The organism is Corynebacterium phoceense, from assembly GCF_900092335.1.
GTDB lineage: Bacteria > Actinomycetota > Actinomycetes > Mycobacteriales > Mycobacteriaceae > Corynebacterium > Corynebacterium phoceense.
The window spans coordinates 162,475-220,145 of record NZ_LT596207.1 but is presented as its reverse complement, the minus strand read 5'-3'; the positions used below and the strand labels follow the sequence as shown (position 1 = coordinate 220,145).

The 57,671-nt window shown below is 63.0% G+C and carries 45 protein-coding genes and 3 pseudogenes (1 of these 48 running past the window's edge); 29 read left to right on the top strand and 19 right to left on the bottom strand.

Translation table 11 applies throughout. The features are described from left to right. Together BN9444_RS01050 and BN9444_RS01045 are read left to right on the top strand one after the other, a co-directional pair. Window positions 1–563 carry the 3' end of a sulfate adenylyltransferase subunit 1 gene (locus tag BN9444_RS01050; RefSeq protein ID WP_068801282.1) on the top strand. Its footprint begins 730 nt before the window's first position, so 563 of the gene's 1,293 nt are visible here — the last part of the coding sequence; its start codon lies off the left edge, out of view; the stop codon is at window positions 561–563. A gap of 259 nt (window positions 564–822) precedes the next feature. Next, window positions 823–1,941, top strand: coding sequence for an RNase H family protein (locus BN9444_RS01045; protein WP_066488785.1), 1,119 nt, complete (start codon window positions 823–825; stop codon window positions 1,939–1,941). A gap of 90 nt (window positions 1,942–2,031) precedes the next feature. Here BN9444_RS01045 and BN9444_RS01040 read toward each other — a convergent pair whose 3' ends face one another. Beyond that, on the bottom strand, window positions 2,032–2,928 hold the full coding sequence (locus tag BN9444_RS01040; protein WP_068801281.1) for a trypsin-like serine protease: 897 nt from the start codon (window positions 2,926–2,928) through the stop codon (window positions 2,032–2,034). Between the two features lie 232 nt (window positions 2,929–3,160). On the opposite strand from BN9444_RS01040, the gene BN9444_RS14435 reads away from it, so the two are divergent. After that, entirely contained in the window at window positions 3,161–3,319 is a 159-nt protein-coding gene (locus BN9444_RS14435; protein ID WP_154666876.1) for a hypothetical protein, read from the top strand. Window positions 3,320–3,414: 95 nt separating this feature from the next. Continuing rightward, on the top strand, window positions 3,415–4,737 hold the full coding sequence (locus BN9444_RS01030) for an ISL3 family transposase (RefSeq protein ID WP_066509688.1): 1,323 nt from the start codon (window positions 3,415–3,417) through the stop codon (window positions 4,735–4,737). A gap of 266 nt (window positions 4,738–5,003) precedes the next feature. Here the strand turns inward: BN9444_RS01030 and BN9444_RS01025 are convergent, their stop codons facing one another. Then, complete coding sequence (locus tag BN9444_RS01025; RefSeq protein ID WP_068801279.1) at window positions 5,004–7,853, bottom strand: DEAD/DEAH box helicase; 2,850 nt, start codon at window positions 7,851–7,853, stop codon at window positions 5,004–5,006. Between the two features lie 38 nt (window positions 7,854–7,891). After that, window positions 7,892–8,293, bottom strand: coding sequence for a (deoxy)nucleoside triphosphate pyrophosphohydrolase (locus tag BN9444_RS01020; RefSeq protein ID WP_068801278.1), 402 nt, complete (start codon window positions 8,291–8,293; stop codon window positions 7,892–7,894). A gap of 449 nt (window positions 8,294–8,742) precedes the next feature. Here BN9444_RS01020 and BN9444_RS14955 point away from each other — a divergent pair, with 449 nt between their 5' ends. Then, the gene (locus BN9444_RS14955; RefSeq protein WP_141681449.1) at window positions 8,743–9,168 is read left to right on the top strand and encodes a hypothetical protein; all 426 of its coding nucleotides are present in this window, start codon (window positions 8,743–8,745) and stop codon (window positions 9,166–9,168) included. An 83-nt stretch (window positions 9,169–9,251) separates the two neighbouring features. Next, window positions 9,252–9,866: a nucleosidase gene (locus tag BN9444_RS01015; protein ID WP_068801277.1), complete on the top strand. Its 615-nt coding sequence runs from the start codon at window positions 9,252–9,254 to the stop codon at window positions 9,864–9,866. On the opposite strand, the gene BN9444_RS01010 is transcribed toward BN9444_RS01015, so the two are convergent. The 3 genes from BN9444_RS01010 to BN9444_RS01000 all read right to left on the bottom strand — a co-directional run bounded on the left by BN9444_RS01010 (window position 9,850) and on the right by BN9444_RS01000 (window position 15,892). Then, window positions 9,850–10,629, bottom strand: coding sequence for a hypothetical protein (locus BN9444_RS01010; protein ID WP_068801276.1), 780 nt, complete (start codon window positions 10,627–10,629; stop codon window positions 9,850–9,852). The genes BN9444_RS01015 and BN9444_RS01010 overlap by 17 nt on opposite strands. Window positions 10,630–10,836: 207 nt before the next feature. Further along, complete coding sequence (locus tag BN9444_RS01005; protein ID WP_068801275.1) at window positions 10,837–12,303, bottom strand: AI-2E family transporter; 1,467 nt, start codon at window positions 12,301–12,303, stop codon at window positions 10,837–10,839. A gap of 85 nt (window positions 12,304–12,388) precedes the next feature. Next, complete coding sequence (locus BN9444_RS01000) at window positions 12,389–15,892, bottom strand: bifunctional proline dehydrogenase/L-glutamate gamma-semialdehyde dehydrogenase (protein ID WP_068801274.1); 3,504 nt, start codon at window positions 15,890–15,892, stop codon at window positions 12,389–12,391. A 667-nt stretch (window positions 15,893–16,559) separates the two neighbouring features. Here BN9444_RS01000 and dnaK point away from each other — a divergent pair. The 4 genes from dnaK (at window position 16,560) to BN9444_RS00980 (ending at window position 20,907) form a co-directional block, all read left to right on the top strand. Next, window positions 16,560–18,413: a molecular chaperone DnaK gene (gene dnaK / locus BN9444_RS00995; RefSeq protein ID WP_066488835.1), complete on the top strand. Its 1,854-nt coding sequence runs from the start codon at window positions 16,560–16,562 to the stop codon at window positions 18,411–18,413. Continuing rightward, window positions 18,413–19,132 (top strand): nucleotide exchange factor GrpE, encoded by a 720-nt coding sequence (gene grpE / locus BN9444_RS00990; RefSeq protein ID WP_066511996.1) that lies wholly within the window; start codon window positions 18,413–18,415, stop codon window positions 19,130–19,132. The genes dnaK and grpE overlap by 1 nt, the downstream gene beginning before the upstream one ends. A gap of 152 nt (window positions 19,133–19,284) precedes the next feature. Further along, window positions 19,285–20,475, top strand: coding sequence for a molecular chaperone DnaJ (dnaJ, locus tag BN9444_RS00985; protein ID WP_066488847.1), 1,191 nt, complete (start codon window positions 19,285–19,287; stop codon window positions 20,473–20,475). 15 nt (window positions 20,476–20,490) lie between these two features. Continuing rightward, complete coding sequence (locus BN9444_RS00980; RefSeq protein WP_066488858.1) at window positions 20,491–20,907, top strand: heat shock protein transcriptional repressor HspR; 417 nt, start codon at window positions 20,491–20,493, stop codon at window positions 20,905–20,907. Window positions 20,908–21,028: 121 nt separating this feature from the next. On the opposite strand, the gene BN9444_RS15310 is transcribed toward BN9444_RS00980, so the two are convergent. Both BN9444_RS15310 and BN9444_RS15305 read right to left on the bottom strand, forming a co-directional pair. Beyond that, window positions 21,029–21,481 carry an Abi family protein gene (locus BN9444_RS15310; RefSeq protein WP_197429512.1) on the bottom strand — a complete coding sequence of 151 codons (453 nt, stop codon included), beginning with the start codon at window positions 21,479–21,481 and terminating at the stop codon, window positions 21,029–21,031. After that, entirely contained in the window at window positions 21,466–21,969 is a 504-nt protein-coding gene (locus tag BN9444_RS15305; protein ID WP_199872832.1) for an Abi family protein, read from the bottom strand. Before BN9444_RS15305 ends, BN9444_RS15310 begins: the two co-directional genes overlap by 16 nt. A 694-nt stretch (window positions 21,970–22,663) precedes the next feature. On the opposite strand from BN9444_RS15305, the gene exaC reads away from it, so the two are divergent. Continuing rightward, window positions 22,664–24,184, top strand: coding sequence for an acetaldehyde dehydrogenase ExaC (exaC, locus tag BN9444_RS00970; protein ID WP_068801273.1), 1,521 nt, complete (start codon window positions 22,664–22,666; stop codon window positions 24,182–24,184). On the opposite strand, the gene BN9444_RS00965 is transcribed toward exaC, so the two are convergent. Both BN9444_RS00965 and BN9444_RS14000 read right to left on the bottom strand, forming a co-directional pair. Beyond that, window positions 24,181–25,290, bottom strand: a complete 1,110-nt coding sequence (locus tag BN9444_RS00965; protein ID WP_068801272.1) for an alpha/beta hydrolase — start codon at window positions 25,288–25,290, stop codon at window positions 24,181–24,183. The two genes, exaC and BN9444_RS00965, sit on opposite strands and share 4 nt — an antisense overlap. Then, window positions 25,287–25,538, bottom strand: coding sequence for a hypothetical protein (locus BN9444_RS14000; protein ID WP_141628663.1), 252 nt, complete (start codon window positions 25,536–25,538; stop codon window positions 25,287–25,289). The genes BN9444_RS00965 and BN9444_RS14000 overlap by 4 nt, the downstream gene beginning before the upstream one ends. Window positions 25,539–25,630: 92 nt before the next feature. Here BN9444_RS14000 and BN9444_RS00960 point away from each other — a divergent pair, with 92 nt between their 5' ends. Continuing rightward, window positions 25,631–26,434, top strand: coding sequence for a carbon-nitrogen hydrolase family protein (locus BN9444_RS00960; RefSeq protein ID WP_066488889.1), 804 nt, complete (start codon window positions 25,631–25,633; stop codon window positions 26,432–26,434). Window positions 26,435–26,449: 15 nt separating this feature from the next. Here the strand turns inward: BN9444_RS00960 and BN9444_RS00955 are convergent, their stop codons facing one another. From BN9444_RS00955 to BN9444_RS00940, 4 genes and pseudogenes are all read right to left on the bottom strand, one after another. Beyond that, the gene (locus BN9444_RS00955; RefSeq protein ID WP_066488893.1) at window positions 26,450–26,941 is read right to left on the bottom strand and encodes a carboxymuconolactone decarboxylase family protein; all 492 of its coding nucleotides are present in this window, start codon (window positions 26,939–26,941) and stop codon (window positions 26,450–26,452) included. 32 nt (window positions 26,942–26,973) lie between these two features. Beyond that, the gene (locus BN9444_RS00950) at window positions 26,974–28,116 is read right to left on the bottom strand and encodes an FAD-binding oxidoreductase (RefSeq protein ID WP_068801271.1); all 1,143 of its coding nucleotides are present in this window, start codon (window positions 28,114–28,116) and stop codon (window positions 26,974–26,976) included. 13 nt (window positions 28,117–28,129) lie between these two features. Then, window positions 28,130–28,273 (bottom strand): annotated as a pseudogene (locus BN9444_RS00945) (LLM class flavin-dependent oxidoreductase); the annotation flags it as partial. Between the two features lie 84 nt (window positions 28,274–28,357). Next, window positions 28,358–28,738, bottom strand: a complete 381-nt coding sequence (locus BN9444_RS00940) for an MmcQ/YjbR family DNA-binding protein (protein ID WP_066488902.1) — start codon at window positions 28,736–28,738, stop codon at window positions 28,358–28,360. A gap of 209 nt (window positions 28,739–28,947) precedes the next feature. Here BN9444_RS00940 and clpB point away from each other — a divergent pair, with 209 nt between their 5' ends. From clpB to BN9444_RS00900, 8 genes and pseudogenes are all read left to right on the top strand, one after another. Continuing rightward, window positions 28,948–31,500: an ATP-dependent chaperone ClpB gene (gene clpB / locus BN9444_RS00935; RefSeq protein ID WP_068801270.1), complete on the top strand. Its 2,553-nt coding sequence runs from the start codon at window positions 28,948–28,950 to the stop codon at window positions 31,498–31,500. Between the two features lie 58 nt (window positions 31,501–31,558). Then, window positions 31,559–32,419 carry a sulfurtransferase gene (locus BN9444_RS00930; RefSeq protein WP_068801269.1) on the top strand — a complete coding sequence of 287 codons (861 nt, stop codon included), beginning with the start codon at window positions 31,559–31,561 and terminating at the stop codon, window positions 32,417–32,419. A gap of 67 nt (window positions 32,420–32,486) precedes the next feature. Beyond that, window positions 32,487–33,992, top strand: a complete 1,506-nt coding sequence (locus BN9444_RS14945) for a hypothetical protein (protein ID WP_233423527.1) — start codon at window positions 32,487–32,489, stop codon at window positions 33,990–33,992. Between the two features lie 99 nt (window positions 33,993–34,091). Next, on the top strand, window positions 34,092–34,646 hold the full coding sequence (gene pyrE / locus BN9444_RS00920; protein WP_068801268.1) for an orotate phosphoribosyltransferase: 555 nt from the start codon (window positions 34,092–34,094) through the stop codon (window positions 34,644–34,646). Next, window positions 34,639–35,325, top strand: a complete 687-nt coding sequence (locus BN9444_RS00915) for a TrmH family RNA methyltransferase (protein ID WP_066488915.1) — start codon at window positions 34,639–34,641, stop codon at window positions 35,323–35,325. Before pyrE ends, BN9444_RS00915 begins: the two co-directional genes overlap by 8 nt. A 76-nt stretch (window positions 35,326–35,401) precedes the next feature. Continuing rightward, window positions 35,402–36,522: pseudogene (locus BN9444_RS00910) on the top strand (glycoside hydrolase family 76 protein). Between the two features lie 258 nt (window positions 36,523–36,780). Then, window positions 36,781–37,815 (top strand): class II fructose-bisphosphate aldolase, encoded by a 1,035-nt coding sequence (gene fbaA, locus BN9444_RS00905; protein ID WP_066488920.1) that lies wholly within the window; start codon window positions 36,781–36,783, stop codon window positions 37,813–37,815. A gap of 161 nt (window positions 37,816–37,976) precedes the next feature. Continuing rightward, a complete protein-coding gene (locus tag BN9444_RS00900; RefSeq protein ID WP_068801267.1) occupies window positions 37,977–39,170 on the top strand; it encodes an FUSC family protein in 1,194 nt (397 codons plus the stop codon). Window positions 39,171–39,203: 33 nt separating this feature from the next. Here the strand turns inward: BN9444_RS00900 and BN9444_RS00895 are convergent, their stop codons facing one another. Next, on the bottom strand, window positions 39,204–40,091 hold the full coding sequence (locus tag BN9444_RS00895) for a hypothetical protein (RefSeq protein WP_068801266.1): 888 nt from the start codon (window positions 40,089–40,091) through the stop codon (window positions 39,204–39,206). Window positions 40,092–40,307: 216 nt separating this feature from the next. Between BN9444_RS00895 and gltS the strand changes: the two genes are divergently transcribed. Beyond that, the gene (gltS, locus tag BN9444_RS00890) at window positions 40,308–41,528 is read left to right on the top strand and encodes a sodium/glutamate symporter (protein ID WP_068801265.1); all 1,221 of its coding nucleotides are present in this window, start codon (window positions 40,308–40,310) and stop codon (window positions 41,526–41,528) included. A gap of 740 nt (window positions 41,529–42,268) precedes the next feature. Here the strand turns inward: gltS and BN9444_RS14430 are convergent. Beyond that, window positions 42,269–42,427 carry a hypothetical protein gene (locus BN9444_RS14430; protein WP_154666875.1) on the bottom strand — a complete coding sequence of 53 codons (159 nt, stop codon included), beginning with the start codon at window positions 42,425–42,427 and terminating at the stop codon, window positions 42,269–42,271. 703 nt (window positions 42,428–43,130) lie between these two features. Here BN9444_RS14430 and BN9444_RS00885 point away from each other — a divergent pair. The 4 genes from BN9444_RS00885 (at window position 43,131) to purT (ending at window position 50,517) form a co-directional block, all read left to right on the top strand. Further along, window positions 43,131–44,420, top strand: coding sequence for an adenylosuccinate synthase (locus BN9444_RS00885; protein WP_066488946.1), 1,290 nt, complete (start codon window positions 43,131–43,133; stop codon window positions 44,418–44,420). Window positions 44,421–45,021: 601 nt separating this feature from the next. Continuing rightward, window positions 45,022–47,475 carry a Rib/alpha-like domain-containing protein gene (locus tag BN9444_RS00880; protein ID WP_084759211.1) on the top strand — a complete coding sequence of 818 codons (2,454 nt, stop codon included), beginning with the start codon at window positions 45,022–45,024 and terminating at the stop codon, window positions 47,473–47,475. Beyond that, window positions 47,363–49,057 (top strand): hypothetical protein, encoded by a 1,695-nt coding sequence (locus BN9444_RS00875; protein ID WP_478219556.1) that lies wholly within the window; start codon window positions 47,363–47,365, stop codon window positions 49,055–49,057. Before BN9444_RS00880 ends, BN9444_RS00875 begins: the two co-directional genes overlap by 113 nt. 230 nt (window positions 49,058–49,287) lie before the next feature. Then, entirely contained in the window at window positions 49,288–50,517 is a 1,230-nt protein-coding gene (purT, locus tag BN9444_RS00870) for a formate-dependent phosphoribosylglycinamide formyltransferase (RefSeq protein ID WP_066491199.1), read from the top strand. Between the two features lie 3 nt (window positions 50,518–50,520). Here purT and BN9444_RS00865 read toward each other — a convergent pair whose 3' ends face one another. Beyond that, window positions 50,521–50,979: a GNAT family N-acetyltransferase gene (locus BN9444_RS00865; RefSeq protein WP_066491208.1), complete on the bottom strand. Its 459-nt coding sequence runs from the start codon at window positions 50,977–50,979 to the stop codon at window positions 50,521–50,523. A gap of 133 nt (window positions 50,980–51,112) precedes the next feature. Here BN9444_RS00865 and pta point away from each other — a divergent pair, with 133 nt between their 5' ends. From pta to BN9444_RS13995, 4 genes are all read left to right on the top strand, one after another. After that, on the top strand, window positions 51,113–52,456 hold the full coding sequence (pta, locus tag BN9444_RS00860) for a phosphate acetyltransferase (RefSeq protein ID WP_066491209.1): 1,344 nt from the start codon (window positions 51,113–51,115) through the stop codon (window positions 52,454–52,456). A gap of 6 nt (window positions 52,457–52,462) precedes the next feature. Further along, the gene (locus tag BN9444_RS00855; RefSeq protein WP_066491212.1) at window positions 52,463–53,683 is read left to right on the top strand and encodes an acetate kinase; all 1,221 of its coding nucleotides are present in this window, start codon (window positions 52,463–52,465) and stop codon (window positions 53,681–53,683) included. 203 nt (window positions 53,684–53,886) lie between these two features. Further along, complete coding sequence (locus tag BN9444_RS00850; protein WP_068801262.1) at window positions 53,887–54,963, top strand: HNH endonuclease signature motif containing protein; 1,077 nt, start codon at window positions 53,887–53,889, stop codon at window positions 54,961–54,963. A 95-nt stretch (window positions 54,964–55,058) separates the two neighbouring features. Further along, window positions 55,059–55,256 carry a hypothetical protein gene (locus BN9444_RS13995; RefSeq protein WP_141681448.1) on the top strand — a complete coding sequence of 66 codons (198 nt, stop codon included), beginning with the start codon at window positions 55,059–55,061 and terminating at the stop codon, window positions 55,254–55,256. On the opposite strand, the pseudogene BN9444_RS00845 reads toward BN9444_RS13995, so the two are convergent. Then, window positions 55,243–56,457, bottom strand: a pseudogene (locus BN9444_RS00845) (tetratricopeptide repeat protein); the annotation flags it as partial. The gene BN9444_RS13995 and the pseudogene BN9444_RS00845 sit on opposite strands and share 14 nt — an antisense overlap. A 308-nt stretch (window positions 56,458–56,765) precedes the next feature. After that, on the bottom strand, window positions 56,766–57,671 hold a 906-nt coding region (locus BN9444_RS00840; RefSeq protein WP_068801261.1), incomplete at its 5' end, for a glutamate ABC transporter substrate-binding protein.

Genomic DNA, 57,671 nt, shown 5'->3' with positions numbered 1-57,671 from the left:
TCATCCGCGAGCACGCCTCGGACTACCGCGGCTACGCGGGCCGTGTGAAGGCCGGCTCCATCGCCGTGGGCGATGAGGTCACCGCCCCGCACGGCCGCACCACGACCGTGACCAACATCGACATCACCGATGGGCCTGCCGATGCCGCCCGCGCCGGCGACTCCATCGTCCTCCGGCTTGCCGATGAGATCGACCTCGCCCGCGGCGATCTCCTCGCCGCCGGCCCCCGCCCCGAGCCCGTCCGCGAGTTTGTGGCCACCGCCGTCGTGCTCACCGAGAAAGACCTCACCCCGGGCCAGATGCTCAAGCTGCGCTACGGCGCGGCCCAGGTCAAGGCCCGTATCACGAGCGTCGACCGCATCCTCGACCTCGATGGCGTCGCCGACACTGACAACCCGGAGAAGGCCACCCTCAACGACATCGCGCACATCACGCTGCAGACCGCCCAGGAACTGCCCGTGGAGGACTACGCCGCTCGTGGCGCCGTGGGCAACTTCCTGCTTATCGACCAGTCCAGCGGCAACACCCTGGCCGCTGGCTTCGTGGGGCAGCGCCTGCGCTAGATAGCGCCTTGTGCATTAGCCCTGAATTCGGCCGGGCATCGCAGAAATCCTGTGGTGTCCGGCCGAATCTCTGTGGTTTTCGGGGTGACATTTTTTGTAACCTCTGGGCGGCTACGAGGGCGTTCGCATGCTCGTTCTAGGCTCAAGTCCACGGCGCCCGAGTTCATGTCAGGGGTGCTTCATAAGGTGGACACCATAGCGCGCAATCCCGAGCGCTATGACCGATGTCGACCCTCGTACAAGAAAAGGAACCAACCTCATGTCCGCCCCCTATTCCCACAAACCCGGCACGCTGACCCCTAATCCGGCTGCCATCGCTGCCTCCGCGCGCCCGGTTGCTGCATCGCTCGTCGTCTATGGTGCCCTCGTTACCGTGGACTCGGTCCGCTACGCGGTCGTGTCGACCGGTTGCAATGGCCGCGCCAAGGACCTCTTCGTCCGCGTCCTGACGCCGGCCAAGGAGCGCGGCTTCGGCGACTACCCCGAGGACTGCCGCATGCAGGTCGCTCGTGCCGAGGCCATGGACCTCGCCGGCGTCATGGCCGAGGCCTTCCACCGCCTGTGGTCGCAGCATGCCGCTCCTGCAGAGGACGGCACCACGGCCGTGTACGTCTCCTCGCCGGAGGTCTGCCAGGTGCTCACCGCCTACCCGGAGGAATACCCTGGCATGGTCGTGCGCACCGTTGTCTCCGGCGCTGCGATGCAGTCCACGTGGCAGGCCTGCCGCACCTGGCACTCCGCCGCCGTGACCTCTCTGCAGGACGAGTACGAAGCCAAGCGTGCCCGCGAAGAGGAAGCCAAGGCTGCTGCCGAATACGCGGCTCTTGCTCACGTTGTCGTTGGCACGGACGCCTCCCGCAACACGTACGGCTCTACCGCTGGCTGGGCAGCCGCGTCCTCGACCGGCGACCTTTTTATTGGTAGCCTGCGCGCTCAATCCATCGCGCCCGCTGAAGCCACTGCCATAGCCTCGGCGGTGCAGGGCTACGGCCACCGTGGATTCCGCGTCATCGACGTGCTCACGGACAGCATGACGTGCTATCGCCTCTTCAACCAGCCGGAGGAGTACCCGGGCCTTCTGCATCACGTTGGCATGAAGAAGTGTGCGCAGATTGTCCAGGAATGGCGCGACGCCGGCGTCGTGGTCAACGTCCACTGGGTGCGCGGCCACCACGGCCACCTGCTCAACGAGTTCGCGGACCGCGCTGCGGTCTACGCGCGTCGCGACCGCGAGTGGCGCCTTCACGGCGGCCGCAACACTGCCGTCTGGGACCGCATCCGCGACGAGTTCACCGAGGCCCTGGCACACGCGGACATCGAGGACCTCATCGGCATGGAGTCCAACGAGGACTTCCACGCCGCCCCCGCCCTCGCCTAATTAAGGCGGGGGAGCCCTACGGCTCAGCCACACTCCAAGAATGTCAAAGCCGACGCATTCACTGCGTCGGCTTCTGTGCATGCCTACTCGTTAGATGAGGCCGAACTGCGAGGCGAGGCCGCCGAGTACGCCCAGCAGGCTGATCACAGCGGTAATGATGCCGATGATCGAGCCGGCATCCAGCGACGAACCCGCATCAGGGCTGTTCGAGCCAGGAACAAGGTCCGACGGATTCGGAATGATGGTGCCCGGAACAGACGGCGTGGGATCCGACTGGGACGGCACGACCGGCGTCACTCCTGCGTTGGTCAGCAACGCGGCATCGACGGACAGTGGTCCGATGATGTTCATCGCTTTGTCAGAGACGAATCCCGTCGCCGAGGCTCCCGAAATGACACCGATGATCTCGCCGTTGTTGTTGACTACCGGTCCGCCCGAATCGCCGTGCTCCCAGGAGGAACCATCGCTGGTCTCACCCATGAGCGGGGAGAGCAACTGACCATCGAAACTCATGGAGGTATTCGAGGACACGGGAATCGTGACAACGCCGCGCGAGACGCGTAGCGTGTTGTTCTCGTCGCCACCCATTCCATAGGCAGCGAACGTGGACTTCGCGCGGGCAGGAACCACGGAAGTGCGAGCGATATCCCCAGTCCAGGTTCGGCCCAGCTTGAGCACGGCGAGGTCGGACTTGTTACTTGCAGTGAAGCCAGTAACGGGGATGACGGTGCCATCCGGTGCCGTCACTGAGGTCGGATCGGCCTGGGTTGTGCAGTGGCGAGCGGTCAGGATGACGGTCGGCGAAATGGCTGCGCCGGTGCATACAAACGTGCCACCTGCGACGTCGGCGGTTACGCGCGCGGCGGTGTTCGAGAGGGCATCGGAAGCAATCGGCGCATTTTCAATAGCCGACGCCGGCGCCGCCATGAGGGAGGTGGTGGCAGCCAGAGCGACAGCAGCAGAGGCGAGGCGAGAGGCGAGAGACATGAAGCAACCTCGAGATTGAGTGATAGAGCGGGCGAAAGGAACAGGATTTCCTTTCTTAATTTAATAATTGTTTGTGAATTTCATAGTGTTTCACCAGGTGACATAAATCATGCACATATACGTGGCATGCAGGCTTTTGGGGGACCCGCGGTCAATCCAAACGGAGAAAGACGTGGAAGTAGTGCCCTGCGTCCTCAGCCTTTGTCGAGCCTTGAGCTTAAAAATTCGGTCTATGCACGTGGACTTCGCGCCGGGGCACTTCCGGCCGGGAAGTCTGGGCTGTCTCGCCCACCGCGCGCCGTATTCCACCGAGGCGGGCATGACCGCGACGTACGCCGAGCTTGCCGATGCCCTCTCGCTGGCTCTTCCGGTTTTAGAGTGCATTGATTAGTTCGCCGGGGGTTCGGGCGTGGCACAAGATATTGGGGTCCTTGGCTTTGTAGGAATAAGGGTGTCTAATCCATCCGTACAAACCAAGGACCTACTGTGCAGCCTAACGGAAATGTCATCGTCGATACCATCTGCCGCACCGCAGAACTAGGAGTTACTATCACCGGGGCCGCAGAACACGGCGATGTCACCGTCATCGAAGCCGAGCCCGTCGAGCCCATCAATGAATGCCCCACGTGCGGTCAGCCTGGAGTATTCCGCGACCACGTCATCCGCAGCCTGGTCGATCTGCCCATCGTCGGCCACCCAACACGCCTTCATGTGCGCCTTCCACGCTACCGGTGCACCAACAAGCGCTGCTTGCAGAAGATCTTCCGCGCGGGCCTTACCTGCGCGCCCGACAATTCAAAGACCACGGACAGGGTGACCCGCTGGATACTGCAACGACTCTGCCTAGATCGGATGAGCGTTGCCGCTGCAGCCAAGTCATTAGGCCTGGGGTGGGATACCACCAACGCCTTGGCCTTAGCCGCTGTCCAGGACTTGATCTACAACGACGAGCACTACCTCGACGGGGTCAAGGTCATCGGTGTTGATGAGCATCGCTGGTCGCACAACCGACGCACATGGCGCGACGGATACGTCACCGTCATCGTTGATATGACCGACCACCACGACAAGGATGGAAACGTCATCCGCCCCGCTCGGCTTCTTGACGTTGTCCCAGGCAGAAGCGCTGACGCGTTACGAACATGGCTGAATAATCACAGCGAGCAGTTCCGCGATCAGGTCAAGATCATCAGCATGGACGGCTTCCAAGGCTATGCCACCGCCGCTGGCGAAGTCATTCCCAACGCCACCCAAGTCATGGACCCGTTCCACGTTGTACGCCTGGCCGGTGACAAGCTCACCAAGTGCCGCGCCAGGCTCCAGTTAGAAACAACAGGCCGACGTGGCCGCAGCAAAGACCCGCTCTACCGCAACCGGAAAACTCTGTTGACCACCGAGGGCTTGCTCACCGACAAGCAGCGCGGGAGGCTTGAGGAACTGTTTGACTTCGACGACGACTACGCGCCGCTACAAGAGACCTGGACCTACTACCAACAAGTCATAAGCTGCTACAACAATCCCAACAAGCAAGCAGCCAAGAAAGCCATGAGCACGCTCATTGACACGCTTGTTGACATCAAAGACGCCGGGATCGCTGAGATCGCGCAGCTAGGCAGGACCATGAACAAACGCCGCAAGGACATCCTCGCCTACTTCGACCACGGAGTATCCAACGGACCTGTCGAAGCGATTAACGGTCGGTTGGAATTCCTACGCGGCATCGCCCTGGGATTCCGCAACCTCGACCACTACATATTGCGGTGCCTGATTCACGCCGCCAACATCCGACACAAAATCAATGCACTCTAAAACCGGAAGAGCCCTCTCGCTCACCTTTGCTCCCCGTCCCTCCGCCGCAGTCGAGGTCATGATCGTTCCCGCAGCTCAGAAAATCGGCAATCCCCATTATTTTGGTGCGCCAGAAGCTCTCGCGCAGGAAGATTGAACGTTCTAACACCCTGACTTTGAACGTTTCAACACTCTTTAATTGAACGTTTTAACACCCTGTGATTGAACGATTTAACACCCAGGATCCGAACGGTTCGGCGTTCCACTTGCCTGTGATGGCGCGAAATTTAGGACTTCGACTGGAGGTAGCCCAGGAATTCCTCGGTGAGGGGCTGCTCGAGAGTGAGGTGCATGGTCACCACGGGCTGGCCGGTTTGGGGCATGGTGGTCTGCTCGGGCTGACTGGGGTGAACGAGACCGAGATAGTAGAAGTCACGTCCCTCGGTGTCGTCGCGGCGCACGAAGAGGTGAATGGGCAGTTCGTCAGCGAGGATGTCGCGGACCTCGCCGCTGCGGAGCGTGCGGTTGGAGCGCGTAAACCACTTCATGGTGCCGGTGTCGAGAAACTTATCCTCGTAGGCGATGGAAGCGTCGACGTCTTCGGCCTTGTGATAGTTGACGAAAATGGGAATAGTCGCGGAGTACTTGTCGACCTTGTAGCCGTTGAGCGTGCCCTCCTGGTTGGACTCGAGACGCAGTAGTCGCGAGACGTCCTTGCGCGAGTACTTGTTGCCCACCTTGAGCTCGCCGCCGGTAAAGCCGCGCTCCCGGGAGAGGAAGAGCCCGGTCTCGATGACGTCGTCGACGTGAGTGCGGAACTCGAGATTGCCGCGGTAGGTCTCGGCAAAAGTGGGTTCGAGACGATAGATACCGTCGGCAAGAGCGACGACGCCCTCCAACTTGTAGGCCCCCTCCGTGAAGAACTCGAGGGAAAGAACGCGCTCGACCACGCTGAGATCAGCGGGGGAGTGCGCGGCGTGGTGGGCTTCGAGGATGTGTGTGAACTCGGCGACGGAGCAGGGGCCGTGTGCGAGCAAGCGTTGGAGGAGCAGGAGCTCTTGCGGGGCTTTGCCATGGAGCAGCTCGCGGGAGAGGAACTTGAGGAATTCTGACGCGCGGGGCGAGGGGGCATCGGCAAGCTTGGCCTTGACGAGCAAATCCCAATAATGATCCGTGCGGCGCGTGGCGAGGACGTAGGGGTCCGCGGTGTCGAAGCGGGCGAAGTCGATGAGCCGCGGCACGCGGCCGAGACGCGACTGGAGGGCGGCGATGTCTTTCTTGAACTCGGCGACGCCGTCAATGCGCGCTACGGCGAGCGAGGCGAAGATGCGCTGGCGGGCGACCTTCGTGAAGTTGACGCTGGAGACGCCGGAGATGGTGTTGTCCTCGCCGGCGTCGATGATCTTCTTGCGGATGGAGTCCTTGTTGCGGCTGTTGTCGCCAAAGAGGGCGACGGGAATGAGGTAGTTATTCGTGTAATTACCGATGAAGTCGATGACGCGCAGGTGGTCTTTGCCGGCAGCCTTGCGCAGGCCGCGGCCGAGCTGCTGGGTGAAGATGATGGACGACTGCGTGTTGCGCATCATGACGACTTGGTTGACCGAGGGGATATCCACGCCCTCGTTAAAGATATCGACGGTCAGGATGTAGTCGAGCTCGCCCGCGTTGAGCCGACGGAGCGCGGCGTCGCGAACCTCGGGACTGTCGTTGCCGGAAAGAGCGACGGTTGTGAGTGGACGGCCGTTGATTTTTGATTGGTTGAGCCCATTGCTGAGCTCCACCGCTTCTTCGATGCGGGAGCAAAAGATGAGGCCACGGACATTTTCGGCATGCCCGTAGGTCTCGAGCGTGCGTAGAATGTGGGCGAGCCGTTCGTGGGAGACGAGGCGGGACAGTTGCGTCGTATTCTCGATGAGTTCGCCGTCCTCGGTCTCATAATCGGTGACGCCGTAATAGTGGAACGGCGCCAACATGTCGTTATCGAGTGCGGCTTGGAGGCGAATCTCGTACGGCACGTTGTAGTCGAAGAGCTCAAAGATGTTGCCGCCGTCGGTGCGCTCGGGCGTCGCGGTGAGTCCGAGGAGGAAACCCGGCCGGAAGTAGTCGATGAGTGTGCGGTAGCTGGCCGCGGCGCCGCGGTGGACTTCGTCGACAACGATGACGTCGAAGGCATCGGGAGCGAACTGGCGATAGGCATCCCGGCTGTTGAGGGACTGCACGGAGGCGAACACATAGCGCGCGTCGGCGTCGTTATGGCCGCCGACGAGCAGGCCGTAGTCGTTGTCGGCACCGCCCAGCACGCGCTGGAATTCGGAGCGGGACTTGGAGAGAATCTCGCCTCGGTGAGCAATGAAAAGCACGCGGCGCGGGTCCATCTCCTTGACCGCAAGTGCGGCGAGGATGGTCTTGCCCGTGCCCGTCGCGGAGATGATGAGCGCCTTCTTCTCGCCAGCCTGCCGCAGCTTTCCGATGCCGTCGAGCGCCTCGCGTTGCATGGCGTTGGCGACGATGTGGCCAGCGTTCGGCGCCGCATCGGGCACGATGAGCACGCGGTTGCGCCGCGTCTGCTCGTAGCGTGCAATCCACTCTTCGGTGAGCAGCGTCCCCCGCGTGCGCTGAAGACGAACGGCATCCTCAAGCTGAAGCGCGATATCGCCGTCATAGCTCGTCGAGAACTTCAGGTTCCACTCGCGATTGTGAATGAGCGCATGAGGAGTGAGGTTGGCGCTGCCCACGATAGTGGTGACCTCGCCGGGGTCGTGGAAGACGTAACCCTTGGGATGGAAGCCGCCGTGCTCATCGTCGTGGACGTAGGCGGTGATGCCCTCGAGCCCCAGCAGCTCGCGGAACATGGTCGGCTCGTTGAAGTCGAGGTAGTTCGACGTGATGATCTCGCCGCGACCGCCGCGCGCCACGAACTCGAGAAGGTCCTCTTTGAGGAGCGCCAGCGCGCTCGCCGAGATAAACGCAACGGAGAAGGTAAACGATTCAGCGCGGCGCAGCTCATCGCGGATCGCGCGGTGCATGGTGTCCGGTTTTTCATTGCTGATGAGCCGCGGGTTGAGGATCTTCTCGGCGGGTGTGTGGCGATCGACAAATCCGAAGCGGACGTCGTCGAGGAGAGTGCGGTTATCCATGGCGTGCTGGTCTGTAGGTGTTTCCAGGGCCGTTCGGCTTAAGGCTGCTGCATGCGGGCCAGAACGAGCTCGACGGCCTCGACGTCAGCTGGCGCCCACTCGACGGACAACAGATCTTCCGGCGCGAACCAGCGGATCTCAGCGTGCTCGGTGAGCTTCGGTTCGCCCTCTTGCAGTCGGCACAGGAACGATGCAAGAACGACGATGCCGAAGCCGTATTCGTGCTCCGTGGTGACGAGGTGATCGCCAACCTGGGCGTCGATGAGGAGTTCCTCTTTGAGCTCGCGGTGCAGTGCCTGTTCCGGTGTCTCGCCCGGCTCGATCTTTCCACCGGGGAACTCCCAGAAACCCGCCAAAGACATCTGCTCGCCGCGCCGGGCTCCAAGAACCTTGCCGTCTCGGACCAAGACGGCGGCGGTGACTTCGATGCGCTTCTTCACGTTGTTCCTCCAGGCGTTCACACAGGACTACTTCTCCACAATGTACCGGACCTTTGTCCTTAAATGCGCGCGTGGCCTGCGTAGATGACTCAAGGTTTTAGGGCAGTTGCATCGGCGCCGGCAGAGGCCATTTTGCTGTGGTGTCCATTCGGCTCGTGCCTCCCCCGTTCGAAGGGGTGGGAAGGTTGTAGTGAAGAGGCGTTAAATTTGGGAGTAGTACGCGGAAAGTTCTGCGGACAGGGGAGCGAAATTCGTATGATTTTGGAATGTCGAGTCCTCTTATCGTTACGGCCAAGTTTGAGAATGGCCTTTATCGGTGCCCGGTATGTGGGCGTTCAGTACAGTACTTCCCGAATTCAAAGTCTTTGCAGACGCATTTTCAGTTGAACGACAGTAAAACACTGTGTTCCAGTCGCAGGAAGGTGGTGCTCCTTGCACGACCTCAAACAATGAAAACGATTGATAAAGCAGGGCGCGTAGTCGGTCAATCGAATCCAAAGGGAGGAAAAGCAACTTCCCGATCGAACAAGCGTCGTAAAAACCACCCGCGGGTATCTAAACAGGACATTGCATCAGGACGCGTACCTGCGGCTGCGCTGCCATATTTGTTGGATGTCTCAGATGCAGGCAAAACAGATAACTCTGGCTCGATACATCACGGTTCGTCGACGACATCGAAGCGTAAGAAGCGTCAGAACCGTTCGAAGAGCTACGAACGGGCTTACGCCCCGCGAAGGCGCAAGAGCTGGCGTGAAGAGTATCCAATTTTTGCAGAAGACTCATGGGGTAATGACTATCTTGGCCCTGAGGGTGGAGAAACCTCAGTACGCGCGTCACGCGGCGGGCGTTTCGAAGGTAGCAGGAGTAAGCACTAATACAAGCTAACCCAGTTACCAGTATGACTGTGCTACGTGGTGACGACGGTTTCGGAATACGAACCGCGGTAAGCTCTCAGAGCATGAGCGCCATTGAAGAATTAGATAATCACTCCGCAACTATTCTGTTCGTCGCCGCTGTAGACAAGGAAGCCGCGGCCTTGCCGGAGGGCACTCCGCTGTTGGTGACGGGTATTGGCACGCTTCCGGCGGCGATGGCGCTGACGGAGTATCTCACGGTGGCGCGCGAGGAGGGCACGCTGCCGCGCCGGGTGGTCAATATTGGCACGGTCGGCGCGCTGCGCGACGGGCTGGATGGCGTCTACGAGATTGACCGCGTGACCAAGCACGACTTCAAGCTGGAAATGCTCACCGATATTGACCGCTACCTGCTGCCCAAGGTCATCGAGATTCCCGTTTCCGGCAACCATCCGGTCCAGGGGTTGGCGACGGGTGACATGTTCGTTTCAGATACGCACACCCGTGAGCGTCTGGCGCAGGACTCGGGTCTATGCGACATGGAGGGTTACGCCATCGCGGCGGTCTGTCAGCGCTTCGGCGTGCCGGTGACGCTGCTCAAGCAGGTCTCGGATCCAGCTAATGAGTCGAGCGTGGGCAAGTGGGATGACGCTCTACCGCGCGCGGCGCACGAGCTGCATGAGGCATGCGTGAAGTCGGGATTCATCGCAGCCCACTAGTGGTCATTGGCGCCCAGGCGTCTTCCCCAGTAGCCCGCCGCAGGTCAATGCCGAAGTTGTGCCTGATATCGCGCACGGCGTTGGCGATCCACCGATAATCAGAGGCGGTGGAGGGGATAGTGTTCAGCTTGCCGGGATGTGCGGGGTGTATCACCTTGGTGTGCTTTCGGCCTGGGGTGATGATGAAGCCGCGGTCTTCGAGTAGGTCGATGAAATCCTTGCGCGCCGTGGGAAGCGGGAGCGTTACAGGCTTGGCGCGGTGGCGCAGGGGGCGCGTCGGCTGACGGCGCGTACCGGACGTGCGAGGGGCAGGACGGTGCTGGTTCGCCTTCTTTTTGTAGGTATCTTTCTTCGGTGCGAAGGCGACGAGGACACCGTCGGCGGGGTCGACGACGAGGAAGTGCGCAGCCGTGCGGAAACAGAGACGTCCGTTGTGTCCAGGGAACGAATCTGCGGTGGTCAACATGGCGTTGATGGCGGGCAGCGTGAACCCAGCCTGCGTGTATGCCGCGTGAGCGGCGGGGCTCGCGCTGGTGACGGTGACACGGGAGGGAGACGCTGTGGTGGTTAACGCCGTGGCGATGGCTTGCTTGGCGTCATCGAGATTGAGCTCGCGCGGGCCTGTGTTGTGGGGACTGCGGGCGCGGGGTGCGGCGAGTGGGACGGCGCGGCTGCAGCGGTAGCGACGCTGGGCGGCGTTCCACGTGAAAGGCGCGGCGATCACGAGGGGGACGCTGAGACGAATGATGGTAAGCGGTTTCATAGCGAGGCTCCTTGAGCGTGGTGCGGTAATCGAGTGACCACAGCATGCCAGGGGGTGTCGACATGAATGCCTCCTCAAGAGATTCATGGAGGTCAAACTGCTTTTTGGCGTTCGTGCTGTCTGTGGGCGAGGAATGAATGCGAGCGGCGTAAAACGCTGAAACCTCCCGCGCCGACAAGTGGAGCGGGAGGTTGGGCAGTGGGCTGTTTAGCTGGCGCTCGGCGCCATCGCGAGGTAGAGCTCACGCACCTTGGCGCGCGGGGAGTCGGGCGCGAGGCGCTCGATGTCGCGGGCGGCGTCCATGTCGGGGCTGGAGTCGGTGGCGTTGTCGTCGGCAGCCTGCTCGGAAGCGACGGAATCTTCGGCCTTGGTGGCGTCCTTCTTCTTCGATTTCTTATCGGGCTTGGGCGCGCCGGTGACGATCTCAGCTGAAGCGGGATCGACCTCGCCGGAGCGGATGGAGGTCACGAGCGCGTTGTAGCGGAAGATGACGCCGATGGTCGCGGCGACGGGCACAGCAAGGAACGCGCCGATGATGCCAGCGAGGGCGGAGCCCACCGTCACGGAGAGCAGGATGATGGCCGCATGCAGGCCCATGGCCTTGGACTGCAGCAGCGGCTGGAGGACGTTGCCCTCAATCTGCTGGACGGCGACGACGATGATGAGCGCGATAATCGCGCTGGTGAAGCCCTGCGAAACGAGCGCGATGGCGACGGCGAGGACGCCGGCGGTCACGGCACCGATAACAGGGATGAAGCTGGCGAAGAACGTGACGACGCCGATGACGAAGGCCAGCGGCACGCCCATGATCCACAGGCCGGCGCCAATGAGGACGGCGTCGACGAAGGCGACGGTGGCCTGGGCCTGGATGAAGCCGGACAGCGTCTTCCAGATGCGGTTGGACAGCTCCGTGATGTGCCAGCCAGTGGAGTGGCCCACGTACTTGCGCAGCCAGGGCAGGAACTTCTCGCCTTCCTTGATGAAGAAGAAGGTGAGGAAGAGCATGATGACGAGGTTGACCACGATGGAGCTCACCGTGGACACGCCAGAGAGCACGCCGCCAGCGATGTTGGAGGCCTGGTTCTTAATGAGGTTCGTGACGTCATCGACCACGGACTGGATCTGTGCCTGGTCGACGTTGAAGGGCAGTTGGTCCGTCATGCCGACGAGTTTGTTAATGCCCTCTTCGGCCTGCGAGAAGAGCTGGCCGCTCTGTTCCTTGACGGTCGGTGCCATGGCGACGAAGATGCCACTGACGATGACGAAGAAGCCCACCAGCGTTGTCGCCGCGGCGAGCGCACCCGGGAAGCGCCATTTCGTACGCATAAAGGCGGTGACGGGGTAGAGCACCGTGGAGACCAGAATTGCGAGGATAACGGGAAGCAGGCCTGCCCACACGAACTTGAGCACGTAGCCGATGAGCGCGATGGCCGCGACGATGACAATGAATCGCCACGAGAACGACGCCATCGACTTGAAGTCGCGGTGGATGACGGCGGTCTTGCGGTCGTGCGCGAGGGCATCGGGCACATCGGCGCCAATGCCTTCGGCGTCGGAAGCGACGAGTGGCTGCGCAATCTTTGCCTGGCTACCCGTGGCTGCCTGCGGCACGGCGGTGCCGTGTGCCTGTGTGGAGGTATTTTCTTGGGAATTGTCTGAACTCACCCGTCCCATATTGCCACAAAAGCCCCAACTTCCTGCACAAAGGGCAGAAAGTTGGGGCATGACAGCGTGCGTCTATGGCACGCCGCAGGCGCGCTTAACGCGCGATGCCAGCGACCGAGCGGATGATACCGAAGCGGTGCATGGTCACCGAAACTGCCTGCTCAAGGAGGTAAGGCAGGAGCTCGCGGCGGCCATCGGCAAGCACCGGCTGGTCGAGGATGACCGAATTGGACTCCACCGCGGCCGTGCGTGCCGAGTCCGCGACGGCGCCGAGGGCACGCATGCGTGCAGACGGCGTGTGGGCCAGCTCGCGGGCAAAATCTTCGTCCGACTGTGCAGCGACCGTGACGCCCAGCTTGCCGATGCCCCGTTCCGCCAGCTCGGCTGCAATCTCCGGCGTCGCGGAGAAACGCGGCTCCACGTTGCCGAAGTGGACTCCGTCGAACTCGGCTCGGAGGAGGGCGCCAGCGAGGGCATGGCGGACGACGTCACGCAACGCGTAGCCGTAGCCGATGCGGATGCGCAGCGGCTCGAGCACTGGGCGGTAGCGGAAGATATTGGCTTCGGAGACGAGACCTGCGCGGTCGTGTTCGCGGCCGAATTCCTCCTGCCACGCGAGCTGGTCGAGTTCGGCGGCACGCCACAGCCAGGCGATGTCCTCCTCACTGAGGGCATCGGGAAGCTGGGCGAGCAGGGCCTTGACCGGGGCCTGAATGTCGACGTCGTGGACGCGGAGCTCGCCGTCGGACCACGTGCCCATCTGCGGGACGTAGTTGGGGCCGCCGGCCTTGGCACCCGGACCCATGACGGACTTCTTCCAACCGCCGAAGGACTGGCGCTGGACGATGGCGCCGGTAATCCCGCGGTTGACGTAGGCGTTGCCCACCTCGACGTGGTCCATCCAGTACTCGATCTCCTTGTCGTCGAGCGAGTGGATGCCGCCGGTGAGCCCGTAACCAGTGGCGTTCTGCCACGCGATGGCCTGCTCGAGGGTGTCTGCATGCATGATGCCGAGCACTGGACCGAAGCACTCGTTCAGGTGGTACCAGGAACCTGGCTGCACGTTATCGCGAATGCCCGGGGACCACAGGGTGCCCTCCTCGTTGAGCTTTTCTGGCTTGAGCAGCCACGTCTCGCCCGGCTCCAGCTGGGTGAGGCCGCGCAGGAGCTTCTCACCGGGAGCTTCGGCGAGACCGTTCATCGTCGTGGTGATGTCGTGGCCGGGGCCGACCTTAAGGGTCTTGGCGGCATCGATAAGCTGCGTGCGCAGGCGCTGCGAGGTGCCTGCGGCGCCGACGAAGATGACGAGGGAGGCGGCGGAGCACTTCTGACCGGAGTGGCCGAACGCCGAGTTGTAGAGATCCGCGATGGCCAGGTCCGGGTCCGCGGCCGGGGTGATGATGAGCGCATTCTTGCCGGAGGTCTCCGCCATGAGGTTCATCTCCGGGCGCCAGGAGCGGAAAAGCGCGCCGGTGTCCGAGGCGCCGGTGAGGATGACGGCGTCGACGTCCTCGTGGGAGATGAGTGCCTTGCCAGCCTCGCCTTCGTCGGTGAGGACAAGCTGGACCAGGCTGGTATCGAGGCCGTGCTCGCGCAGGCCTTCGTGGATGGCGCTGACCGCGACCTTGGCGCAGTGGACGACCTGCGGCGCCGGCTTGATGATGACGGCCGAGCCCGCTGCGAGCGCGGAGAGTATGCCGCCCACCGGAATGGCCACCGGGAAGTTCCACGGCGGGGTGACGACGGTGACCTGGTTCGGGGTAAAGATCGAGCGGGCATCGTCAAGCAAGCGTGCGGACTGCGCGTAGTAGGTGGCGAAGTCGATGGCCTCGGAGACCTCCGGGTCCGTCTGCGTCACCGTCTTGTTAGCCTCCCACGCGGCGACGGAGATGAAGTCCCCGCGGTGGTCCGCCAGTTTGTCCGCGATGGTGTCGAGGACCTCCGCGCGCTCGTGGCCGGTCTTCGCACCCCACTCGGGCGCCAGCGCCTTGGCCGTCGCGATGGCGGCGACAGCCTGCTGGGGATCGGTGACCTCTTCGATGCCGTGCTCGCCTGGGTTGGTGGTGAGCGCTTCCTGTGCCCACTGGCGGTTGGCATGCAGGGCCGGATCCGTGTCCGGCTCGTTGGTAAAGCGGCCGGTGCGTGGGGCCTGGCGTCCTTGTTTGTTCGTCGATTCATCGACACGATCTTGGGTGCGCTTCGGGCCAGCAAAAGTCTCCCAGCGCTCGGCGACGGCGGTCCGGAAATGCTGCTCCTGATCGGCGAGGGCCTGCTTCTGGTCCGGCGCGAAGAGCGCGTAGAGGAAGTTCTGGGACGCGGAGTTTTCCTCGAGGCGGCGCACGAGGTAGGACACGGCGACGTCGAAGTCCTCGGCGTGGACGACCGGGGTGTAGAGAATCTGGCGGCCCTCGAAGCGGGTGCGGACCGCTTCTTGCTGTGCCGGGGACATGCCTTGGAGCATCTCCGAGTCGAGCATGCGCAGCACGCCGCGCTTGGTGGCGAGCTCGTAGGCCATGCCCGCGGTGAACAGGTTGTGCGTGGCGATGCCGATGCGCACGGCGTCCGCGAACTGCGGGCGCACGATGTAGTCAAGCAGGCGGTAGTAGTTCGCGTCGACCTGCGCCTTGTCCTCGTAGGTGGCGACCTTCCACCCGTGGATCTCGCCCTGGACGTGCTCCATGGAGAGGTTCGCGCCCTTGACGATGCGGATCTTGATGGGCGCTCCGCCCTTGGCGACGCGCTCAACACCGAACTCCGCGAGCTCCTCCAGGGCCTCGAACGTATCCGGCAGGTAGGCCTGGAGCACGATGCCGGCCTCGAGGTTGTGGAACTCCGGCTCGCTGAGCAGCTCCTTGAAGAGGCGAATGGTGAGGTGGAGGTCGTGGTATTCCTCCATGTCCAGGTTGATAAAGACGTGCGGGCTGCGCGCCACCGCGGCTTCGTAGAGCGGACGCAGACGCTCCTTCAAGCGCTCAACCGAGCCATCGATATCCCAAGGATTGAGCTGCGCCACCATCGAAGACGCCTTGACGGAGACGTACGTGACCTTGGGGTTCTGGATGAGTGCCAGGGTGCGCGCTGCGCGCGAGCGGGCCTCGTCCTCGCCGAGGACGGCTTCGCCGAGCAGGTTGAGGTTCAAGTGCTCGCCGGACGCCGCGGCCTTGTCGAGCATCTTGTCCAGCGCGTCCGACTCCGCGTCGAGGACCAGGTGGCCCACCATCTGACGCATGCGCAGGCGCGCGAGCGGCATGACGAGGCTCGGGAGGATCGGACCGAAGAAGCCACCCAGGCCCACGAGCGTGCCGTTGATAAGACCCAGGAAGCGCGCATCATAGCGGCTAGTGACGTCCTTGAGGGCGTCGGCGGCCACGGCGTTGTCCTCCGGGCGCATGACGCGGTCGACGAAGTCCATGGTGAAGTTCACGCCATCGGAATCCCGCAGCAGGCTGGCGAGCTGCTCGGTTCCCTTGTCTTGCTCGTCCGCGCTGGCGTTGAGGAATTCGTGGGCGCGGGTGACGGCGGCCTCGACGACGGCGTCGACATCATCGGATTCCGGCAGGCGGGTGTAGGCAGGGGCAGAAGAATTCTGGCTGGTCATAGTGACAGTACCTCTCAGTCATGCTCACCGTGGCCGAACCCTCGAAAGCACGACACACGGTGCTCAGACACGTCCCTGCCTCTGGCTCGCGGCTGGTGTGCCGTGGCCCGGGGCGAGTCGGGTCCGAAGAAGAAAATATGTGGTGGTGCACTTGAGGGGGCCTCACGGGTGCGTGCGCCCTTGTAGGTACGAGGTGCCGGGGCCTGAAGCCGGGCTTTAACCGGGTCCTTATGCCTGGGGTTTCAACGTGGGCTTTATGCCGGGCACCGCGCGAGCTGTCATGTGACGCTCCTCTAACCTGGGTGCGTTCCGTGATCTATCTCGCTTGATGAGAAAAAATAGCGCTCGCGTTGGGCGTCGTCAACCCATTCACGCGGGCGGGGGTAACCGGGTTCTTTGGCGCAAGTGGAAAAATATTTTTTGCTTTTTACCTGCGGGTTTGGGGAAATTTGAAAGAAAGTTGAGTCATATGGGAACAACTTCGGAAGTCGTACCGTTGTGTAGGTTGAGTGACGGGCGCTCAAGGTTCTACCTTCGAGTCGCGGACTTCTGTTAGAGTGGCGCAAGGACTCCAGCGAAGTTGAGTCACGCCGGGTCAACCCTTAAGGCTTAAGGGGCAGCCCGAAACGATGAATACACAACAAACCTGTAGAAGGAGAACATCATTATGGGACGCGCAGTAGGTATTGACCTCGGCACCACGAACTCGGTCGTTTCCGTTCTGGAAGGCGGCGAGCCGACTGTTATCGCTAACTCTGAAGGTGCTCGCACCACCCCGTCCGTCGTCGCATTCGCGAAGAACGGCGGCGAAATCCTCGTTGGCCAGTCTGCCAAGAACCAGGCTGTGACCAACGTTGACCGCACCATCCGCTCCGTCAAGCGCCACATCGGCACCGACTGGACTGTGGATATCGACGGCAAGAAGTACACCCCGCAGGAGATTTCCGCTCGTACGCTCATGAAGTTGAAGCGCGACGCGGAGGCGTACCTCGGTGAGGACGTCACGGACGCCGTCATTACCGTCCCGGCGTACTTCGAGGACTCCCAGCGCCAGGCCACCAAGGAAGCCGGCCAGATTGCGGGCCTCAACGTCCTGCGTATCGTCAACGAGCCGACCGCCGCTGCTCTGGCCTACGGCCTGGAGAAGGGCGAGCAGGAGCAGACCATTCTGGTCTTCGACCTTGGTGGCGGTACCTTCGACGTCTCCCTGCTGGAGATTGGTGACGGCGTTGTTGAGGTTATGGCTACCGCCGGTGACAACCAGCTCGGTGGTGACGACTGGGATCAGCGCATCGTCGACTGGCTGGTGGAGAAATTCAAGAACGCCAACGGCATTGACCTGACCAAGGACAAGATGGCCCTGCAGCGTCTGCGCGAGGCCGCGGAGAAGGCCAAGATTGAGCTGTCTTCCTCCCAGTCCGCCACCATCAACCTGCCGTACATCACGGTCGACTCGGACAAGAACCCGCTCTTCCTCGACGAGACCCTGTCCCGCACCGAGTTCCAGAAGATCACCCAGGACCTGCTCGACCGCACTAAGGCGCCGTTCAACCAGGTCATCAAGGACGCTGGCCTGTCCCTGTCGGACATCAACCACGTCGTCCTCGTGGGTGGTTCCACCCGTATGCCGGCCGTCTCTGAGCTGGTCAAGGAGATGACTGGCCGCGAGCCGAACAAGGGCGTGAACCCGGACGAGGTCGTTGCCGTCGGCGCTGCCCTGCAGGCTGGCGTTCTGCGCGGCGAGGTCAAGGACGTGCTGCTCCTCGACGTCACCCCGCTGTCCCTCGGTATCGAGACCAAGGGTGGCGTGATGACCAAGCTCATCGAGCGCAACACCACCATCCCGACCAAGAAGTCCGAGACCTTCACCACGGCTGAGGACAACCAGCCGTCGGTCCAGATCCAGGTCTTCCAGGGCGAGCGCGAGATGGCTTCGGCCAACAAGCTGCTGGGCTCCTTCGAGCTGGGCGGCATCGCTCCGGCCCCGCGCGGTGTGCCGCAGATTGAGGTCACCTTCGACATCGACGCCAACGGCATCGTCTCCGTGTCCGCGAAGGACAAGGGCACTGGCAAGGAAAACACCATCAAGATCCAGGATGGTTCCGGCCTCTCCCAGGAGGAGATCGACCGCATGATCAAGGATGCCGAGCAGCACGCTGAGGAGGACAAGAAGCGCCGCGAGGAGCAGGAGGTCCGCAACCAGGCTGAGGGTGCTTCCTACCAGACTCGCAAGTTCCTTGACGAGAACGCAGACAAGGTTTCTGAGGACGTCAAGACCAAGGTCACCGAGGCTGCCGACGCCGTCGACGAGGCCCTCAAGGGCGAGGACATCGAGGCCATCAAGTCCGCCGTGGAGAAGCTCAACACCGAGTCCCAGGAGATGGGTAAGCAGATCTACGAGGCTCAGGCTGCCGAGGCCGCCGCTGCCGACGCTGGCGCGTCGGCAGGAGCTGACGAAGACCCCAACGTCGTTGACGCTGAGGTTGTCGACGAGGACACCGAAGGTAAGGACAACAAGTAATGGCTGACCACAACGGAATGCCGGACAACCCCGGCGACCCGGAGCACACCGACCCCGAGGCTACCTCGGCCGACCGCGCCGAGTCCGCTGCCGAGGAGGCTCGCGCCGCCCAGGCTAGCGGTTCCGCTGAGGAGCTTGACCCCACGCTCGAGTCCGACCTCGAAGAGGCCCTCGCCGACGTCGAGGCTGACCTCGACGCCACCGAGGACGGCGCAGAGGCTGAGGCCGCGGCTGCCGATGCCGCCTCCGACGCCGAGGCTTCTGCTGAGCCGACGGTCGAGGAGCAGCTCGCCGAGCGCACCGAGGACCTGCAGCGTCTCAACGCGGAGTACACCAACTACCGCCGCCGCACGGAGCGCGAGCGCTCCCAGGTCATTGAGACCGCTAAGGCGCAGGTGCTGGGGCAGTTCCTGCCCATCCTCGATGACCTTGCGCTGGCTCGCCAGCACGGCGACTTGGAGGATGGCCCGCTCAAGTCCATCTCAGACAAGCTCGTGGGCGTGCTCACCGCTCAGAAGGTGGAAGCCTTCGGCGTGGAGGGCGACGCATTCGACCCGGAGATTCACGAGGCAGTCCAGGATCTCTCCTCCGGTTCCGAGCAGGTCATCGGGACCGTCCTGCGCCAGGGCTACCGGGTGGGCGAGAAGCTCATCCGCACCGCCATGGTGATTATCGCGGACCCGGCCGAGTCGGCTGAGTCAGCGACTGACGCGGAGTAGAACGCTGGGGCGCCGGGGCCACACCAATGGTTATCCGGCGCCCGCGGTGTATCCGCACCTTTTAGATTTTTAGTTAGAGCTTTAGAACACACGTTGACAATGACACCACGCCGGTGTGGGCCGGCGACCAACACGAAAGGAGGAGATGCCCAGTGAGCGTGAAACCTGAATGGGCAGAGAAAGATTATTACGCGGATCTGGGGGTCTCCTCATCCGCAACCCCGGAGGAGATCAAGCGCGCCTACCGCAAGCTGGCCCGCGAGAACCACCCGGACGCTAATCCCGATAATCCGGAGGCGCTCGAACGCTTCAAGGCCGTCGCCGAGGCCCACGAGGTCCTCGCTGATGCCGCGACCCGCAAGGAATACGACGACTTCAAGGCTATGGTCGCACGCGGCGGCGGCTTTGGGACGGGAGGCGCCGGCTTTCCCGGCGGGTTTCGCACGGCGCCGGGGCAAGGCTTCGAAGCGGACTTCGACCTCTCGGACATCTTCGGACACGCTGGAGGAGCGCCTCGCGGCGGTGGTCTTGGGGATATCTTCGGTGGCGTTTTCAACCGCGGCGGTGGTGCTGGCCGAACAGCTCGCCCGTCGCGGGGGGCGGACGTCGAAACGCACGTCACCCTTGAATTCCGAGAAGCGGCGAAAGGGACGACGCTTCCGCTCCAACTAACGGGCGACGCGCCGTGTACCACGTGCCATGGCTCTGGCTCCCGCTCCGGCAAGAAGCAGAAGTGCTCACGCTGTGACGGCACCGGGTTTACCTCGGAGCAGCGCGGCACCTTCGGGTTTTCCCAGCCGTGCACCGACTGCGGCGGCACCGGCCAGAAGATCACGGATCCTTGCCCGGACTGCAACGGCAGCGGAACGGTGCGCCGCACCCGCTCGATCACCGTGCGCATCCCCGCCGGCGTCATCGACGGTCAAAAGGTGCGCCTGGCCGGCCAAGGCGAGGCAGGCCCCAACGGCACTCCCGCGGGCGACCTCTTTGTGAGCGTGTCCGTGAAGCCGGACAAGGTCTTCACTCGTGACGGCGACGACCTGCACATCACGGTCCCCGTGTCCTTTGCGGAGCTGGCCCTCGGTGACACCATCACGGTGCCCACGCTCGACCAGCCGGTGCGCGTGAAGATTGCCGCCGGTACTCCGGATGGCCGCACGCTGCGCGTGCGTGGCCGTGGCATCACGCGCCGTTCCGGTACACCGGGTGACCTCATGGTGACGGTCCAGGTCAAGGTCCCTTCGACGCTCGATGCCGCAGCCACCTCGGCTCTGCGCACCTACGCACAGGCTGAGCGCGACTCCGGCTTTAACCCGCGCGCCGACTGGGCGGGCAACAAGTAAGGCAGGTGAGCAGTGATGGCTAATTCCACCGACGGTCCGCGCGAGGCACCGAAGAAGATGTACGTTATCTCCGTCGCTGCGGAGCTTTCCGGAATGCATGCGCAGACCCTGCGCACGTACGACCGGATGGGTCTGGTGTCCCCGGCCCGCACGCGCGGCGGCGGACGCCGCTACTCTGACCGAGACATCGAGCTGCTGCGCCACATCCAGGAGCTGTCCCAGGAGCAAGGCGTCAACCTCGCCGGCATTAAGTCGATTATCGAGCTCACCGAGGAACGCGACCAGCTTCTCGCCGAGCGCGACGCGCTTCTTGAGGAAGTCCGCGAGCTGCGTGCCCGCTCCTCGTCTGCGTCGACGGGCCGCGAGCTCGTCCACGTTCCGCGGTCGACCTCCGTGGTCATGTGGACCCCGCGCCGCAAGCGCGGCCGCTAGTGTCGCACGCCAGCTCGCTGCACCCGAGGGTTCTCCCTGTTGGCTCAACAGGAGGGCACTCGGGTGCTTGTGGTTTCATCGTCTATTTTGAGTGGGATGTCGTAGGCGGGACGGTGTGGTGCTAGTGGTCTGTGGTGAGTAGTTGCGTCGACATTTCTCCGTAGCGGGCTGGGGTTGCGATGCCTGCGGCAAGAAGGGGATGCGTGGCAAGGATTGGCTCGACGCGGTTGGCGAGCCAATCATGCTGGAGACCGGTCTTGGTGGCGACCTGGTCAAGCGCTACGAAGATCTTGTAGATCGAGTGATCACTGAACTGACGGTGGTTTCGTTCGACTCGTCGTACGATGTTAGGCAGGAGTCCTGGACGGTCGAGGACCGCATGGTTCCACAGCTTCGCACAGTGGGCGTTGCGGTTGCGCAAGTAGACGAATGACCGGACTTGGCTTGGCAGCGTAGTTGGAGAAACGTTCATCGACGCTGCCATGTCGTGCAGCACTCCGGACTTGCTTGAAGCTTCAATAAGCCTGGATAGACTGCCAAACGAGAAGGCCTCAACCGCTACCCAGATGGGCATGCGCGCATAGGCATCGATGCTGTAAGCGTTGCCCGTTTTGAGTCATCGCGGTAGTGAGACACAAAGGTCTCTTTGCTGCGATCTAAATTCGCCAGCGCATGTTCTTCGACACGTTCGTCATTAGGATCGGGCGATTGCGTGAACCCGTCACCACGGGCGAACGTTCCGATCGTTCCGACCCGCTGTGCGTAATAGTAGGCGAACCGGGTTCTCAGAAGGACCTCGATCGGGTGGAGAACTTCATCGCATACTGCAACCAAGTCTTGCTCGGCTTCGTAGAGCCTCTGAATATCTTCAAAGGAGGAACCATCGAGGAAGCGATTGTTGCCTGCCATTGGGTCAACTTGCCAATAACGGAAATATCCCGAAAGACGGTAGTAGTTTACGCGAGATAGAAATTCGGCTGCTGATGCGGTGTCAGCGACGTTCAAACCGCGTTCTTGAAGCAGCGTGATTTGTTCGTCGTAACTGAGCCAGTGTTTGACCATGAGCTTCCTAGAATGTGAAAGGCCCCGGTCATTTGTGCATTGTCCCTTGCGGGATTAGAGGCCTGACCGAGGATCTATCGCTTCTTACGGTACGTCAACGTGGCTGCTTGGTCAACCTTACGTGTCGAAGCTGGTGTCTCCACATGAGAGTCCCGGCCCACTTTTAACAGGGGTTAAGTCGAGCTGAATGGTTGCCCTCAATCTAGGCAGTCTCATGCCGGTCTCTAGGGGCAGGAATCGTGTCAAGGCTGCCACAATGATCTTCCAGGTGGCTCGTCCGGATTCGCAGGTGCTCAAGGGGAGTGGGCACTTCGACGGGTCGCGAACTCGTCCACGTTCCGCGGTCGACCTCTGTGGTCATGTGGACCCCGCGCCGCAAGCGCAGCCACTAGCGCAGTACGCCACGTCAGCACACTCGAGCGCCCTTTCTGTTGAGCCAACAGGAGGGGCGCTCGGGTGTTTTTGATTCCTGCCAGCCGATTGGAATACCCCCGTTGAGTTGGGGTTGGATGTCGTGTGAACAGCGTGAATATTCATGGGTGGGGGATCCTTGCAAAGTTTCGCAAAGTAGTAGTGCCGGAGTTGTGGCGGTAGTTAAGTCATTTCAGTTACTGTTGGGTAACTCAATCCGATATGGCGTAGCTCACTACAGAAAAGAATTGTGGCGACGCCTCCGCTTCGAAAGGACACCACCATGACCCGCTACGCAGATCCCGGCACTGAAGGCTCCATCGTCACCTACCGCGACCGCTACGACAACTACATCGGTGGCGAGTGGGTTGCCCCGGCCGACGGTGAGTACATGGACAACATCACGCCGATCACCGGTGAGGTCTTCTGCCAGGTTGCGCGTGGCAAGGAAGCAGACATCAACCTCGCCATCGATGCGGCAGAGAAGGCCTTTGAGACCTGGGGCCACACCTCGCCCGCCGAGCGCGCCAACATCCTGCTCAAGATCGCGGATCGGATCGAGGAGAACCTCGAGAAGATTGCCGTCGCGGAGACATGGGACAACGGCAAAGCCGTGCGCGAGACGCTCGCCGCAGATATCCCGCTCATGGTCGACCACTTCCGTTACTTTGCGAGCGCCCTGCGCTCCCAGGAAGGCCGCCTGTCGCAGATCGACAAGGACACCGTCGCTTACCACTTCTACGAGCCGCTCGGCGTCGTGGGCCAGATCATCCCGTGGAACTTCCCGCTCCTCATGGCGGCATGGAAGCTGGCGCCGGCGCTCGCCGCAGGCAACACGGTCGTCCTGAAGCCGGCCGAGCAGACCCCGGCCTCCGTCCTCTTCGTCATGGAGCTCATCGGCGACCTGCTCCCTGCGGGCGTCGTCAACATCGTCAACGGCATCGGCGAGGAAGCCGGTGTGGCGCTGTCCACCTCGGACCGCATCACAAAGATCGCCTTCACAGGCTCGACCCCGGTGGGCAAGATCATCAACAAGGCTGCTGCCGACAAGCTCATTCCGGTCACCCTTGAGCTGGGCGGCAAGTCCCCGTCCATCTTCTTCCCGGACATCATGGACGAGGATGACACCTACCTCGAGAAGTGCGTCGAAGGCTTCGTGATGTTCGCCCTCAATCAGGGCGAGGTCTGCACCTGCCCGTCGCGCGCGCTCGTCCACGAGTCCATCGCGGACAAGTTCATCGAGCGTGCCATCGAGCGCGTGAAGAAGATCAAGATTGGCCACCCGCTCGACACAGCGACCATGATGGGTGCCCAGGCGTCCCAGGAGCAGATGGACAAGATCACCGAGTACCTGGAGATCGGCCCGAAGGAGGGCGCGGAGGTCCTCACCGGTGGCCACGTGAATAAGGTGGAAGGCCTGGACAACGGCTTTTACATCGAGCCGACCGTCTTCAAGGGCACGAACGACATGCGCATCTTCCGTGAGGAGATCTTCGGTCCGGTCCTCTCCGTCGCGACCTTCAAGGACTACGACGAGGCCATCCAGATTGCGAATGACACGAACTTCGGTCTGGGCGCTGGTGTGTGGTCACGCAATGCAAACATCTGCTACCGCGCTGGTCGCGACATTCAGGCAGGCCGCGTGTGGGTGAACCAGTACCACGTCTACCCGGCGCACTCCGCGTTCGGCGGCTACAAGGAGTCTGGTATCGGCCGCGAGAACCACCTCATGATGCTCGCTCACTACCAGGAGACCAAGAACCTTCTGGTCTCCTACAGCGAGCAGCCGGCGGGCCTGTTCTAGTAGCGCCGAGCGATAGCTCCCACGCCCTCAAAGAAGGCCGGGTCTGACCAATAGCTGGAATGGTCACCCGGCCGTCCCTGCGTTCCGGGCACGGGGTCGGCTCCAAACCACGGCGTGCTGGGATCGGTCCCGTGGACGCCGCCCACGGGACCCGTGGAATAGCGGATCGGATCGTCCGCATTCGTCACGGACCACACGCGTCCCGGAAGTTCGTCGGCGCGATGGACGCCGGCACCGGGGCTACCCACGAAGACGAGATCGTCGGCGCGCATGCCGTCGCGTGCGGCGTAGCCGGCGACCGTCGAGCCATACGAATAGCCGACCACGATATGGTGCGCGCGTGGGAAGCGGCGACGCAGCGCGCGGTGAAAACGGGTGAGCGCGCGGGCCCCCTTCTCCGCGGGAGCGCGCCGGGCGGCCAGTGGTACTCGCGGCGGCGCGTCGTATCCCACCCACGCGACGGCCGGGCTTCCCGTCGCGGTGGCGAGCGCTCGGGCATTGTCGATGTGAGACTGCCAGCTCGCCGGATTCGAGGACCCGGTGCCGGGGATATACGTGGTGATGGACGACGGTTGCGTGCGGGCGGAGGTCGGATCCACGAGGGCGGCGAACCTGCCCTCGGAGGCCTCGAGGATGAGCAGATCGGGGTTGGCTTCGGCCAAAGCTATGACGTGTGCTGGGGCGCTGGATAGATGAATCTCATGAATTCCCTCGAGTGAGAGGCCCTCGAAGTCCTCGAGACGTTGGGGTGGCTCGGCTGTGGTGTCCGAGCAGAGCGCCGCGATCTCACGGGCGCACATCCAGTCGAGCGCCTCGCCGATGCCCGCGAGCCCGGGGGCGAGGCCATCGGCAAGCGGTTCGAGGAGGTCTTCTAGTGGGGAGTAGCTGCGGAGGACTCCCGCCACGGCGGCCATTTCGGCGCGTGGTTGCTCGAGGGACGCGCGGGCGAGCTCGACGTTGTGGCGTGCGCTTTCAGGCGCGGGGCCAGCTGTTGCCAAAAATAGGGCATCCGCATGATGGCGCCACTCCACTGTGTATCCGTGCAGGTGAGAGGAGGTGGAGTCGAGTTGGGTGGCGGCGGTGGCCAAGGAACGCGCGGGGCTCATGGGAGGTCTCCTAAGCGCGCGGCGAGTGCTTCGTCGCCGACTCGGATATCAGTAAGTAGGCGTTCGAGGGCGTCGAGGTGTGCCCCGCGAGCAGTCTCAGCCTGGCTAATCGCTGACGACCAGCGAGCGGCGACGGTGGCTAAGGCGCGGGAGGTGTGCGGGCCTCCCGTGGTAGGAAAGTGCGGCGTGAAGTGGTGGCTGCGCAGAGTGGACAGGTGCTGTGGTGCGTTATCAGTGAAGTAGATCATGCCTTCACAACTACGGGGTGCGCCGCCATCTGGCAAGGGCGAAAGAAGAAATCTGTGGATAACTCACCGGCTGCCCATTACATTGGGCAACCATGAAGGTCGCAGCTGTGCAATTTACGTCCACTGGAGATACGAACGGCAACCTGGAGCGCGCCACGGAGCTTATCCGGCGCGCTGCCGGTGAGGGCGCGCGGCTTATCGTGCTGCCGGAAGCGACGGCGCAGAGCTTCGACTCCGGGCGTCTCGACACCCAGGCGTCCGACTTTGATGGCCCCTTCGCCACGGGGCTGCGCGAGGTGGCTGAGGAGTTGGAGGTCACGGTCATTGCGGGCATGTTCCGGCCTGCCGATGCCGTCGAGCGTGACGGGAAGACTATCAATCGCGTCTCGAATACCGCGCTCATCACTGGCCCTGGGATCCATCGCGGCTACGACAAGATTCACACGTATGACGCTTTTGATTACAAGGAATCAGATACCGTGCGACCGGGCACGGACCTGGTCACTTTTGACCTTGACGGCGTGACGGTGGGTGTGGCGACGTGTTATGACGTGCGCTTCCCCGAGCAGTTCCGAGACTTGGCGCGCGCGGGTGCGCAGGTCATCGCCGTGCCGTTTAGCTGGGCTGACGGTCCGGGCAAGCGCGAGCAATGGCGCCTGCTCTCGGCGGCGCGGGCGCTGGATTCCACGAGCTACATCGTGGCGGCGGGTCAGTCGCGCCCGGGCGGCGAAGCTGCGGCGGGCGAGGCCTCGGGGCCGACGGGGCTGGGGCACAGCGTTGTGGTGGGCCCCACCGGCGTGCGGCTTGAGGAGGCCGGCTACGAGGACGAGATCCTCTATGCCGACCTCGACATGGCAGAGGTGGAGAAGGCGCGTAAGGCGCTGCCTATTCTCTAGAGCTGTTACCGCTGCTTAGGGCTGGCCCACCACGGTGTGGGAGAACAGGTGAATGCGGTTGAAGACGTTCATGTTGATGCAGCCCATGAGGAATACCGCGAGGACGTCATCGCCGAGCTGCGCGCGGAGGCGGTCATAGTCCTCGTCGGGAAGGGCGCCGTGCTCGACGCTCGTGACAGCCTCGGCGATGTCGAGTCCGGCGCGCTCGAGGTCGGTGTACACGCCAGCGGCTTCGCGCCAGCCGGGAGCGAGGGCGAACTTGCGGGTGATGTCTTCGGCAGATTCTCCAGCCTCGGTGTAGAACTTCGTGGCGAGCCGCGAGTGGACGTCCGTGCAGTACGCGCAGCGGTTGACCTGTGAGACGCGGACGAAGGCGAGCTCGAGGACGGCGCGGGGGATGCCGAGCTCGGTGGCACGGGCGATGATGGTGTCCGTGACGGCGTATTGCGCGCGGGAGGTCTCCGGCATGGCGGAACGCAGCTGGATACGTGAATTATTTTCAGTCATAAATCCAGTGTAAATTCGCGCGGTGCGCCAGGCTAGAAACTGTGACTCGTTCGTCCCCAGGGGTGTTCCTCGACGGCGGTGATGCCGGCGGCGCGCAGCTTCGCGGCGGCGTCCGTGACGCGGACCTCGGGACCCACGAGAATGAAGCGGGAGCCGTGGGCGTCCTCGCGTGAGAGCATGGTCATGACAGGATCATTGGTGGGTTCGCAGTAGACGTCAGGCTCGGGCGCGCCCAGGAGGAGTGGGTCCTCCGCGGCGTCGACGAGGAGATGGACGCGCATGTCCGGGTTGAGTGCGGCCAGGTTGTCGAGCACCGTCGTGTCGTAGTGATGTCCGGGGCTCGGCGCCACCGAGTAGAGCGAGCACTCGATGTCAGCGGGGGTCTCGATGGCGGCCTCGACCTGGGCGAGGAGCCAGGTACGCACGGCCGCCCAGCCGGTGCCGAAGCAGAGGAAGACGGAGTACTCGCTGTCGCCCAGCGTGTGCGCGAACTCGCCGCGCGGCGCGCCGAGGGTCCACGTGTCGCCCACCTGGGCGCGCGCAAGAGTGCGCGAGGCATCCCCCACACCGCGCACGTGGAATTCGAGCTGGCCTGTGGAGGTCGAGGGTGCGGCCGGGGTGAGGTGACGCCAGGTGCCGGGTAAAAACTTGGAGGTCACCGGGAAATACTGACCGGGCGCAAAGTCAATGGGCATGGCGGTCTCGAGGCGCACGAGGGCGAGCTCGCGGTTGGGTCGGACGACGTCGACGACCTGTGCCTGGTGTGCCGGCGGGGTGCCTGCGAGGTCAGCCTCCTCGGCGGCGCCGGAGAGCAGGGCGGCGAGCTCGGTGAAGGCGCGCTGGGCGGCGCGGGAGGCGGCATCGGAAAGCTCAAAGGGCTTCAGGCCCGCCATGAGGGACTGGGAGAACGCGGCGAATGCCGCGGGAGGGAAGCCGTGGCGGCGGTGGTCGCGGCCGAGGAAAGCAATGCGCTCGCGCGCTTGCGCGTTGGGCACGCCGTCCTCCGAGCAGTGCTGAAGATACCACGCGAGGGCCGGAGCCATGTCCACGTGGGTCTCGGCCATGCGAAAACCAAAAATCTGGCGGGCCTCGAGAATCCTGGTGTAGAAATCCTCGTGCACGCGGTCACGAAATGCCGAGGGATTTTCTAGGATGAGGTCCGCCAGATGCTGCATATCTAGCAGTGTATTAGTCGATCGGGTAACCCGTCACCGGGCCCTCCGTATTCGGCTTCCAGCCCAGGGCCGGCGCGACGTGCGTGGCGAAGTTCTCGAGGATCTTCACGTTGACGTCGACGCCCATGTCGGTGGGCACGGTGATGAGCAGGGTATCGGTACGTGCATAAGGTTAGTTAGGGTACAAAAGCGTATGAGGTGTGTTTATGCAGCGCAGTAGTGATAATGTCGCAGCCTTTGCCTACCCCCGGCGGCCAAAGGTCTCTGGGTCGATGGGGCGCAGGCGGCGGGGGAGCTTGGCCACGACGAGGCGGTAGGACTCGGTGACCAGCTCACGGATAACCTCCGGTGGCAGGCCATCCACGAGGGTGATCCAGTGCTTCTTATTCATGTGATAGCCGGGCGTGATGAGGGGGAACTCGAGGCGCAGGCTCTCGCCGATGAGAGGATCGGACTTCACGATGGCCATGGGCTTTCCGGCTTCCTCGGTGAGCAGCGCGAAGACTTTTCCTTGGATCTTCCACACGTCCCACGCGGGGCCGAAAGGGTGGGTGAGTTGTGTGCCGGGCAGCTCGAGTGCCGCGGACCGGGCGTGGCTGAATACGGGGGCTACATCGCTCATGGTTGTAGGGTACTACCCCAGGTAGGGGTAAAGTTGCGTGATCCACACTCAAGGGCGAGCAGGAAAAACTTTTAAGAATTTTCAACTTGAGTGGAACAAACTCAACTTTGGGTGCGTTATGGACAGTGAAGCCCCTAGAGTGGGGTGGCACAACGGCCGGGAACGGCAGATATATCAGGAAGAGACGAAAGAAGAAACAGGAGGAAACCATGAGCGGTTTCAACCCCACCACGAAGACTCAGGAGGCTCTGCAGCAGGCGCTGCAGACCGCCTCGAGTAACGGCAACCCGGATATCCGTCCGGCGCACCTGCTTGCCGCTATTTTGAACCAGGAAGACGGCATCGCCGCCCCCGTGCTCCGCGCTACTGGCGTGGACGCGGGCACCGTGGCCAAGGAGGCCGCGGCCCTCGTCGACGGCTATCCCAAGGCGGAGGGCGCTGGGATGGCGAACCCGCAGTTTAACCGCGACGCACTTAACGTGCTCACCCGCGCGCAGGAACTCGCGGGCGAGCTGGGTGATGAATATGTGTCGACGGAGGTGCTGCTCGCAGCCATCGCCGGCTCCAAGACGGACGCCTCGGAGCTGCTGACGAGCCGCGGCGCGACCTATGAGGCGCTCAAGGGTGCCTTCCCGTCCGTGCGTGGCGCGGCCAAGGTGACGAGCGAGAACCCCGAGGACCAGTTCCAGGCCCTCGAGAAGTACTCGACGGACCTCACGGCGCGTGCCCGCGAGGGCAAGATTGACCCGGTTATTGGTCGTGACCAGGAGATTCGCCGCGTCGTGCAGGTGCTCTCGCGCCGTACGAAGAACAACCCGGTGCTCATCGGCGAGCCCGGCGTCGGTAAGACTGCCATCGTGGAAGGCCTTGCCCGTCGCATCGTCGCGGGTGACGTCCCGGAGTCGCTCAAGGGCAAGACTCTTATTAGCTTGGACCTCGGCTCTATGGTCGCCGGTGCGAAGTACCGCGGCGAATTCGAGGAGCGCTTGAAGGCCGTGCTGGACGAGATTAAGGCCTCGGACGGCCAGATCATTACGTTCATCGATGAGCTCCACACCATCGTGGGCGCCGGTGCGACCGGCGAGGGCTCCATGGACGCGGGCAACATGATTAAGCCCATGCTCGCCCGCGGTGAGCTGCGCCTCGTGGGTGCGACGACGCTCGACGAGTACCGCAAGTACATCGAGAAGGACGCCGCGCTTGAACGCCGCTTCCAGCAGGTCTACGCTGCCGAGCCCTCTGTCGAAGACACCGTCGGTATTCTCCGTGGCTTGAAGGAGCGCTACGAGGTGCACCACGGCATCCGCATCCAGGACTCTGCCCTGGTCGCGGCAGCGGAGCTGTCCAACCGGTACATCACCAACCGCTTCCTCCCGGATAAGGCCATCGACTTGGTCGACGAGGCGGGCTCGCGCCTGCGCATGGAGATTGACTCCTCGCCACAGGAGATCGACGAGCTCGAGCGCATTGTCCGCCGCATGGAGATCGAGGAACTCGCGCTGAAGAAGGAGTCTGATGCCGCCAGCCAGGACCGCCTGGCCAAGCTGCAGCAGGAACTTGCGGACGAGCGTGAGAAGCTGGGCGAGCTCAAGGCGCGCTGGGCGAACGAGAAGAAGTCCATCGATGATGTCCAGGCCATCAAGGAGCAGCTCGACGAGCTGCGCCGCCAGGCCGAGATCGCGGAGCGCGACGGCGACCTCGCCGCGGCCTCCGAGATCAACTACGGCAAGATCCCGCCGCTGGAGAAGGAGCTGGCCGAGGCCGAGGCGGCATCGGCAGAGCATAAGAACACCATGCTCACCGAGGAAGTCACCCCGGACACCATCGCGGAGGTCGTCTCTGCGTGGACCGGCATCCCCGCCGGCAAGATGCTCCAGGGCGAGACCGAGAAGCTCCTCCACATGGAGGACGTCCTGGGCGAGCGCGTCGTGGGACAGAAGGCTGCCGTCGCCGCCGTGTCCGACGCCGTGCGTCGCGCACGCGCTGGCGTCGCCGACCCGAACCGCCCGACCGGCTCCTTCCTCTTCCTTGGCCCCACTGGCGTGGGTAAGACGGAGCTGGCCAAGGCGCTCGCGGAGTTCCTCTTCGACGATGAGTCGGCCATGGTCCGCATTGACATGTCCGAGTACGGCGAGAAGCACTCCGTTGCGCGCCTCGTCGGTGCCCCTCCGGGATACGTCGGCTACGACGCTGGTGGCCAGCTCACGGAGGCGGTCCGCCGTCGCCCGTACACCCTCGTCCTCTTCGATGAGGTCGAGAAGGCCCACCAGGACGTCTTCGACGTGCTGCTCCAGGTACTCGACGAAGGCCGGCTTACTGACGGCCAGGGTCGCACGGTGGACTTCCGCAATACCGTCATCATCCTCACGTCCAACCTGGGTGCAGGTGGCACGGAAGAGCAGGTCATGGAGGCCGTCAAGCACGCCTTCAAGCCGGAGTTTATCAACCGTCTCGACGATGTGGTGGTCTTCGAGTCGCTGTCCCCGGAGCTGCTCGCCGGCATCGTGGACATCCAGCTTGGCGCCCTCGGCGCACGCCTTTCGGGCCGCCGCCTCACCCTGGACGTCACGCCGGAGGCCAAGTCCTGGCTCGCCGAGCGCGGCTACGACCCGGCCTACGGTGCACGCCCGCTGCGCCGGCTTATCCAGCAGGCCATCGGCGACAAGCTCGCCAAGCTCCTGCTCGCCGGTGAGATTGTCGACGGCGACACGGTCCACGTCGACTGCGCCGCGGATGGTGAAGCGCTCACGCTGAGCGCTTAACCTGCGCCGACGCCGCGTGTCCGGCAACCCTTCGCTCATGTCCCTACACTGTGGGGGCATGAGCATTGCGGTTTCTCCTCAAGACCTGAAAAATCATCTTTATCAAGGCCAGCGCTCCACGGTTGTCTACACCACGTGGGCACCGACCGCGGGCGCAGCGTTCAACCAATTTTCTTCGCTCCACATCCCCACCTCCCACTTCGCTGACACCGCCCTCGCGTTTGCCGGCACCCCCGGCTCCCGCGTGGGCCGCAACCCCCTGCCGGATCCGGACAAACTCCAGAACTGGTTTGAACGCCTCGGATTGCGCGCCGAGTACCCCGTCGTCATCTATGACGACGGCCGCGGACTCTTCGCCGGCCGCGCCTGGTGGACGCTGCGCTGGGCTGGCGTGGGCGACGTCCGCCTCCTCAACGGCGGCTTTGCGGCTTGGCGCCGCGCCGGGCTGGAAACGCTGACCGGCCCCGGCAACCTGCCGCTGCACTCCAACCTCGTGGTCGTGCCCGGCGGCATGCCCACCGCCACGATCGACGAGGTTAAGGAGCATCTCGCGAACCCGGACCCGGAAGTCCAGCTCATCGATACCCGCTCGCCCAGCCGCTTTACCGGCCGCCGCGAGCATCTCGACCTCAAGGCCGGTCACATTCCGGGGGCCATCAACGTCCCGGAGCGTGAGCTCCATGTGGACGACGAGACGTGGCTGTGGAAGTCCCCGGAAGAAATCCGCGCCGTCTTTGAAACCGCCGGGGTCAACCTCGACACCATCGACAAGGCCATCATCTACTCCGGCTCGGGCAACCACTCCGCGCTGGCCATCGCCGCCCTAGAAATCGCCGGCCTGCCCAGCCCCCGCCACTTCGTGGGCGGCTGGTCCCAGTGGTCCGCCGTGCGCGACAACCCTGCCGAGCGCGGCGACTAACACGCGGGGACGAACACGCAGCAACTAACGCCCAGGAGCGCACCAGGGGACGTAGACTAAGGCACTAATGGCTGTCATACTTCTCCTCCTTGCGCTCCTCACCGGCGGCGCCGGCGCCTACCTGTGGTGGCTGTCCGGTCGCCCGGCCTCCGATGCCCCCGCTCAGCGCCCCGCCGTCTCCGGCGCGTCCGCCGAGGCCCGCGACGCTGCAACCGCCCCAGAGGAAGCAACAGAATCTGAAGACGATGACTTCTTCGGCGAGTGGTCCGACGACTCCCACGGCCTCCAGGACGCACCGAGCGACGCGCCCGTCACCGAGGCCGAGCAGGCTGAGCAGGCCGAGGCAACTGAGGAAGCGGGGGACGAGGACGACAACACCGCCAAGGTTTCCGAAGAACCCACCCCCATCATCGACGCCGATCCCGCTCCGACCCATGGCCGCCATGCCGCCTGGACGGACGACGATGACGTTGACCACGACGTTGACGGAGCCCTGTTCGATTCCGAGTCCTCTGACTCGGCGGAGCCCGAGCCGGACGACGCCGACTTTTCCGATACGAACGCTGTCGCCGACGACGCCACCGACAACACCGAGAGCATCGACGAAGAAGACAACGAGGACAGCAACCTCGACAGCGACCTCGGGGACGGCGCTGAGGACGCCGAAGACACCGCATCCGAACCCGAGCTCATCCGCGGTCGTCGCTCGCTGCTGGGAAGCCTGCCCGGTGCCGTGGCCCGTGAGCGGCGTGCCTGGGCTGCGGCGCGTGACTATGACTTCGCGAAGCAGGACGAGTACCTCGTCGACGAATTCACCCGCGGCGCGGCTGCAGGTGGCGCGGCACCGCACGACGTGGTGGCCGGCCGCGTGCTGGGCCACGAGATGCTGCTCATGGACATCGGCGGCGTCAACGTCATGGCCATGCGCACCGGCGCGGCCTCGGACATCGTCGTCGACTTCCGCCGCACCGGCGCGCTCGAGGACACCGGCGCAGATGATCTCGTTCCCGCCTTCGAGGCCCAGGGCTTTAGCGTCTACGCCTCTGATGCCGCCGTCGCTGAGCGCCTTATCGACGCCCGCGTGCGCACGGCGCTCGACTCCTTCCCGCACGAGGTCACCGCGGTGTGGATGGAGTCCGAATGGGTGCTCGCCCAGATGACCAAGGATGCCCGCGCCGTCGAGTGGGATGCCATGCAGGCACCGTTGGCGCTGCTCGCCGATTGCGCCCGCGTCCTACCGCCGCGCTCGCAGGCCGCGCAGGTACTGCGCCTCGGCGATGGGGACCCCACCCGCTCGATGGAGCAGGAGGCTGTCACCCTGGCCAGCGGCCCAGCCCTCGTGGCGCCGGAGCGCGACGAATTCGAGTACCCGCCCGTCGAGCGCCCCGAGGAACCCGTGCCCATGCCTACCCGCGTGGCCTCCGACGTCCGCGGTCCCGTCGAGCGCACCGCCCTCGGCGCGGACGAGGTCGACGCCATCGCGGACGGCAAGGAACGCCCCGATGTCGACGAGCACGCTCCGCGCGTGCGCCGCCACCTCGACGGCAAGTCGAGCATCTTTGGCGACGACTAAAACGACGACTAAGAACACTCGGAGACCGCCACGAAACGCCGCGGGCGGTCGAAGTAAGCTGTACACAGACCACTCGTAGACGCAATCAAAGGAGCGCTCATGACCGCACGTGAACTCGATCAGGCCAAGCTGGACCGCCTGGCGGAATTGGTAAAGGAACTCGCCGTCGTCCACGGCAAGGTCACGCTGTCCTCGGGCAAGGAAGCTGATTACTACGTCGACCTGCGTCGCGCGACGCTGCAGCACGAGGCCTCCCGCCTTATCGGTTCGCTCTTGCGCCAGCTCACCGCGGACTGGGATTACGTCGCCGTCGGCGGCCTGACCCTGGGCGCCGATCCGGTTGCGACCTCCATCATGCATGCAGACGGTCGCGACATCGACGCGTTCGTCGTGCGCAAGGAAGCGAAGAAGCACGGCATGCAGCGCCGCATCGAGGGCTTCGATGTCGAGGGCCAGAAGGTTCTCGTTGTTGAGGACACTACGACCACGGGCAACTCGCCGCTTACCGCCGTTGCCGCCCTGCGCGACGCCGGTGCCGAGGTCGTGGGCGTTGCCACCGTCGTCGACCGCGCAACGGGCGCCGCGGACGTCATCAAGGCCGAGGGCCTGGAGTACCGCTTCCTCCTCGGCCTCGAGGATCTGGGCCTTGCCTAAGCCGGGGGCATCGGAAAGCGCGGCGAACCCGTACGCCGAGGGCCGTGGCCCTACCGAGTGGAACGAAGGCCGTCATGGCGTAGGCCCGTGGGAGGGCCCGCTGCCAGACGATCCGCGTTACGACCCGGAGCTGCTCACGGACGGTGACCACCGCAACGTCGTCGACGCGTACCGGTACTGGACGCGCGAGGCGATCGTCGCGGACATCGATACCCGGCGGCATCCGCTGCACATCGCGATCGAGAATTTCGAAAACGACTCGAATATCGGCACCGTCGTGCGCACCGCCAACGCGTTTGCGGTCGATACGGTGCACATTGTGGGTCGTCGCCGCTGGAACCGCCGCGGCGCCATGGTCACCGACCGCTATCAGCACCTCATGCACCACGACACGGTGGGGGAGCTCATCGAATGGGCACACGACCACGGTGTGACCGTCGTCGCCATCGATAACACGCCCGGCTCGGTGCCGCTGGAGACCGCGGAACTGCCCGAAAAATGCCTGCTCCTTTTCGGCCAAGAAGGCCCCGGCGTGAGCGCCGAAGCACAAGATAACGCCGTGATGACATGCTCCATCGCGCAGTTCGGTTCGACGCGCTCCATTAACGCGGGCGTGGCGGCGGGCATCGCCATGCATGCGTGGATCCGCCAGCACGCTGATCTGTCCCGCGCGTGGTAACAAGCGGTATAGAATAGCGATGTTTATAGCGCGGCCGTCGTGCCGCAGAACCTCACACCGACCATAAGGGACACGCATGAACGAGACGTGGGCACACCGCGCAGACCTCGCGGAAACCGCGATCAACGAGCGCCACGCCTCCGCGGTGTGGGGGCTGCCGCGCACCAATCTCGCCGTCGTGTCCTGGCCGCCGACGCTCAAAGAGAAGCTCTTCATTCACTGGCACTACTGGTGGCAGGCGCACTACCTCGATTGCCTTGTCGATGCCGCCGAGCGTAAGAACACCAAGGCTCGCCGCCGTCGCATCGCGGACACTGTCCGCGGCATTCGCATTCGCAACGTCGAGTCGCTCACGAAGAACCGCTACTACGATGACAAGGCGTGGTTGGCGCTTGCCATGGGGCGTGCTGGCGAAGTTAAGAACATGAAGCGCGCCAAGCGGCTTGGTGCGCTGGAGCTCAACATCGCGGCGGGTCTCGATCCGAAGCTCGGCGTGCTGCCGTGGCGCGAAGGGGAGTCGTTCCTCAACGTGCCCTCCAACGGTCCAGGCGCCATCATGCTCGCGCGCCGGGGACGCATCGCCGAGGCACGCACCATCGTCGACTGGATTTACGACCACCTCATCGATGATGACGGTCTCGTCATGGACGGCGTGCGCATGCGCATGGACGGCCCCGAGATCGTCCGCGTCATCCACCCGTACTGCCAGGGCGTCGTCTTAGGCGCGTGCCTGGAGATCGCGCTGAACCTGCGCGAGCGTGCCGGGGTTACCTCGCTCGAAGACATCGACACCGTCCACGAGGCAGAGCTCGTCGAGGACCTCATGCAGTACCTCACTCGCATTCGCGGCCTCGTCCAGGCGGTAGCGTCGTACCAGGCCACGCCGTCGGGCGTTCTCAACGCGGTGACCGGCGACGGCGACGGCGGCCTGTTCAAGGGCATCCTCGCGCGCTACCTCGCGGACGTCGCCGTGCGNAGTCCGCGTGGGAGCACCGCCTTGAAGTCGACGGCCTGCCCATCTTCGGCACGGACTGGGCTGCCGATGCCCGCCTGCCGCACAACTACGGCTTCGCCTCGACCACCCTCAGTGAGCGCGTCGGCCTCATCCGCGTCGCTGAACGCGACCTCTCCGTGCAGCTTTCCGGCTGGATGCTTCTTGAGGCCTGCGCACGGATTTATCGCGAGCTGGACATCTAGCCGGCTGCCGCCGTACTCCGCCCACCCACCGGGCGCAACCGCCGTGGCCCGAATGCAGGCTTTCCACCCGAAATTTCACACATTCCCTGTCCCCGCGTGCCCTCGAGATGTGCGAGTGGGCAGGGATTTTGCGTAGCTGGCGACAGATCGGGCACAAAGTACAACAAATGTCACAAAAATTAGGTCGACATGATCCGCTTAACGCGGGCATACTTGGAGGGGTAAACATATCGGCTCCGAACACCCAAGGATGATTCAATGCCTATCGCAACCCCTGAGGTCTACAACCACATGCTGGATACCGCCAAGAAGGGCGGCTTCGCATTCCCGGCCATCAACTGCACCTCCTCTGAGACCATCAACGCAGCACTACGTGGTTTCGCTGAGGCAGAGTCTGACGGCATCATTCAGTTCTCCACCGGTGGTGCGGAGTTCGGTTCCGGCCTGTCCGTGAAAAACAAGGTTGCTGGCGCCCAGGCTCTCGCAGCGTTCGCGTACGAGGCAGCCAAGCACTACGGCATCAACGTTGCTCTCCACACGGACCACTGCCAGAAGGAAGTTCTGGACGAGTACGTCCGCCCGCTCATCGCCATCTCCCAGGAGCGCGTCGACCGTGGCGAGCTCCCGCTGTTCCAGTCCCACATGTGGGACGGCTCCGCTATCCCGATCGACGAGAACCTCGTCATCGCCCAGGAGCTGCTGGAGAAGGCCCACAAGGCCAACATCATCCTTGAGGTCGAGATCGGCGTCGTCGGCGGCGAGGAGGACGGCGTCCAGGCTAAGGCTGGCGCTAACCTCTACACCTCCGTTGAGGACTTCGAGAAGACCATTGACGCACTGGGCACCGGCGAGAAGGGCCGCTACCTGCTGGCCGCTACCTTCGGTAACGTCCACGGCGTCTACAAGCCGGGCAACGTCAAGCTGCGCCCGGAGGTCCTGGACGAGGGCCAGAAGGCTGCTATCGCTAAGCTCGGCCTTGACGCTGACGCTCAGCCTTTCGACTTCGTCTTCCACGGTGGCTCCGGCTCCGAGAAGGAGAAGATCGAGCAGGCTCTGTCCTACGGTGTTGTGAAGATGAACGTCGACACCGACACCCAGTACGCCTTCACCAACCCGGTTGCTCGCCACATGTTCGAGAACTACGACGGTGTCTTCAAGATCGACGGCGAGGTGGGCAACAAGAAGGTCTACGACCCGCGTTCTTACATGAAGAAGGCCGAGCAGGGCATGTCCGAGCGCGTTGTTGAGGCCTGCACCGACCTCCACTCCGTGGGCAAGACGGTCTCCAAGTAAAACGCACGACTCGTCACAGCGGTAAGCGCTGCTGACACCTCCTGAATACCTCCGCACCGCGGCTCATCATCGGGCCGTGGTGCGGAGGCTTTTTCTGCCACCACACCCTTAGGACCATAACCCGCTGTCGCGCCACGGCATGACCGCTAAAATCAGGCATCATGGCGACTGAGAAACAACCTTCCCGCGTGCGACAGACCACTCGCGAAACCTTGCGCACGGTGGATAAGTCGCTCAAAGCTCGTTTTGGCCGCCTGCGCAACCGCTTCGTCTACATTCTGCAGATCACGCTGGGCGCCGGCCTGGCCTTCTTCGTTGCGCACAGCTTCTTTGGTCACTCGCAGCCGTTCTTCGCGCCGATGTCGGTTATCATCATTCTCGGCCTGTCCGGCAGTGACCGCCTCAAGCGCGCCATCGAGCTCTCCGTCGGCGGCATCATCGGCGTCATCGTGGGCACCTTCCTCGTCGATACTCTCGGCACAGGCCCTATCCACATGACCATCATGATTGGCGTCTCCTTACTTATTGCGTCCTTTGTGACGAGTTCGCAGCTGGTGAGCAACCAAATCACTATCGGCGCCATCCTTATCGCCACCATCATGCCGCCGGAGGAGATGGGCGGCCTTTCCCGCGCCATCGACGCAGTCATCGGCGCCGTCATCGGCGTGGTCATGATTGCGCTTATTCCTAATTCACCGCTGCGTGCCGGCCGTGGGGAAGTCTCCAAGGTCCTGCGCGTCGCGAGCTCTGTGCTTTCCGATGTCGCTCAAGGCCTCCGCAAGGACGACCCCGAGGGCATTCGTGACGCCCTCGACGCCGTCCGCGGCACCCAGGCCGATATCAATAAGATGCTCGCCGCCGCGAAGGGCGGCAAAGAGACAGCAAAGGTTTCGCCCTTCCTCTGGGCGTCGAAGCGCAGTATTCGGTCGCTCGAGCGCACCTTGTCCCCGGTGGACAATGCTGTGCGCGGCGTTCGCGTCCTGGCGCGCCGCGCGCGCGTCCTCGCCGAGGATGGCGACCACGTCTCACCCGTCCAGTTGGAACTCATCGAAGAGCTTTCCGATGCCGCCCAAGCCCTTGGCGCCCTCTACTCCGAGTCTGCACGGGAGCAGCGGCTCCACGAAGCAGAAATCATTCCCGAAACCATCCACCAGTTGCGCTCCATCGCAGCGCGCGCCGGAATGGACGTCGTGGCAGACACCCACGTGCTCTCGGCCTACGCCATTCTTGCGCAGACGCGCTCCATCACCGTCGATCTGCTCATGGTCTGCGGCATGTCGCGCGAATCCGCGGTGGCGGCGCTCCAACCGACGTCGGAACACCCCGCCTATCCGCCTGAAGTGCACGGCGAATAGCGCGGCCTCGCTCGCCAGTCTGAGACTCGGTGCTTAGGGGCGCGCGATTTGAAGGTCGCGCAGGTGGCGGTAGAACGTCACGCGGTCCACGGGCCGCTTGGCGCTCACGCCGTCGACGACGACGCGCATCTCGGCGCCGCCGGCTTGGACCGCGCGGCCGGTGCGCACACTCTCGTGGTCGAGGGCACCGGGTTCCGGCGTGTGCCGGTTCCGCAGGCGCGCGAGGAAGCCCTTGGGGGCGGGCGGCTCGCCGTAGAGGGGACCGAGCGCTGTGGCGGCGACGATACCGGGGGCGTCGAGCATGGGCACGAGACGAGTGCCCCACGCGCCGGCGCCGGCTTCCTGGCGCACGAGCACGGCGTCATCGACGATGATTTCGCCGGTGATTTCGCCGCCATCCCAGGAACAGATGGCCGCGGAACCAGCGATGGCGAGGCCGGAGTCGTTGCGGATGAGAGGCACGGGACGCACGGGTGCGGTGAGGGCCACGGACCATGCGGCCTCGGCATCGGTGGGCAGTCCCCAGTTGTGGGCGGCGGTGGAGGCGGAGGCTGGGGTAGAGGGGGCATCGGCAAGCTGGGCGGGCACGAAGCCGAACTCGACCCACATGTAGTCCGCGCGCATGGCGCGCGTGAGAACGGCAGACAGCGCAGCGTCCGTGCCGACAACGACGGTGCGCAGGGGCTCCGGTATGGGCTGCGGGGCGAGCTGCGGGGTGCCGAGGTGAGAGACGTCGGGCTGCGCGGCAATCTCGTCGAGCGAGGGCGTGGGGTCCTCCGGGAGAATCTCTGTCGCGAGGGCATCCATGACCTTGAGTTCCTGGCGGGTGGGGATCGCGGAAAGATCGTGGACGTGAGCGTCCTTGGGTAAGGAAGCGGGAAGCGGTGCGTCGGTGCCGCAGCGCAGGACGAGGTACGTCATGAAAGACCCCTTGGATGAAATATGAGTAGTGAGTTTTAAGCCTACAAAATGTGGGCGGGGGTGATTCAGTCGCGGCGCCCACACATGCGTGAGTTAGTTGTTTGGGCCACGTAACGGTAAACTGGCCCAGTTACATTGCCCCCTTTTGTTGCGCTAAGCGGGGCGCTGTCGCGCTCGCAACCTTGAGTTCTAACCCCAAGAAGGCCTGAGGTATATATGGATATCGAATTTTCTCTCATTCAGTCGGTGGGTTTTTCCATCGTCGTGCTCATCATCGGCATGTGGCTCAAAAGGCGTATCTACTTCTTTGAGCGGTTTGCCATTCCGTCGCCGGTTATCGGCGGCTTTTTGTTTGCCATCATCAATCTGATCCTGCGCCAGACCGGGCTGGCGAATATCACGTTCGACGTGACCGTTCAGTCCTTCTTTATGGTCATCTTCTTTACCTCGGTGGGCTATGGCGCCTCCATCAAGGTGCTCAAGAAGGCCGGCCCGAAGGTCATGGTCTTCCTCGTGCTGTGTACGGTGCTGTGCTTCTTCCAGGATCTCGTGGCCGTGCTCCTCGCGCCGCTCGTGGGCGTGTCCAAGGACCTCGCGCTCATGACGGGCTCGGTGTCCATGACTGGTGGCCATGGCGTGTCCGGCGCAATTTCCCCGCTCGTGGAGGAATCCGGCGTCACGGGTGCAGAGACCGTCGCCTACACCTCCGCGACGTTCGGCCTCGTGGCCGGCTCCCTCCTGGGCGGCCCCATCGCCAATCGCCTCATCCTCAAGCACCAGCTCCACAAGCAGGAGTCGGAGAAGGTCCACATCGACACCTCTCTTCTCGAGCAGGGCGTACGCAAGCTGCGCCAGGACCGAATTATGCACGCGTTCATCATGATCCTGCTCGCCATGTTCATCGGCTCCTTCATCACGGACTTCCTCAACACGTGGGTCGGCACCTTCACGGAAAAGGCCGCCTTCCCCGTCTACCTGGGCACCGTGCTCGTGGCCGTCTTCTTCCGCTATATCAACGATAAGTACGAGCAGCGCGAATACGAAGAACTCGTGCCCGTCCAGGAAGTCGAAATCGTGGGCACCGTGGGCCTCAACATCTTCCTGGCTATGGCGCTGATGAACGTCCGCCTGTGGGAGCTTGCCGATGTCGCCGTGCCCCTTCTCGTCCTTCTCCTCGGCCAGGTCATCCTCATGGCCACCGCCGCGTACTTCATTACCTTCCGCGTTATGGGCAAGAACTACGATGCCGCCGTGCTCGTCGCCGGCCAGGTCGGCTTCGGCATGGGTGCCACCCCCAACGGCATGGCCAACATGGAATCCGTCACCACCAAGTTCAAACCTTCCCCGCTCGCCTTCTTCATCGTGCCCATCGTCGGCGGCATGTTCATCGACTTCACCAACTTGTTCATTATTCTGGGCTTCCTCAACTTTGCGTAGTACTCGTCTCCGGTGCCGGCTGACGTCTCGTGGAGTCAAGCGCAGCTGAACAGGCGTAAATGGTGTGAGCCAGATGGTGTATTTCACCCTCAAATGAGACAAATACACCATCTGCCTCACACCATCTTTATTTGTGCTCGGTCGGCGCTCATTGAATTGGCTATGCGCGGCCGGTAGACGAGGTCGTTACATGAAAGCTCGCCGCCGGATTGTCACGCCAAAACAGGCGAAAGCCCCGGTTCCTCCTAAAAGTCGCCGAGGCTTTCGGTGAGACTAGCTAGTCAGCCAGTTCCAGACCCGCTCGATAGTATCGTGCAGGCCAGTGGCTGCCAGCGTCCCGAGGGGCTTGGTTGCGATTGTGGTAACAATCGCAGTCAGGGCCTTCTTCTTATCCTTGCCACGCTCAGGCGGCTGAGAGTCAGAAGTGGAGATGTGTCATCTCACCTCCCTCCGTCAGGTAGGTGGAACTCCGCACCTGGCGGTGCGAAGAAAAACAACGGCCCCGACCCCCATATATGGCGGTGGGGACCCCGGGCGACCCCGGTTGACAGTACCGTCAAAAGGGGAGAGCTTGCGCTCTCGCGGGCCAGATTACACAAAGTTGCAAGGAGTGAGGCGTTGAATCGGCTTCGCGTGGCCGGTAAGCTGGGCCGTGACATGAAAGCTCGCCGCCGGATTGTCACGCCAAAACAGCGGAAAGCCCCGGTTCCTGGTAAAGATCCCGGGACTTTCCAGTGAGACTAGCTAGTCAGCCAGTGCCAGACCTGCTCGATAGTATCGTGCAGGCCAGTGGCTGCCAGCGTCCCGAGGGCCTGGGCGAAGATCGTTCCCGCGAACTTCTTCCAGGCCTTCTTCTTATCCTTGTCGCCCTCAGGCGGCTGCGAATTAGAAGCGGACATGTGTCATCTCACCTCCCTCCATCAGGTAGGCGGAACCCAACGCCTCAGCGCTGACGATGGCAGTTGGCCCCCGACCCCCATATATGGCGGTGGAGACCCCGGGCGAAACCCGGTTGACAGCACCGTCAGAAGGGGAGAGCTTGCGCTCTCGCGGGCCAGATTACAGAAAAATAGATGGGTAAGGCGCACGGTCATGTCGACCCCTGCGACCAACTGCCGCCATGGAGCAGCGACCATTTCGATGGATAACCCGGCTGACCGCGCGGCCATCGCTAAGATTCTTGAGCTTGTTGTTTGGACGGAGTCTGAAGATGGGCGCAAGAAATGTGGAATGTCCTCGGCGATGGTTGTGACTAGACATCTGCCGCGCCGCCTAGGCCGTGGGTTCTATAGCTTGGCAGAGTGGCTTTACCTTCTTCCACCTGGCGCAAACGCGCAACAGTGAGAACAGATGTGGTGGGCTGAGGTTGCCAAGCTTGAGAACTTTTATGGGCCCGCCGGCGACGGTAGTCGCTGCCTGGTTCTCGCTGGGACGCGTAATTACACCCACATAATCGCGTCCAGGTAATGAAAACTATTGTGCGACCGGGTACGATAGGGCAGTATTTTGATCGTAGCGGCTGCGGTCGGCCGTCGAGAGACGGCACGATAAACGCAACCCACGCAATCGGCCCATCAGGGCTAGGGAAGTGAACGAAGCAACATGGCAGCTATCGTGATTGTCGGCGCCCAGTGGGGCGACGAGGGCAAGGGCAAGGCCACCGATATCCTGGGTGGCCGCGTGGACTACGTGGTCAAGCCCAACGGCGGTAACAATGCGGGCCACACCGTGGTCGTCGGCGGCGAGAAATATGAGCTCAAGCTCCTTCCGGCCGGCATCCTCTCCGAGAACGCCACCCCGGTCCTGGGCAACGGCACGGTTATCAACCTTGAGGCCCTCTTCGACGAGATCGACGGCCTTGAGGCCCGCGGCGCAAATGCTTCTCGTCTGCGCATCTCCGCCAACGCGCACCTCGTTGCGCCGTACCACCAGACGCTCGACCGCGTGCAGGAGCGCTTCCTGGGCAAGCGCGCCATTGGCACCACCGGCCGCGGCATTGGCCCGACGTACGCTGACAAGGTTGCTCGCATCGGCCTGCGCGTCCAGGACGTCTTCGATGAGTCCATCCTGCGCCAGAAGATCGAGTCTGCGCTCGACATCAAGAACCAGATGCTGGTGAAGATGTACAACCGCAAGGCCATCGACGCTGACCAGATCGCGGAGTACTTCCTGCAGTACGCGGACCGCCTGCGCCCCATGGTCATCGACGCGGAGCTTGAGCTCAACAAGGCGATGGACGAGGGCAAGCACATCCTCATGGAGGGCGGCCAGGCCACCATGCTCGACGTGGACCACGGCACCTACCCGTTCGTGACCTCCTCCAACCCGACCGCCGGTGGCGCGTCCGTGGGCTCCGGCATCGGTCCGACTCGCATCACGCACGCCCTGGGCATCATCAAGGCTTACACCACCCGCGTCGGTGCCGGCCCGTTCCCCACGGAGCTGCACGATAAGTGGGGCGAGTACCTGCAGACCACCGGCGGCGAGGTGGGCGTCAACACCGGCCGCAAGCGCCGCTGCGGGTGGTACGACTCCGTCGTCGCACGCTACGCCACCCGCGTCAATGGCTTCACGGACTACTTCCTCACCAAGCTCGACGTGCTCACCGGCATCGGTGAGATCCCGATCTGCGTGGCCTACGACGTCGACGGCAAGCGCTTCGACGAGATGCCCATGACCCAGTCTGACTTCCACCACGCCGTCCCGATCTACGAGACCATGCCGGCCTGGGATGAGGACATCACCGACTGCACGACCTTCGAAGAGCTCCCGCAGAAGGCTCAGGACTACGTCCTGCGCCTTGAGGAGCTTTCCGGCGCCCGCTTCTCCTACATCGGCGTCGGCCCCGGCCGCGACCAGACCATCGTGCGCCACGACATCCTGGCGGACTAACCTCAGCTTTCCGATGCCCTCGTCGCCCCGCGTTTCTGCGGGCGCGGCGGGGGATTTTGCATGCCTTCAGGTTTCCGATTGCTGAGATAAACCTTAGAGAAAATCGGCCTGAGTGTGTCACACGGGTATTTTCCCCCGAAAATAGAACACTTCAACGCCGTGCGGGGGTTAGGTGGGGAAGTTTCAAAAAGGTCCGTGTTCACAACAGTTGCCTCTTTGGCGGTTATATTTTTCAACAACAATCACCAACTAGACCAAAGGGTAAAAGGCCTCTGGCATGGAATCCTCAGATACTATCTAATATGTGGGCAATATCACAATTAAGTGCTCTCTCGGCAGTGGTACCTTGTGAGCTGGCCTTTCTCTCAATAACTGCGCATAAAAGCTGTAATTTCACGCGGAATCCATTGGCTGGATGTGGGGGGTAGTGGTGGAACCTGTGAATCCACTTTAGGATTGTTTCTAGGTATTTCGTGAGAGTTTCTAAGTGCTTATCTTAGGGACACTGCCGCTCTCTTGCTGGTATCGAAATTCCACTTGGATTATCCGCCGTCCTACTTCGCTCGCGGTGATCTAGGTTCCCCTATTCGTCTTTCTAGGAATGGATTTTCTGTTGAAGTTTAATTTTGATGCTTCCCAGGCTCCGCGCAGTACGTCTGCGTTGGCTCTCCAGGGTCTCGGCTTCAAGGGCCGTATGCGTAATCTCATCGCTGGCGGTGCTGCTTTCGCCATCGCCGCGACCGGTACGGTTGTTGTACCGAACATGATTGATACCGTGCCTGCTGCTGTTGCACAGGATGCTGCTACTGATGCAGCTAACAACACCCCTGCAGATATGCCGGGTTCTTCTGAAGCCACGGCCATTCGTGCTGACGGTGTCTGGGGTCAGAAGCAGGGGTACCAGGGTGAGGTCTTTAAGCAGTACGGTGGCGGTCTTGATGCCCGCAACGGCGACGATGTCCTCATGCCAGGTGTGAAGGTCTTCCTGCAGTGGATCAATGGACAGGGCGTCGTTTCGCCGGTGTACTACACGGTGTCTGATTCTGAGGGCAAGTTTGTCTTTGACCTTTCCAAGCCGGTGAAGGACGCTAATGGCGGAGAGTACGGGTTTGACCTTGCAGGAGACAGTAAGTTTCAGCTTCGTACGTGGGCTGAGAATCCCGACCCGGCGCGCCTTATGCAGGTTAAGACCGGTGACATGATGGCTGGCCGTTTCCACGGCAGACTTTCTCGTAAGAATGAGTCTTGGGACTTCACTGCCGGCATTAACCGCGTCGTCAACAGCATGGTTGTCTTCGAGGAGAAGCCGAACGTTGACGGTTGGCTTGCTAAGCCGGAGGCACAGCGAACCGAAGCCGGTAAAAACACCGGTAAATACGGTACTGTTCGCGGTAACGTCTGGTGGGAAAACCGCGAGGCTGGCGGAACGCTGGCCAACCAGTACTACAAGGACACAGAGTTCAACGACCGCGCGGCCACGGATACGAAGGTTGTTGGGTCTTACGTAAATGATGAGGTCGCCCGTCAGTTTGACGCTTGGAAGGATGCCAATGCTGGCTTCACTCCTGACGAGTTTGCGTCAGCTCAGAAGCAGATTGTCGCTGACTACGAGGCGGAAAACGGTGCTGGGTCCGCTATCGCAGAATCGGTTGTTGCAACTGTGGCTTCGAACGGCGACTACTACATTCCATTCAATGGCCTGTATGGCGTGTCTCGCGATAAGCAAAACTCCGGAGCCTCCATTTCCCACACGATCTCTGATGAGGAATACGGTACCGTTGTGCCGGACTCGGACGTTGATCATGGCAGCCTGATGAAGTGGAATGGCACGGTCGGCCAAAAGCATCGCCACATCAACTCGGATTACTTGTACGTGTACCCTGTGATCGAGGGCGACCGCGATGTGTGGATGAACTCGTTCCAGAACAATATGTTCCAGTCGCCTGAGCTTGCTACCGCTGTTAACGCACTGGAATCCTACAATATTTCGAACGTCAAATTCGCTGTGTTCACTGCAAATCCGATGCATGACATCACGAACTATGATCTGTCGAGTCGGATTGCGGGTCCGGGAGACACTGCGGTCAACACGACTACTGGACTGAACCCGTTCAATGACTACGTTATCCAGTGGTACGCAGATGGCGTTGCTATTGGCGGTGCTTCGAAGACAGTAAAGGCCAACGAATCAGGCACGCTCGAGTCAGTTCCGTTCACGGTTCCGGAGGACCTTGCAAAGGCAACTGTCTATTCGTCGCAGGTTTTTGCTGCTGATGCTTCTGGTAAAGCAACTGGTACCGTGCTTCTCGCGGACTCTTTCCTGGCTGATCCGGCATACATCGATTACCCAACGGTCACGGGAACCGCAGGTTTGAAGGCTCTCACTTCGACTCCCAAATTCGATAATCCGAACACGGATAAGACTGAGACGATTCCGCAAGGTGCTAAGTTCGCCTTCTCGGATCCTGCGGCAGCAGAGAAGCTCGGCGTTACGATCGACCCGGATACGGGCGTAATCACTTGGCCTAAAGATAAACAGGTTAAGGGCGAGACGCAGGTTGCGGTCACCGCAACTTGGACGATTCCTGGCACGGATACCGTCGTGAATCGCACAGTGAACGCCGATTTCAACTTGAAGCCCACGACGGATTCTGTGGATCCGAAGTATGCGGATGATACTAAGGTTGAGCAGGGTGGTGAGGAGACCATTGATGCTCCGACTGACGCTAAGGGTGACAAGCTGCCTGAGGGTACGAAGGTGGAGCAGAATGGTGATTCTGATTTCCCGGGTGAAGTGACTGTCAATGAGGACGGTTCCATCAAGGTTGTTGCTGATGATGATGCAACGCCTGGTGATTACACGATTCCGGTGAAGGTAACGTACCCGGATGGTTCGACCGATACGGTTGACGTTCCGGTCAAGGTCACCGAGAAGGCAGCCGATGGCAAGACCACGGATTCTGTGGATCCGAAGTATGCGGATGATACTAAGGTTGAGCAGGGTGGTGAGGAGACCATTGATGCTCCGACTGACGCNGAACCGTGCGGATACTGACGGTGATGGCCTGACGGACGACAAGGAAAAGGAACTCGGTACCGATCCGAACAAGGCTGACACCGATGGTGACGGCGTTAACGATGGTGACGAGGTTTCTGGTGACAAGAACCCGTTCGATAACGACAAGGACGGCAAGGGTGACCCGACCGATCCGCTGAACCCGGATACTGATGGTGACGGTGTCACCGACGGTGACGAGCTCAACACCAAGGTGGATGAGTCTGGTAAGACCGTTGAGAATCCTGATCAGACGGATGAGAAGACCGATCCTAATGTTCCGAATGGTGCGGATACTGACGGCGATGGCCTGCCGGACGATAAGGAAAAGGAACTCGGTACTGATCCGAACAACCCGGACACCGATGGTGACGGCGTTAACGATGGTGACGAGGTTTCTGGTGACAAGAACCCGTTCGATAACGACAAGGACGGTAAGGGTGACCCGACCGATCCGCTGAACCCGGATACGGATGGTGACGGTGTCACCGACGGTGACGAGCTCAACACCAAGGTGGATGAGTCCGGTAAGACCGTTGCGGATCCGAACCAGACGGATGAGAAGACTGATCCGAACATGAAGCCGGAGGAGGTTGTCTCCCCGGATTGGGAGGATGGCTCTACCACTCCGGATACTGAGATCAAGCTGCCGAACAAGGGTGGCGCTGTCGCTGATGGCACCACGACCGAGGTAACTGGTCCGGGCACGGCAGACATTGATGCTGAGGGTAACTTGGTTGTGACCCCGGGCAAGGATGCGAAGCCGGGTGACGAGATTGTCGTTACCGTCAAGGACAAGGACGGCAAGGTCATTGACACCGTCACGGTAAAGGTGACGGAGCCTGCGGCTACGGACGCCCCGGATTGGAAGGATGGTTCCACCACTCCGGATACTGAGATCAAGCTGCCGAACAAGGGTGGCGCTGTCGCTGATGGCACCACGACCGAGGTAACTGGTCCGGGCACGGCAGACATTGATGCTGAGGGTAACTTGGTTGTGACCCCGAGCAAGGATGCGAAGCCGGGTGACAAGATTGTCGTTACCGTCAAGGACAAGGACGGCAAGGTCATTGACACGGTGACCGTCACGATTGAGAAGGCCAAGGAAGGTCTCAACCCGAAGTGCATCCCGGCGATTGCGACCACGTCGTTGCCGCTGCTGCTCCTGATTCCGGTTGGCCTCGCCGACCAGGTGAATATCCCGGGCATGGCGCCGATTAAGGCTCAGTTCGAGAAGGCGCTCGGCAATGTGAACTCCCAGATTGCTAACGCCAACTCGCAGTTGCAGAAGCAGCTGGGCATCTACAAGGGCCCGTTCGCTAAGCAGGCTGCTGACCTTAATGCGCAGCTGCAGAAGTACGGTCCGATGGTGGGCCAGGTTGCAGGCGGCATCGCCCTCGCAGCCGCTGGTATCCTCGCGCTGAGCTGGGTTATTGACTCCTGCCTGCCGGCTGGTCAGGGTTCCTCCAAGGATGAAGGTTCCTCCGCTTCCTTCGATGGTTCTTCCCTGTCTTCCGAGATTGAGGCGGACACCAACGGTAACTCCTCGATCACCCCGAAGGATGGTTCTTCCAAGAAGTAATCCTTTAAGGTAGGTTTCTCGTGAACCTCTGGTGAGCATTGCTCACCGGTATGCGCAAGCCCCAACCACCGCAGTGACTGCGGTGGTTGGGGCTTGCGGCGATCTTGGGGGAGGGGGCATCGGCAAGCGAGCACGCCCGTGACACTGCGCGCCCTGCCAATAGGACTGCACCCAGGCGTGGAATAATGGCCACAATGTCTATTTCAGGGTCCCTCGAAGGAGAATCCACCATGACCACGCCGCAGCCTGCTGCTGACTTCGTTGGCACGCCACTTGCCCGCAATGCCACCCGCGTGTTGCTCCTCGGCGCCGGCGAGCTGGGCAAGGAGTTGGCCAGCGCGTTCCAGAACTTAGGCCTCGAGGTCCACGCGGTGGACCGCTACAAGGGCGCGCCGGCGCAGCAAGTCGCTCACTTCGCATACGTCGCGGACGTCAACGATGAACAGGCGGTGCTCAACCTCGTCCGCGAGGTGCAGCCGGACTTCGTCGTGCCTGAGGTCGAGATGGTCGCGGTGAGCGCGCTCAAGCAGCTCGAGGAGGAAGGCCAGGCCGTTGTTGTCCCCACGGCACGTGCGTGCGAGCTCACGCAGGACCGCGCGAGCATGCGCGCAGCCGCGGAGTCATTGGGCCTGCCCGTCTCGGCGTATAAGTTTGCAGAGAGCGAGGAGGAGCTCGCCGCAGCCTGTGAGGAGCTCGGCTACCCGTGCATCGTCAAACCCGATACCGCGACCTCCGGCCGCGGCCACATGATTGTGCGTGATGCTGCCGATGCCCCCGAGGCCTGGACCGCAGTCCACCGCGTCGTCGGCGACCATCACCGTCTCGTCGCCGAGCGTTTCGTCGACTTCGATTATGAGGCCACCATCCTGGCCGTGCGTTCCATCGATCCGGAGACGGGCGAGTTGGCCACGTGGTTTAGCGAACCCATCGGCCACCGCCACGCGAACGGCGATCTCATGGAGGCGTGGCAGCCCCTTGCGATGAGCGAGGATGCCCTGGACAACGCCCGCTCCGTCGCGGCGCGTATCTCCAATGAGCTCGGCGGCCGCGGTGTGTACGGCGTCGAGGTCTTCGTCGCCGGCGACGACGTCTACTTCTCTTCGGTCTCGCCCCGGCCTTCCGATACCGCCATGGTCACCGCGTACACGCAGCGCTTCAGCGAGTTTGAGCTTCATGCCCGCGCCATCCTGGGCTATCCGATTGACGTCACCCTCGTGAGCCCCGGCGCCTCCGTGATCCTGCATGCGGATTCCGATATTCAGGACGTCGCCTACACCGGCCTTGCCGAGGCCCTCGCCTATGAAGAAACGGACGTGCGTCTCTTTGGCAAGCCCGGCGCCTACGTCGGCCGCCGCATGGGCCTGGTCACCGCCACCGGTGAGACCGTTGACCTCGCCCGCGATCGCGCTAACCTCGCGGCCACCAAAATCTCCGTCACCGCGACTCCTGAGGAGTTGTAGACCCTAGCGGCGAATCATGGGCACGTGGGGCACGCCCTCGTCGTCGTACTGAGGACCGCAGACGTCAAAGCCGTAGCCGCCGTAGTAGTCGGTGAGCGGCTTTTGGGCGGTGAGGTAGAGCGGCAGTGGGGTAGAGGGGGCATCGGCAAGCTGGAGGGCTTGTTCCATGATGCGGCGGGCGACGCCGGTGCCGCGCGCGGCAGGGGTCACGGCAAAGCGACCGAACTGGAGGACCTCCTCGCCGTCAATCGTGGACGGGTAGACGCGGCCGACGCCGAGCACCGCGCCGGAGTCATCCGTGGCGAGAAGATGACGCGTGGTCGCCGCGGCGTCCGTGTCATCAATCTCGGCGTAGGGGACCTGCTGCTCGTGGACGAAGATATCCACGCGCAGCTTGTAGAGTGCATGGACCTGCAAGGGACTGAGCTCGTGGAGGGACGCGACGGTTATCGAATCTGTCATGTGACGCATTCTACGTCTGTGACGTGGTTCAAGATTTTCTCTTGTCCGTGGTCAAGTCGGTAAGGTAGAGACGATCACTATTCGGGCGCGCCAGTGACGCGCGCCATATTGTGCTATAGAAAAGGATTTTCCTATGACCGCCTCCCGTTCCGCGCTCGTGACCGTTGCTGGTCGCAGCTTTGATGGCCTCGACGTCGACGCTCTTGCTACGACCCTGGGGCTCGAGGCGACGTCCGTTGAAGGCCTGTCTTCCGTCCCCGAGATCGTCGCGGCGGGCCCGCGCATCCAGGGGCTCATCCGCGGCACGGGCGACTCCCACTTCGACGCGATTTCCGCCGCGGCACTGGGCGTGCCGCTCATCATCGTCGGCTCCGGTGTTGCCGCAGACCTCGCGCTGCGCCACGCCAAGGAGCTGCGTGCTACCGCCGTTGCCGTGGACAGCCTAGACAAGGTGCCGGGGGCGCTCGCCCCGATTGGCGCGCTGGAGCCCGTCATGTCCCCGTCCGTCTTCGAGGCCCAGTTGCTGGAGAAGGCGAAGGCCGTGGGCGCGCACATCGTGCTGCCGGAGGGCGACGATGACCGCATCCTGCTCGCCGCGGGCCAACTGCTCGCGCGCGGTATTGCCAAGCTCACCATCCTGGGCGACCCGGAGACGATTACGGTTCGCGCGAGACAGCTCGGCGTGGATCTCTCGGACGCGACGCTCATCAACCACCTCACCTCGCCGCTGGCCGAGGAGTTCGCAGAGGACTTCGCGGAGCTGCGTAAGAAGAAGGGCGTGACCATCGAGCAAGCGCGCGAGACGATGAAGGACATCTCCTACTTCGCGACGATGATGGTCCACAAGGGGCTGGCGGACGGCATGGTTTCTGGCGCTGCCCACACCACGGCGCACACCATCAAGCCGTCCTTCCAGATCATCAAGACCGTTCCGGGCGCGTCCGTGGTCTCCTCCATCTTCCTTATGGTCATGCGTGGACGCCTGTGGGCGTTCGGTGACTGCGCCGTGAACCCCAACCCGACCGCGGAGCAGCTGGGCGAAATCGCCGTCGTCTCCGCGCGCACGGCTGCCCAGTTCGGCATTGACCCGCGCGTGGCCATCCTGTCCTACTCCACGGGCACCTCGGGCTCCGGCCCGGACGTGGACCGCTCCGTCGCCGCAGTCGAGGCCGCGCGCGCCTTGGACTCCACCGTCAAGGTCGACGGCCCCCTGCAGTTCGACGCCGCCTGTGACCCGGGCGTGGCTGCGAAGAAGGCCCCGGATTCCGAGGTCGCCGGCCAGGCCACCGTCTTTGTCTTCCCGGACCTCGAGGCCGGCAATATCGCCTACAAGACGGCGCAGCGCACCGCTGGCGCGCTGGCCGTGGGCCCCATCCTGCAGGGCCTCAACAAGCCCATCAACGATCTCTCCCGCGGCGCGACCGTCCCGGACATCGTCAATACCGTCGCCATCACTGCAATTCAGGTAGGAGCGTAAATAGCCTTGTCGTACGTACTCGTCCTCAACTCTGGTTCCTCCTCCGTCAAATTCCAGCTCGTCAACCCCGAGAACGCCGCCACGGACGCCCCGCTCGTGTCCGGCCTGGTCGAGCAGGTCGGCGAGCCCATGGGCGCTGTCACCGTCAAGACGGGCGGCGAGGCTTACAAGGAAGAGCTGGAAATCCCCACGCACTCCTTCGGCCTCGAGCGTGCCTTTGAGATCATGCACGACCACGGTGTTGGCCCCCAGGATGTCGACGTCATCGCCGTCGGCCACCGCGTCGTCCACGGCGGCAAGCTCTTCTCCGAGCCGCAGCTCATCACCGACCAGATCGAGTCGATGATCGAAGACCTCATCCCGCTGGCACCGCTGCACAACCCGGCGAACCTGGACGGCATCCGCGTCGCGCGCGCCATGCTGCCCAACATCCCGCACGTGGCGGTCTTCGATACCGCGTTCTTCAACCACATGCCGCCAGCCGCTGCGCTGTATGCCATCAACAATGAGGTTGCCTCCCAGTACGACATCCGTCGCTACGGTTTCCACGGCACCTCGCATGAGTTCGTCTCGCAGCAGGTCCCGAAGTTGCTGGACCGCGACCCAGGCCACGTTCACCAGATCACGCTGCACCTGGGCAACGGTGCCTCGGCCGCCGCCATCCGCAATGGCCGCGCTATCGACACCTCCATGGGTCTGACCCCGCTGGCCGGTCTGGCCATGGGTACCCGTTCCGGTGACATTGACCCTGGCATCATCTTCCACCTGGCTCGCCAGGCGGGCATGTCTATCGATGAGATCGACAACCTGCTCAACAAGCAGTCCGGTGTCAAGGGCCTGGCTGGCGTCAACGACTTCCGTGTTCTGCGCGAGCGCATCCAGAACGAGGACCAGGACGCGTGGCTGGCGTACAACATCTACATCCACGCGCTGCGCCGCTTCATTGGCGCGTACATGATCGCGCTCGGCCGCGTCGACGCGATTACCTTTACCGCCGGTGTGGGCGAGAACGACACGGAGGTCCGCCAGGACTCCCTGTACAACCTCGACATGTACGGCATCCACTTTGACAAGGAAGCCAACCTCTCGCCGTCGCGTGAGCCGCGCATGATTTCCACGCGCACCTCGCCGGTGAAGGTCTTCGTCGTACCCACCAACGAGGAGCTCGCCATCGCGCAGAAGTCCGCCGCCGTGGCCGCCATGGCACGCGAAGCGGGACTTTATTAGGAACGGCGTTACAGGAAGACTCCTGGGAGTTTTCGCATGTCTGCGTCTTTGCGCCGTGTGGGCTGTTCGCACGGCGCAGCACCGCTAATTTTTTGCCGCCGCGACCCCGTTCGCGCAGCTAATGCCCAGTATCTTTTGGGTGCCAAATAGAATGTGCAGTCCTCCGCTTGCCGGAGGGCTGTACTCGTTTTAGCGTGTGGTGCATGACCATTATGGGGGAGCTGGCCAGCCTGTTGGCCCGGGGGCTCGACATCGTTGACGAGGTGCTCGGCTTGACCGAGTCGGAGATTATCGCCATGGGTATTCCCGACACGCTTGCCAAGGACGTCGTCGCGACTGCCGCGCCGTTTACCGAGACGAATTCATTCCAAGACAAACGCCGCCAGACGCGCGCCGCGGCGAAGAAACACAACCTACTCACGCTTATCGCGGTGGAGAAACAAGCCCAACGGCTGAAGAAAGAACACCAGCGCTGGGACTTACGTCTCGAGGCGTTGAAGAAGACCGGCGATACGAAGCGCATTGACAAAGAGGCCCGCGAGCTGGTGAAGAAGGTGGTCAAGCCGCGCACCCCGAAGGCAGGAGTGCGCTTTGCTCAGCATTCGGATGGCAATGCGTCGCTGACTATCTGCGGGCCGTCGGCGGACCTAGCTGACATCCGCGACTCCATCGACAAAGACCAGCCCATCGAGTCCGTGCTCAAGCATTGGTTCGGCGAAGAGAAAGCCGCGCAGCCGACGATCACACTTATGCTCGTGACCACGATGGACAACTACGCCAAGGCCTGTGAGGGTCACGAGGTGTGGTTCCAGCTGTCCAACGGCGCGGTGATTTCCTCGACGGAGCTGGCGACGCGAAACATCAACGACTACGGCTTCCACGTGCTGTTGCACCCGGTCTACGGGCCGGTGAATCTGCATCGGATTTCGCGGTTTGCCTCCACGAAGCAGCGGCTGATGGCCATGGGTGAGAATCCCGTCTGCCCCTGGCCGGGCTGTTCGAAGGGCGCGCACGATTGCCAGGTGCACCACCTGGAAGCCTGGCGCAACGGAGGGGAGACGAGCCCGGAGAATCTCACGATTGCGTGCCAGTATCACAACGCCGTCAACGAGGTGGATGGTCGCGGGTTCTTAAGAAGGCGCGGAACGATTTACTGGGTGCCGCCGAAGGGCTGGTATCACCCGCCAGGCACGCCGGTCGCGCCGGAGCTGGAAGGCCCGCTGCCGGCGTGGGTGGAAGAAGAAAAGCAACTGCTGGAGGAGGAATTCCGCAACGCCTAAACTCCCCGCACACATCCTGTCTTTGGGCTGTTCACGCCAGGCATATCGCCGGCGGTGCGGCGCTTTCGGCTGCCCTTTGAGCGACCGCCCAACTCATGGCGGTTCACGCGGCCTCCAACGATAACGCCACTGAACACGCCACCGTCGGCGAGCCCGGCGCCCACGGGCAGACAGTGGTGACCTTTGATGCGACATCGGGGGCGAAGGGGGCATCGGCAAGCAGTGCGACGGACATGCTGTGGCGGCTGGTGCCGGTGCTGCTCGCGCTGGGGGCGTGGGCTAGAACATCGTGATGGGCCGGACCTGGTTGGCGAGGTCCACGAGCGCGTAGCGGTGCCGGCTGAACGGCGCCTGGCGCGCGAGGGTGCGCAGCGTATCGGCGAGACCGTACTGGAGGCCGCGCTGCGTAAACGCGTACTCGAAGAGGTCGTTGGGGGAGGCGGCGCGCTCGAGGTGCTTCTCGCGCAGGAAGTTGAGCCCGGCGGAGATGACGGCGACCTTGATTTGCAGGAAGCGCGGCTCGTTGGTGGGGATTTCCTCGAGGCGGCGGGCGGCGCGGCGCACGCGGGACTCGGTAAGCCCCTGCATGATGAGCTGCAGGATCGTGGTGAGGCGCGCCATGCGGTGGTGGCGCGAGGCGTTCGGCACGGCGTCGAGGGTGGCGACGGCGAGCTCGACTTGGTGCTCCGTGCGCAGTTGGCGCGCGAGGCCGAAGGCGGAGGAGACGGTGGTGGGGTTCGTCGCCCAGACCACGGCGTAGAGACGCAAGGAGTTGAAGCGGAGCATCGTGGGATCTTCGGTGATGTGTTCCCAGATACCGGGATGCTCCTCGAATGTTTCGTTGGGCAGCGCCGCGAGCGAGGTATGGAGGCCGGAGACGGCGCGGGCGATCTCGGCGGGGAGCAGGGCGGTCTCGTGGTAGCCGAGCTGTTGGAGGATGAGCTCGTTGACGGCGGCGATGGCGAGCTTCGGCGCGGGTTCGCCAGGCAGGATGGTGAGCACGTGCGAGAAGTGCTTCTGCGCCTGGACATAGCGGTCGAGGAGGAGCTCGGTGACGCCGGAGAACCAGTGGAAACGCCAGTTGTCGCCGTGGGTGGCGTGGATGGAGTCGAGCCACGCGCGGGCCTGGCCGATGAAGCCGAGGTCGATCATCGAGCGCACGACGCCGAAGGGGATTTCCACGGAGGTCTTATACTCGGGTGTTTGCATGGCCTGGCGCAGGGTTTCGAGGGCTTCCTGCGGCTCGGTGTAGGAATAGCCTTGGAGGAGCGGGGCACCGATATCGGAGCGGTCGAGCAGCGGGGTGGGCAGCGCGGAGGCGACCTCGGGGGAGGTAATACGCACGGTGCGGTCGATGCCGTCGATGAGCTGGTCCGTGCGGAAGACGAGGTGTTTTGTGCCGAAGGTTGTACGCTGCGGCGAGAAGAGCGAGTGCTGCGCCGGGTGCTGGATGCCGTCGCGGACGGCGATGACTTCGCGCAGCACGCCGTAGAGCNGTTCGCTCGGGGTGAGTGAGCTTGCCGATGCCCCCTTCGCCGCCGCCCCGCCCGGGCGCAGGTTGGTCATCGACTCGATGAGCGCAGCAATCGCCGCGTCCTCTTCGGTGGATCCGGCGTCGTCTTCGTCGTCGGCGAACGGGTCGAAGGCGACGGCGGTCGTGCCGGTGTCCTCGTCGTCCGCGAAGGGGTCGTAGGCGACGGCCTGCGTCGCGGGGCCAGTCGCGGCGGTGTCGTCGGCGAAGGGATCGTAGGGAACGGCCTCGGTGGGTTGGGGCTCGTCGTGGGATGGGTGGTCGCGGTCGGTCATTGGGCACGATCCTCCTGCGCGGGTTCGGGACGGTAGACGGGCGCGGGCAGCGACTGCGCGGGCAGGTAGTCGCCGAACCACTCCTGGTAGAGGCTCGACCACGTGCCGTTGGAACGGAGGCGCTCGAGCGTGGAATTGACCTGGCGCACAAGCCCCGCAGTCTTCGCGGCGTCGCGGGCGACGGCGACGCCGTAGGCCTCCTGGGAGAGCGCCTCGCCCACGATGATGGTCGAGGAATCCTGCGCCGCCATGCCGGAGAGCAGGGCGTCGTCGGTGATGATGGCGTCAGCTTGGCCGAGCTGGAGCGCCATGAGGCAGTCACCCCACGAACGGGTGGCCAGGATGTCCGCCTCCGGCGCCTGCGCCCGGATGATGTCGATGGAGGTGGAGCCGGCGGCGGCGCAGACGGTGTGGCCGGCGACATCGGAAAGCTCGCGGATGGCGCTTGAGGCCGGCACGAGCAGGCGCGTGCGGGTCGTGAGGTAGGGCGTGGAGAACTCGACCTGCTGCTGGCGCTGCGCCGAAATCGTCATGGAACGGATGACGACGTCTACGGTGCCGTCCTCGAGGGCCGCGGCGCGCTCGGCGGAGGTGACGTAGCGGAACTCCACGCGGTTCGGGTCTTCGAAGATATCGCGCGCGAGCTCGTGCGCAAGCGAGACCTCGAAGCCGCGCAGCTCGCCCGACTGCGCGTCGCGGTAGCTGAGCAGGTTATTCGACTGGTCCACGCCCACGATGAGTCGGCCGCGCTCCACGATGGACGGGACGCGCTCCTTCGGCTTCTTATCATCCGGGCGCAGGCTGCCTTCCGCGCCGCGCAGCAGATCTGTGCTCGCGTCCGCGTCCGTGCGAGCGGGCTGTGAGCCCGCGGGCTCGAGCGAGGCGCCGGCCGGCAGCGGCTG

Excerpts from the sequence above, each read along its gene's own strand:
- BN9444_RS01045 (WP_066488785.1), top strand. The coding sequence starts at position 823 with ATGTCCGCCCCCTATTCCCACAAACCCGGCACGCTGACCCCTAATCCG.
- BN9444_RS01040 (WP_068801281.1), bottom strand. The coding sequence starts at position 2,928 with ATGTCTCTCGCCTCTCGCCTCGCCTCTGCTGCTGTCGCTCTGGCTGCC.
- BN9444_RS14435 (WP_154666876.1), top strand. The coding sequence starts at position 3,161 with ATGCACGTGGACTTCGCGCCGGGGCACTTCCGGCCGGGAAGTCTGGGC.
- BN9444_RS01025 (WP_068801279.1), bottom strand. The coding sequence starts at position 7,853 with ATGGATAACCGCACTCTCCTCGACGACGTCCGCTTCGGATTTGTCGAT.
- BN9444_RS14955 (WP_141681449.1), top strand. The coding sequence starts at position 8,743 with ATGAAAACGATTGATAAAGCAGGGCGCGTAGTCGGTCAATCGAATCCA.
- BN9444_RS01015 (WP_068801277.1), top strand. The coding sequence starts at position 9,252 with ATGAGCGCCATTGAAGAATTAGATAATCACTCCGCAACTATTCTGTTC.
- BN9444_RS01010 (WP_068801276.1), bottom strand. The coding sequence starts at position 10,629 with ATGAAACCGCTTACCATCATTCGTCTCAGCGTCCCCCTCGTGATCGCC.
- BN9444_RS01005 (WP_068801275.1), bottom strand. The coding sequence starts at position 12,303 with ATGGGACGGGTGAGTTCAGACAATTCCCAAGAAAATACCTCCACACAG.
- BN9444_RS01000 (WP_068801274.1), bottom strand. The coding sequence starts at position 15,892 with ATGACCAGCCAGAATTCTTCTGCCCCTGCCTACACCCGCCTGCCGGAA.
- dnaK (WP_066488835.1), top strand. The coding sequence starts at position 16,560 with ATGGGACGCGCAGTAGGTATTGACCTCGGCACCACGAACTCGGTCGTT.
- grpE (WP_066511996.1), top strand. The coding sequence starts at position 18,413 with ATGGCTGACCACAACGGAATGCCGGACAACCCCGGCGACCCGGAGCAC.
- BN9444_RS00980 (WP_066488858.1), top strand. The coding sequence starts at position 20,491 with ATGGCTAATTCCACCGACGGTCCGCGCGAGGCACCGAAGAAGATGTAC.
- BN9444_RS15310 (WP_197429512.1), bottom strand. The coding sequence starts at position 21,481 with ATGCCCATCTGGGTAGCGGTTGAGGCCTTCTCGTTTGGCAGTCTATCC.
- BN9444_RS15305 (WP_199872832.1), bottom strand. The coding sequence starts at position 21,969 with ATGGTCAAACACTGGCTCAGTTACGACGAACAAATCACGCTGCTTCAA.
- exaC (WP_068801273.1), top strand. The coding sequence starts at position 22,664 with ATGACCCGCTACGCAGATCCCGGCACTGAAGGCTCCATCGTCACCTAC.
- BN9444_RS00965 (WP_068801272.1), bottom strand. The coding sequence starts at position 25,290 with ATGAGCCCCGCGCGTTCCTTGGCCACCGCCGCCACCCAACTCGACTCC.
- BN9444_RS14000 (WP_141628663.1), bottom strand. The coding sequence starts at position 25,538 with ATGATCTACTTCACTGATAACGCACCACAGCACCTGTCCACTCTGCGC.
- BN9444_RS00960 (WP_066488889.1), top strand. The coding sequence starts at position 25,631 with ATGAAGGTCGCAGCTGTGCAATTTACGTCCACTGGAGATACGAACGGC.
- BN9444_RS00955 (WP_066488893.1), bottom strand. The coding sequence starts at position 26,941 with ATGACTGAAAATAATTCACGTATCCAGCTGCGTTCCGCCATGCCGGAG.
- BN9444_RS00950 (WP_068801271.1), bottom strand. The coding sequence starts at position 28,116 with ATGCAGCATCTGGCGGACCTCATCCTAGAAAATCCCTCGGCATTTCGT.
- BN9444_RS00940 (WP_066488902.1), bottom strand. The coding sequence starts at position 28,738 with ATGAGCGATGTAGCCCCCGTATTCAGCCACGCCCGGTCCGCGGCACTC.
- clpB (WP_068801270.1), top strand. The coding sequence starts at position 28,948 with ATGAGCGGTTTCAACCCCACCACGAAGACTCAGGAGGCTCTGCAGCAG.
- BN9444_RS00930 (WP_068801269.1), top strand. The coding sequence starts at position 31,559 with ATGAGCATTGCGGTTTCTCCTCAAGACCTGAAAAATCATCTTTATCAA.
- BN9444_RS14945 (WP_233423527.1), top strand. The coding sequence starts at position 32,487 with ATGGCTGTCATACTTCTCCTCCTTGCGCTCCTCACCGGCGGCGCCGGC.
- pyrE (WP_068801268.1), top strand. The coding sequence starts at position 34,092 with ATGACCGCACGTGAACTCGATCAGGCCAAGCTGGACCGCCTGGCGGAA.
- fbaA (WP_066488920.1), top strand. The coding sequence starts at position 36,781 with ATGCCTATCGCAACCCCTGAGGTCTACAACCACATGCTGGATACCGCC.
- BN9444_RS00900 (WP_068801267.1), top strand. The coding sequence starts at position 37,977 with ATGGCGACTGAGAAACAACCTTCCCGCGTGCGACAGACCACTCGCGAA.
- BN9444_RS00895 (WP_068801266.1), bottom strand. The coding sequence starts at position 40,091 with ATGACGTACCTCGTCCTGCGCTGCGGCACCGACGCACCGCTTCCCGCT.
- gltS (WP_068801265.1), top strand. The coding sequence starts at position 40,308 with ATGGATATCGAATTTTCTCTCATTCAGTCGGTGGGTTTTTCCATCGTC.
- BN9444_RS14430 (WP_154666875.1), bottom strand. The coding sequence starts at position 42,427 with ATGTCCGCTTCTAATTCGCAGCCGCCTGAGGGCGACAAGGATAAGAAG.
- BN9444_RS00885 (WP_066488946.1), top strand. The coding sequence starts at position 43,131 with ATGGCAGCTATCGTGATTGTCGGCGCCCAGTGGGGCGACGAGGGCAAG.
- purT (WP_066491199.1), top strand. The coding sequence starts at position 49,288 with ATGACCACGCCGCAGCCTGCTGCTGACTTCGTTGGCACGCCACTTGCC.
- BN9444_RS00865 (WP_066491208.1), bottom strand. The coding sequence starts at position 50,979 with ATGACAGATTCGATAACCGTCGCGTCCCTCCACGAGCTCAGTCCCTTG.
- pta (WP_066491209.1), top strand. The coding sequence starts at position 51,113 with ATGACCGCCTCCCGTTCCGCGCTCGTGACCGTTGCTGGTCGCAGCTTT.
- BN9444_RS00850 (WP_068801262.1), top strand. The coding sequence starts at position 53,887 with ATGACCATTATGGGGGAGCTGGCCAGCCTGTTGGCCCGGGGGCTCGAC.
- BN9444_RS13995 (WP_141681448.1), top strand. The coding sequence starts at position 55,059 with ATGGCGGTTCACGCGGCCTCCAACGATAACGCCACTGAACACGCCACC.